This is a genomic window from Vibrio sp. S457-15 (genome assembly GCF_000960545.1).
Taxonomy (GTDB): domain Bacteria; phylum Pseudomonadota; class Gammaproteobacteria; order Enterobacterales; family Vibrionaceae; genus Vibrio; species Vibrio parahaemolyticus.
This window is the reverse complement of the sequence record NZ_JYOQ01000180.1, coordinates 173,015-230,685: the sequence shown is the minus strand read 5'-3', so window position 1 is coordinate 230,685 and position 57,671 is coordinate 173,015. Positions and strand designations below refer to the sequence as shown.

Annotated in this window: 50 protein-coding genes and 1 pseudogene (2 of these 51 running past the window's edge); 35 read left to right on the top strand and 16 right to left on the bottom strand. The window is 43.0% G+C overall.

The window, feature by feature from the left end; all coding sequences use genetic code 11:
- Nucleotides 1-669 carry the 5' portion of a hypothetical protein gene (locus UF05_RS23060; protein ID WP_005457111.1) on the bottom strand. Its footprint begins 684 nt before the window's first position, so the window shows 669 of its 1,353 coding nt (coding positions 1-669); it begins with the start codon at nt 667-669; the stop codon falls past the left edge of the window.
- A gap of 191 nt (nt 670-860) precedes the next feature.
- Between UF05_RS23060 and UF05_RS23055 the strand changes: the two genes are divergently transcribed.
- Nucleotides 861-1,694, top strand: a complete 834-nt coding sequence (locus UF05_RS23055) for a CvfB family protein (RefSeq protein WP_005457108.1) — start codon at nt 861-863, stop codon at nt 1,692-1,694.
- Between the two features lie 282 nt (nt 1,695-1,976).
- Here the strand turns inward: UF05_RS23055 and rsmF are convergent, their stop codons facing one another.
- The 4 genes from rsmF to UF05_RS23035 all read right to left on the bottom strand — a co-directional run bounded on the left by rsmF (nt 1,977) and on the right by UF05_RS23035 (nt 9,253).
- On the bottom strand, nt 1,977-3,413 hold the full coding sequence (gene rsmF / locus UF05_RS23050) for a 16S rRNA (cytosine(1407)-C(5))-methyltransferase RsmF (RefSeq protein WP_045545174.1): 1,437 nt from the start codon (nt 3,411-3,413) through the stop codon (nt 1,977-1,979).
- A 130-nt stretch (nt 3,414-3,543) separates the two neighbouring features.
- Nucleotides 3,544-6,192: an MCE family putative adhesion factor MAM7 gene (gene mam7 / locus UF05_RS23045; RefSeq protein WP_015296763.1), complete on the bottom strand. Its 2,649-nt coding sequence runs from the start codon at nt 6,190-6,192 to the stop codon at nt 3,544-3,546.
- A complete protein-coding gene (locus UF05_RS23040; protein ID WP_005486416.1) occupies nt 6,185-7,432 on the bottom strand; it encodes a paraquat-inducible protein A in 1,248 nt (415 codons plus the stop codon). The genes mam7 and UF05_RS23040 overlap by 8 nt, the downstream gene beginning before the upstream one ends.
- Before the next feature lie 24 nt (nt 7,433-7,456).
- Complete coding sequence (locus UF05_RS23035; RefSeq protein WP_005480797.1) at nt 7,457-9,253, bottom strand: ABC transporter ATP-binding protein; 1,797 nt, start codon at nt 9,251-9,253, stop codon at nt 7,457-7,459.
- Between the two features lie 92 nt (nt 9,254-9,345).
- Here UF05_RS23035 and UF05_RS23030 point away from each other — a divergent pair, with 92 nt between their 5' ends.
- From UF05_RS23030 to rmf, 14 genes are all read left to right on the top strand, one after another.
- Nucleotides 9,346-9,819 (top strand): GAF domain-containing protein, encoded by a 474-nt coding sequence (locus UF05_RS23030; RefSeq protein ID WP_021453850.1) that lies wholly within the window; start codon nt 9,346-9,348, stop codon nt 9,817-9,819.
- Between the two features lie 97 nt (nt 9,820-9,916).
- Nucleotides 9,917-10,546, top strand: a complete 630-nt coding sequence (proQ, locus tag UF05_RS23025; protein WP_005458274.1) for an RNA chaperone ProQ — start codon at nt 9,917-9,919, stop codon at nt 10,544-10,546.
- Nucleotides 10,547-10,563: 17 nt separating this feature from the next.
- On the top strand, nt 10,564-12,570 hold the full coding sequence (gene prc / locus UF05_RS23020; RefSeq protein WP_031813762.1) for a carboxy terminal-processing peptidase: 2,007 nt from the start codon (nt 10,564-10,566) through the stop codon (nt 12,568-12,570).
- Nucleotides 12,571-12,764: 194 nt separating this feature from the next.
- Complete coding sequence (locus UF05_RS23015) at nt 12,765-13,430, top strand: hypothetical protein (protein ID WP_021448557.1); 666 nt, start codon at nt 12,765-12,767, stop codon at nt 13,428-13,430.
- Nucleotides 13,431-13,660: 230 nt separating this feature from the next.
- Nucleotides 13,661-16,267: an aminopeptidase N gene (gene pepN, locus UF05_RS23010; RefSeq protein WP_045545173.1), complete on the top strand. Its 2,607-nt coding sequence runs from the start codon at nt 13,661-13,663 to the stop codon at nt 16,265-16,267.
- A gap of 65 nt (nt 16,268-16,332) precedes the next feature.
- The gene (locus UF05_RS25325) at nt 16,333-16,551 is read left to right on the top strand and encodes a DUF2835 domain-containing protein (RefSeq protein WP_074546339.1); all 219 of its coding nucleotides are present in this window, start codon (nt 16,333-16,335) and stop codon (nt 16,549-16,551) included.
- Nucleotides 16,552-16,752: 201 nt separating this feature from the next.
- Nucleotides 16,753-21,594, top strand: coding sequence for an NAD-glutamate dehydrogenase (locus tag UF05_RS23005; protein ID WP_029842721.1), 4,842 nt, complete (start codon nt 16,753-16,755; stop codon nt 21,592-21,594).
- Between the two features lie 297 nt (nt 21,595-21,891).
- Nucleotides 21,892-22,902, top strand: coding sequence for a quinone-dependent dihydroorotate dehydrogenase (gene pyrD / locus UF05_RS23000; RefSeq protein WP_005458264.1), 1,011 nt, complete (start codon nt 21,892-21,894; stop codon nt 22,900-22,902).
- Between the two features lie 168 nt (nt 22,903-23,070).
- Nucleotides 23,071-23,613, top strand: a complete 543-nt coding sequence (locus UF05_RS22995; protein WP_005494967.1) for a cell division protein ZapC — start codon at nt 23,071-23,073, stop codon at nt 23,611-23,613.
- Nucleotides 23,614-24,109: 496 nt separating this feature from the next.
- Nucleotides 24,110-26,233 (top strand): bifunctional 23S rRNA (guanine(2069)-N(7))-methyltransferase RlmK/23S rRNA (guanine(2445)-N(2))-methyltransferase RlmL, encoded by a 2,124-nt coding sequence (gene rlmKL, locus UF05_RS22990; protein ID WP_045545172.1) that lies wholly within the window; start codon nt 24,110-24,112, stop codon nt 26,231-26,233.
- A gap of 28 nt (nt 26,234-26,261) precedes the next feature.
- Nucleotides 26,262-26,504, top strand: a complete 243-nt coding sequence (locus tag UF05_RS22985; protein WP_031810402.1) for a glutaredoxin family protein — start codon at nt 26,262-26,264, stop codon at nt 26,502-26,504.
- Nucleotides 26,482-28,401, top strand: a complete 1,920-nt coding sequence (locus tag UF05_RS22980) for an ABC transporter ATP-binding protein (RefSeq protein ID WP_025631095.1) — start codon at nt 26,482-26,484, stop codon at nt 28,399-28,401. Before UF05_RS22985 ends, UF05_RS22980 begins: the two co-directional genes overlap by 23 nt.
- 7 nt (nt 28,402-28,408) lie before the next feature.
- Complete coding sequence (locus UF05_RS22975; protein WP_045545171.1) at nt 28,409-30,160, top strand: DUF3466 family protein; 1,752 nt, start codon at nt 28,409-28,411, stop codon at nt 30,158-30,160.
- Nucleotides 30,161-30,331: 171 nt separating this feature from the next.
- Nucleotides 30,332-30,505 (top strand): ribosome modulation factor, encoded by a 174-nt coding sequence (rmf, locus tag UF05_RS22970; protein ID WP_005494976.1) that lies wholly within the window; start codon nt 30,332-30,334, stop codon nt 30,503-30,505.
- 112 nt (nt 30,506-30,617) lie between these two features.
- On the opposite strand, the gene fabA is transcribed toward rmf, so the two are convergent.
- Both fabA and UF05_RS22960 read right to left on the bottom strand, forming a co-directional pair.
- A complete protein-coding gene (gene fabA / locus UF05_RS22965) occupies nt 30,618-31,136 on the bottom strand; it encodes a bifunctional 3-hydroxydecanoyl-ACP dehydratase/trans-2-decenoyl-ACP isomerase (protein WP_005390081.1) in 519 nt (172 codons plus the stop codon).
- Between the two features lie 70 nt (nt 31,137-31,206).
- Nucleotides 31,207-32,844 carry an AAA family ATPase gene (locus UF05_RS22960; protein ID WP_045545170.1) on the bottom strand — a complete coding sequence of 546 codons (1,638 nt, stop codon included), beginning with the start codon at nt 32,842-32,844 and terminating at the stop codon, nt 31,207-31,209.
- 210 nt (nt 32,845-33,054) lie between these two features.
- On the opposite strand from UF05_RS22960, the gene matP reads away from it, so the two are divergent.
- The 4 genes and pseudogenes from matP to UF05_RS25320 form a co-directional block, all read left to right on the top strand.
- Nucleotides 33,055-33,504 (top strand): macrodomain Ter protein MatP, encoded by a 450-nt coding sequence (gene matP / locus UF05_RS22955; RefSeq protein WP_005494981.1) that lies wholly within the window; start codon nt 33,055-33,057, stop codon nt 33,502-33,504.
- Nucleotides 33,505-33,514: 10 nt separating this feature from the next.
- On the top strand, nt 33,515-33,826 hold the full coding sequence (locus UF05_RS22950; protein WP_005494983.1) for a DUF3634 family protein: 312 nt from the start codon (nt 33,515-33,517) through the stop codon (nt 33,824-33,826).
- Nucleotides 33,827-33,938: 112 nt separating this feature from the next.
- Nucleotides 33,939-34,262, top strand: a complete 324-nt coding sequence (locus UF05_RS22945) for a hypothetical protein (RefSeq protein WP_015296753.1) — start codon at nt 33,939-33,941, stop codon at nt 34,260-34,262.
- A gap of 73 nt (nt 34,263-34,335) precedes the next feature.
- Nucleotides 34,336-34,476 (top strand): annotated as a pseudogene (locus UF05_RS25320) (DUF3693 domain-containing protein); the annotation flags it as partial.
- Nucleotides 34,477-34,643: 167 nt separating this feature from the next.
- Here UF05_RS25320 and UF05_RS22940 read toward each other — a convergent pair.
- From UF05_RS22940 to UF05_RS22930, 3 genes are all read right to left on the bottom strand, one after another.
- The gene (locus UF05_RS22940) at nt 34,644-36,374 is read right to left on the bottom strand and encodes an ATP-binding protein (protein WP_045545169.1); all 1,731 of its coding nucleotides are present in this window, start codon (nt 36,372-36,374) and stop codon (nt 34,644-34,646) included.
- Nucleotides 36,364-37,545 (bottom strand): FIST signal transduction protein, encoded by a 1,182-nt coding sequence (locus UF05_RS22935; protein ID WP_020840622.1) that lies wholly within the window; start codon nt 37,543-37,545, stop codon nt 36,364-36,366. Before UF05_RS22935 ends, UF05_RS22940 begins: the two co-directional genes overlap by 11 nt.
- Nucleotides 37,546-37,658: 113 nt before the next feature.
- Complete coding sequence (locus tag UF05_RS22930) at nt 37,659-38,015, bottom strand: hypothetical protein (RefSeq protein ID WP_045545168.1); 357 nt, start codon at nt 38,013-38,015, stop codon at nt 37,659-37,661.
- A 256-nt stretch (nt 38,016-38,271) separates the two neighbouring features.
- On the opposite strand from UF05_RS22930, the gene ccoN reads away from it, so the two are divergent.
- From ccoN to uspE, 10 genes are all read left to right on the top strand, one after another.
- On the top strand, nt 38,272-39,699 hold the full coding sequence (gene ccoN, locus UF05_RS22925) for a cytochrome-c oxidase, cbb3-type subunit I (protein WP_005477654.1): 1,428 nt from the start codon (nt 38,272-38,274) through the stop codon (nt 39,697-39,699).
- Nucleotides 39,700-39,711: 12 nt separating this feature from the next.
- The gene (gene ccoO, locus UF05_RS22920) at nt 39,712-40,332 is read left to right on the top strand and encodes a cytochrome-c oxidase, cbb3-type subunit II (RefSeq protein WP_005457377.1); all 621 of its coding nucleotides are present in this window, start codon (nt 39,712-39,714) and stop codon (nt 40,330-40,332) included.
- Between the two features lie 9 nt (nt 40,333-40,341).
- Entirely contained in the window at nt 40,342-40,515 is a 174-nt protein-coding gene (locus UF05_RS22915; protein WP_005396487.1) for a cbb3-type cytochrome oxidase subunit 3, read from the top strand.
- Nucleotides 40,515-41,489, top strand: coding sequence for a cytochrome-c oxidase, cbb3-type subunit III (gene ccoP, locus UF05_RS22910; RefSeq protein ID WP_005477628.1), 975 nt, complete (start codon nt 40,515-40,517; stop codon nt 41,487-41,489). The genes UF05_RS22915 and ccoP overlap by 1 nt, the downstream gene beginning before the upstream one ends.
- Nucleotides 41,490-41,578: 89 nt before the next feature.
- A complete protein-coding gene (locus UF05_RS22905) occupies nt 41,579-42,055 on the top strand; it encodes a FixH family protein (protein WP_005457371.1) in 477 nt (158 codons plus the stop codon).
- 4 nt (nt 42,056-42,059) lie between these two features.
- Nucleotides 42,060-44,423, top strand: a complete 2,364-nt coding sequence (locus UF05_RS22900; RefSeq protein ID WP_045545167.1) for a heavy metal translocating P-type ATPase — start codon at nt 42,060-42,062, stop codon at nt 44,421-44,423.
- Between the two features lie 14 nt (nt 44,424-44,437).
- The gene (ccoS, locus tag UF05_RS22895; RefSeq protein WP_005457379.1) at nt 44,438-44,602 is read left to right on the top strand and encodes a cbb3-type cytochrome oxidase assembly protein CcoS; all 165 of its coding nucleotides are present in this window, start codon (nt 44,438-44,440) and stop codon (nt 44,600-44,602) included.
- 8 nt (nt 44,603-44,610) lie between these two features.
- A complete protein-coding gene (locus UF05_RS22890; RefSeq protein ID WP_045545166.1) occupies nt 44,611-45,288 on the top strand; it encodes a sulfite exporter TauE/SafE family protein in 678 nt (225 codons plus the stop codon).
- Nucleotides 45,289-45,378: 90 nt separating this feature from the next.
- The gene (locus UF05_RS22885; protein ID WP_005477663.1) at nt 45,379-46,125 is read left to right on the top strand and encodes an FNR family transcription factor; all 747 of its coding nucleotides are present in this window, start codon (nt 45,379-45,381) and stop codon (nt 46,123-46,125) included.
- Nucleotides 46,126-46,304: 179 nt separating this feature from the next.
- The gene (gene uspE / locus UF05_RS22880; RefSeq protein ID WP_005495023.1) at nt 46,305-47,252 is read left to right on the top strand and encodes a universal stress protein UspE; all 948 of its coding nucleotides are present in this window, start codon (nt 46,305-46,307) and stop codon (nt 47,250-47,252) included.
- 95 nt (nt 47,253-47,347) lie between these two features.
- Here uspE and ttcA read toward each other — a convergent pair whose 3' ends face one another.
- The 4 genes from ttcA to UF05_RS22860 form a co-directional block, all read right to left on the bottom strand.
- On the bottom strand, nt 47,348-48,241 hold the full coding sequence (ttcA, locus tag UF05_RS22875; RefSeq protein WP_005477636.1) for a tRNA 2-thiocytidine(32) synthetase TtcA: 894 nt from the start codon (nt 48,239-48,241) through the stop codon (nt 47,348-47,350).
- 190 nt (nt 48,242-48,431) lie between these two features.
- Nucleotides 48,432-49,091, bottom strand: a complete 660-nt coding sequence (locus UF05_RS22870; RefSeq protein ID WP_017448551.1) for a DUF2987 domain-containing protein — start codon at nt 49,089-49,091, stop codon at nt 48,432-48,434.
- Between the two features lie 12 nt (nt 49,092-49,103).
- Entirely contained in the window at nt 49,104-49,940 is an 837-nt protein-coding gene (locus UF05_RS22865; RefSeq protein WP_045545165.1) for a glucosaminidase domain-containing protein, read from the bottom strand.
- Nucleotides 49,933-50,730 (bottom strand): hypothetical protein, encoded by a 798-nt coding sequence (locus tag UF05_RS22860; protein WP_045545164.1) that lies wholly within the window; start codon nt 50,728-50,730, stop codon nt 49,933-49,935. Before UF05_RS22860 ends, UF05_RS22865 begins: the two co-directional genes overlap by 8 nt.
- Nucleotides 50,731-51,053: 323 nt before the next feature.
- Here UF05_RS22860 and potA point away from each other — a divergent pair, with 323 nt between their 5' ends.
- From potA to UF05_RS22835, 5 genes are all read left to right on the top strand, one after another.
- Nucleotides 51,054-52,247 (top strand): spermidine/putrescine ABC transporter ATP-binding protein PotA, encoded by a 1,194-nt coding sequence (potA, locus tag UF05_RS22855; protein ID WP_020840627.1) that lies wholly within the window; start codon nt 51,054-51,056, stop codon nt 52,245-52,247.
- Nucleotides 52,228-53,088, top strand: coding sequence for a spermidine/putrescine ABC transporter permease PotB (gene potB / locus UF05_RS22850; RefSeq protein ID WP_005457403.1), 861 nt, complete (start codon nt 52,228-52,230; stop codon nt 53,086-53,088). Before potA ends, potB begins: the two co-directional genes overlap by 20 nt.
- Nucleotides 53,088-53,858 carry a spermidine/putrescine ABC transporter permease PotC gene (gene potC, locus UF05_RS22845; protein ID WP_005389180.1) on the top strand — a complete coding sequence of 257 codons (771 nt, stop codon included), beginning with the start codon at nt 53,088-53,090 and terminating at the stop codon, nt 53,856-53,858. Before potB ends, potC begins: the two co-directional genes overlap by 1 nt.
- 106 nt (nt 53,859-53,964) lie before the next feature.
- Nucleotides 53,965-54,996, top strand: coding sequence for an extracellular solute-binding protein (locus UF05_RS22840; protein WP_021823120.1), 1,032 nt, complete (start codon nt 53,965-53,967; stop codon nt 54,994-54,996).
- A gap of 251 nt (nt 54,997-55,247) precedes the next feature.
- Nucleotides 55,248-56,285 (top strand): extracellular solute-binding protein, encoded by a 1,038-nt coding sequence (locus tag UF05_RS22835; RefSeq protein ID WP_045545163.1) that lies wholly within the window; start codon nt 55,248-55,250, stop codon nt 56,283-56,285.
- A gap of 74 nt (nt 56,286-56,359) precedes the next feature.
- On the opposite strand, the gene cobB is transcribed toward UF05_RS22835, so the two are convergent.
- Nucleotides 56,360-57,085: a Sir2 family NAD+-dependent deacetylase gene (cobB, locus tag UF05_RS22830; protein WP_031818673.1), complete on the bottom strand. Its 726-nt coding sequence runs from the start codon at nt 57,083-57,085 to the stop codon at nt 56,360-56,362.
- A 120-nt stretch (nt 57,086-57,205) separates the two neighbouring features.
- Here cobB and UF05_RS22825 point away from each other — a divergent pair, with 120 nt between their 5' ends.
- The gene (locus tag UF05_RS22825; RefSeq protein ID WP_031818672.1) at nt 57,206-57,385 is read left to right on the top strand and encodes a hypothetical protein; all 180 of its coding nucleotides are present in this window, start codon (nt 57,206-57,208) and stop codon (nt 57,383-57,385) included.
- Between the two features lie 73 nt (nt 57,386-57,458).
- Here UF05_RS22825 and UF05_RS22820 read toward each other — a convergent pair whose 3' ends face one another.
- Nucleotides 57,459-57,671: the 3' portion of an ammonium transporter gene (locus UF05_RS22820; RefSeq protein ID WP_045545162.1), read on the bottom strand. The gene runs 1,008 nt beyond the window's last position; 213 of the gene's 1,221 nt are visible here — the last part of the coding sequence; its start codon lies off the right edge, out of view; it ends in the stop codon at nt 57,459-57,461.

Sequence of the window (57,671 nt, the reverse complement as noted above, 5' to 3'; positions counted from 1 at the left end):
GTGTTCAATCAGACGTCTTAACAAACGCATTTTGTTTGAAAGACGCGTCACGTCTTCAACCACGCGTGGAGAGTTGTATTTGTTTAGCTTGCGATGCGCTTGTTCTTTCTCACACAGAGTAATCAAACGCTGTTTAATGGTGCTGTAATCGCCTTCTCGAGGAAGATGAGCAACGAGAGACAAAAACTTTTGCTCGGTATACCACGACAAATAGTTATCAATATTAACGTAGTAACGCTTTAAGTTTTCTTCATAAGGGATAGAGCGTCTCAAGCGTTTTAAGATCTCAAGCGTCAACTCAATGACTTCGTCCACTTCATCTTCTGTAACGGAGTTGCTCTCGTGCTTATTCAAACTCGCCACTGCTTTATCTAATGCGATAACGTACTGGTAGGCGAATAAACTCAAACTTACGCGGTATTGCTGATTAGAAAGACGTCCGCGCTTCGCTAATCGGCTGTGAACAAGCGGCAATAGAATTTCTGTACTGTAATAAGCACGTTGCTGAGTGATAGAAGTGTAATAAAATTCGGATTCACTGATGATGTCGGCGTTTAAACCAAGCTCACCAGGCACAAAGAAGTAAATATCTAGGTCGACACTTTTGCTTTCTGCGAGCGCGTGGCTAATTTTTAATGTTACTGAGTCTTGTTTATCGACGGTGACCAAAGAAAGCTCCTGACTTTGCTAAAGCACTCTTGCCTTACGTAATGTAGTTGAGCGTGTAAGGTCGAGATTGCTAAGAGAGTGACTGGGGCAAATAGCCGAGCAGACAGCATAACAGAGAGGTTTGCTTTTCTCTCTGATTTTCTTGTTAGTTTAGGTATAATTCCGTGTAAATTTTAAGAGAGACAATATCAATGATTAAAATTGGTCAAATTAACAGCTTAGAAGTCATTAAAAAGGCTGATTTTGGCGTATTTCTGGATGGTGACGATTACGGCTCTGTTCTGCTGCCTAACAAACATGTACCTGAAGGCACTGAACTTGGCGATCACATCGAAGTATTTTTGTACTTTGACTCAGAAAGCCAACTTGCTGCGACCATTGACAAGCCAATCGCTCAAGTAGGCGAGTGGGGCTTGATGAAAATCGAAGGCATCAATCAAACGGGTGCATTCGTAAACTGGGGCATTAAAGAGAAAGACCTTCTTATCCCATTTAGTGAGCAACGAGCTCGCTTTACTGCGGGTCAAAACATTCTGGTTTATGTTTACACCGATAAAGCGTCGGGACGTATTGTTGGTACGACGAAGTTCAACAAGTGGCTTGATAAAACGCCAGCAAACTACGAAGTAAACGAAGAAGTTGATCTGATTATCGCAGAACGCAGCCAACTTGGTTACAAAGCGATTGTAAACGGCAAACACTGGGGCATGATTTTCCCTTCTGATGTATTTGGTAAGCTGTTTATCGGTAAAAAACTGAAAGGTTACATCAAGCAAGTCCGTGAAGATGGCAAAATTGACTTATCTCTACAAAAAGTCGGTGTGGCGAAGATGGATGATCTTTCAAGCAAGATTATTGATCTCTTGGAGAAGAAGGGCGGTTTCCTTCCTCTGAACGATAAGTCTTCGCCAGAAGCGATTTTTGATGCTTTCCGTACAAGTAAAGGCACGTACAAAAAGACCATCGGCGGTTTGTACAAGCAAGGTAAGATAGTGATTGAGAAAGACGGTATCCGTCTCGCTTGACTTATCTGCTTAAACGCTAGAAAGCAGCCAAAAAAACGGCCCAAACTCTTCCATTTTTTGGGCCTAGGGGAAACGGCTCTACAGAGCCTGCGCTAAACTTTCGTCAACCAATTATTGGGTGGTTAACGTAGAGAGAAATGCCGTATCAAAGCGTTACTTTGATATCTTCAGTTTAGTACAGCGAGCTTGAATCGCTAGCAGCCCTACGAGCTTTCATACTTACGAACTAAAAAGCCATCGCAAATACGATGGCTTTTCATTTATTTATGGTTCGTCATTTCTTTAAAATAAGTTCTTATCTCGTACTAACTCACGAGGAAGACCATTTTTAATGCGGTTACTGACCCACTTACCTAAACCGATAATCGCACCTTGGTACTTAACTAGCACTTCACCTTTACCCGTTTTCAGTCCTTCTGGAATGATTTGAGGACGAACATCACGGCCCATGTACCATTCACGTGCTTCTTCAATAGTTAGCTCAATAGCGTTGTTTTCAGCACCCGTCGCCAGCGCGGTAGCGACTTGGTGTTGCCAACGGTAGCCATTTTTATGTGCTTCAGCGATTTTAATGCCCATGCGAGAAAAACGTAATTCGCCAATCATAGGCTCAAGTGCATCTGGGAATAGCCAAACGTCTTTATCTCGGAGCCAAACCGTACTTTCGGAAGGCAACTCAATATCCAATGCGTTGTGTAGTTGCTTTGAAATCTCTTCTGATTCTTTCTTCGACGCTTTTACGAACGGGAATTTGCCCATGCGCTTTTTCACTTGTGGCGCCTCTACAGAATGGTATTTGCGAATACGCGCAACAAAGAAGCCTTCACAGTCATAAACCTGAGGGAAGATGTGTAAGAAACCTTCTTCTGTTAATGCGGCGTTGGCATTTTCAAATAATCCATCCAGGCTCTCAAACTCAACCGCGTCACCAAAGGTTTCTTTTAAGTGATGGCAAACTTGCTGGTTTTCCTCGGTACTTAACGTACACGTTGAGTAAACTAGCACGCCACCTGGCTTAAGTGCGTGGAATGCGCTTTCAATGAGATCTTTTTGCGTATCTGCGATTTCTAGAACGGACGCTTGTGTCCAGTTCTTCATGGCATCTTCATCTTTACGAACTGTGCCTTCGCCAGAACAAGGGGCATCAAGCAATACCGCATCAAATTGTTCAGGTAACCAACCACCAAAAACGCGGCCATCAAAGTTGCTCAAAGCGGCATTGCGCACACCACAGCGTTCGATGTTGGCATGCAGAACTTTTACGCGGCTTGCCGCGTACTCGTTCGCGACAAGTACACCTTCATTTTTCATTAATGCGGCGATCTGCGTGGTTTTTGAACCTGGTGCAGCAGCGGTGTCTAGTACCGCATCGTAAGATTCGTCATTCATGAATAGGGCAGATACTGGCATCATCGAGCTGGCTTCTTGAATGTAGAATAAGCCAGACATGTGTTCTGCTGTGTTGCCTAATGGTACAACCGACTCGTCGGCTTCAATCCAAAAACCTGTCTCACACCAAGGGACGGGTGACAATGTCCATCCTTTGTCTTCCGCGCGCTTAACAAAGTCTTCCACACTCATTTTGAGCGTGTTTACGCGGATACTTTTGCGAAGAGGCCTTTGACATGCAGAGATGAAATCTTCCATGTTGAGGTTCGCAGGAAGGATAGTTTGGATTTTTTCCAGAAACGCGTCTGGGATGTAAACATTAGGATGCAATGTGGAATCTCGTTTGCAGAATTTGCCGCAAATAATATACGAAAGCGATGCAGAAACGAATAGTGACAAGGTTAACGACCATAAAAAAGAGCAGCGATTGCTGCTCTTTACATCGAATCAATATCCCGCCTTAGGGCTTAGGAATTGGCGTTCTCCATTGAACCCAACTTTCATCGGCACGTGGGTAAAGATAGAAAGAGTGACCACGTTTTGCAGCTGGTGGAATTTGTGATTGCTCTGGCGTTGAAAATGCAATGCCACCACGCACGAGGCTATCAATCGTACCTGCTTTGATGTTCGCACCAGTAATACCGATAGAAACATCCACACCAGACACATTCCAGAACACGCTGTTTTGACGCACTAAATACGCGTATTCAGGTTTGATCTTGATGGTGGAAACCACGCGATCAGCGAACTCGCCCAAGCGAACATCGGTAACTTGACCAACTTCCATTTGACGGTAGAGAACAGGAGTACCGACTTGAACCGAACCGCGTTGTTCACTTTGCAGGGTAAACATGACGCCTTCTACACGGTCAAACCCTTTTTCTAATGGGAAATCGAACTTCGCCTTACCATTACCCGGTTCAACGCTGATAGATTTTGAAACTAGCGCACCTAAGTTTTTCACGCCGCCAAGGCCAATTTCAGGTTCAGTTAGCCAAAAATGCGTGCCTTCTACCGCGATATTTGCCACGTATTCCGGTAAAATTCGGGCGGTGACTTCAACCAGATTGCGACGGAAATTCGGTACGACAAGCGTCACTTCACCCACCTTCACGCCTTGGTATTCAATCGGCATACCTTTAAGCACTTCTTGCGTGCCGTCGGTTTCTAGCGAAATGACTCGACCAAATTTGCGCGCTTTTTGCTGATCAGCGTAAAGTTTCCAACGTTCTCCAACTTTGTTTTCCACGCCAGGCACGGAATCAAAGGCAATTCCACCTTCAATTAGAGATTTTAGTGGATGTGCTTTAACGCTAACGCCAGAAAGTGAGGCATCAATTTCGATACCTGAACGATTCCAAAAAACGGTTTGTGGGGTGACCAGATAAGCAAAGCGATTTTCAATGGTCGCTTTAATCAATACGCCACCATCGACGAGATGAAAGTCCGAGACGTTACCGACAGGCAGATTTCGATAGAGTAGAGGGCTGCCTTTCGAAATTGGTGGTAGCTCTGAAGCAAACAGCATTAATGTTTTCGAGCCAGTTTTGTTGTACTGCGCGAGTTCTGCTAACGATTCGTTTTGGAACAGTTGGTATTCTTTCTGAATCGACTCAGAACCTTCACTGACGAAACTGATAGAACCGGTCAGTAGTTGTTTTGCTGGCGGAACAGTGACGCTCAACCCAGACTCAGTAAGCTCTGCAGAAGCGCTGCCAGTCACGTAAAAACGGTTATTTGACTTAATAAGATGCTTGTACTCGTGATCAATCAGCACATCCATAAAGACTTCGTGCTTCGCTTGTTTTTTCTCATCAACCAAACCTACGTTGATGATAGAACCGACCACAATGCCTTTATAGAGCACGTTCGCGCCGCTATCTAATCCAAATGAGTTGTCAGAAATTAGGCGAATCGCGATAGATTTTTCTTGCTGTTGATTAAATACGTTTTTACGAATTGCAGTGAAGCGGCGAGAGCGTTCGCCGTCGCCAGGAACGATAGTGAGGAAGTTTCCTCGAACTAGGTTTGCAATGTTTTCGACACCAGACAACGACACTTTCGCTTCTTCCAAAACAAAGCGAGTGCCAGTGGTAAGCATGTCACTGAAAGCAGGCTGAATTGCTGCTGATGCCAAAATGACTTCTCGTCCTTCAGAAAGGCTTAAGTCAGTGACCTGACCAATTTCAATGCCACGGTACATGATTGGTGCGCCTTCGCTGCTGACTTTATTGTCGTCAGGTAGAGCAATTTTGATCGCAATGCCTCGACCTGCTGTTTTCAAATCTTTATATAAGCGGAACTCGGTATTTTCTTCCACTGGTTCGCCATCGTCCGGGGAATCAACCGCGATAGCGCCACCAAGTAGGGCACTCATGCTTTCTAAGCGTACGTCAACGCCTTCAAAACCAATACTTGCGCCAATGCCACTGACATTCCAAAAGCGGCTGCGGTCATTGATGATGTGTCGATATTGCTCTTGGATATTGGCTTGAATAGTAATGGATTTTGCATCTTCATCCAGTTGGTAGCTGTAAACCGCACCGATAGGAATTTTCTTGTAGACAATCTGAGATCCAATCGACACGCCGCCTAAGTCTCGGCTTTTAAGTTTGATGTTCAAACCTTGTGAAACACGTAGGTCCGTTGGCGCCGAATCGAGAGCGTGGAATGTGGTCTCAAATTCTTGACCGTCCCCCGGTTGGATAGAGATGTAGTTACCAGAAACAAGCGCATCCAAGCCCGACACACCAGTTAAACTCGCGGTTGGTTTAACGAGCCAAAAACGCGTTTTATCGTTTAGTAACTTCGTTGCTTCAGGGTAGATGTCTGCATCCACGTAAATGCTGCCGAGATCTTCGGACAAATTAATGTCACGGACCATACCGACTTCCAAACCTTGGTAACGGATAGTTGTACGTCCTGCCACCAAACCAGCAGCGTCGGAGAAGTAAATCTGTACTCGTTGCCCCGCATCATGGATGGACTTCACCACAAGCCAGCCGGCGAGCACCATCGTCAAAATTGGCAGTAGCCAAAGTGGAGATATGCCTTTGCTCCTCTTAACATCAGGCACATACGATGTTTGAGAATTGTTCTGATCACTCATTAATTGACTCTTTTTCTGATTGTTTTGGGGCTTCATCCCAGATTAGCCTTGGGTCAATACTCTCTGCGGCTAACATTGTCAGCACGACGACTAAACCAAACGCGACCGCGCCGTAACCTGGCGTAAAGTCGAGTATTTGACCGCGATCGACCAAGGTCATCATGATAGAAATAACAAACAAGTCCATGACAGACCATTTACCGATCCACTTTACTGCAAAGTAAACCATCATTCGTTGTCTTCGAAACACCGAACGCTTGAATTTGATGCACAGCATAATATAGGCAAGGCCGAGGATTTTAACGACTGGCACAACGATACTGGCAACAAAAATAATAATGGCGATACCATACATTCCGCTTCTGACCAAAGACGCAACACCAGAGAAAATCGTATCTTCAAGGCGTTGACCGTTGGTTATCAAAATCGAAATAGGAATAAGGTTAGCAGGAAAAATCGCGATAGTAGCCGCGACTAGGTAAGCCCACGTTTTTTGAATCGAGTTTGGCTTACGATGATAGAGCTCATGATGACAACGTCGGCAACGCTCACCTTCAGGTTGAGAGAGATGACACTCGTGACAATGCACATCTTTGTGTTCGAAAGAGTACGTGTTTTCTGGTTTCCAAGCTTCCCAATAACGACGAACGCTGATGCGTGATACCAGAAGAACAGTAAATATTTGCAGCAAGACCAAGCCAATCAAGCCCGGGCCAACAAAAATATCTGAATAGTCTTGAAGCTTAAAACAAGAGATCGCAATGCTGACCAAAAATACATCCAACATTACCCAGTGTTTCAAATGTTGAATCAGCCACAGTGAGACGCGCAGCCCCTTAAACCATCGTTGATGCAATGAGATATGTGCCGTCACGACCGAAACACATACGGTCAATGGGGCAAGTGAGCTACAAAATAGAATTAACAATGAAAGAAGAACAAAGCCTTCTTCCATCAAGGTGATCATCCCTGAGGGTAAGGTCGCGGGAATCATCACACCAAAAAGCCTGATGCTAATGAAGTTAAAGAAGTGCGACGGAATAAATAGCAGGATACAGGTTATCGCAACCGCTAAATTACCAGAAAGGCTAGGGCTGCCTCCGCGATATAATTGCGTGCCACAGCGTGGGCAATGTGCATTTTTACCGTTAGGTAAATCGACAATATCGACAGGGAGTTCGCAACCTTGGCATAAACGCACACTATTAGGTTGCATGGCATGCTTAGACAGAGAGGTCATAAAGACCTCTCTAATAAGAAGGGTTTAAGCTTGGGACTGAATGCCCCCGTACAAGGTTTGATATAAGCCTTCTTGCTCAACGAGCTCACCATGGGTTCCTGTTTGTGTCACTTTCCCATCTTCAAGCACATAGATCAAATCTGCTTGTTTTACTGCCGATAGACGGTGCGCGACGATTAAGGTTGTTCGACCACGTAGGAATTCTGTTAGCGCTTTATGTAGTGCAGCTTCTGTTGCAGTATCGAGCGCAGACGTGGCTTCATCTAAAATAACAAATTGAGGATTGCTTAACACCATACGTGCAATCGCTAGGCGTTGGCGTTGTCCGCCGGACAAACGAATCCCGTTGCGGCCAATTTGCGTATCCAAACCGTGGTTAAGTTGAGAAATCACATCTTGTAATTGAGCAACTTCGAGCGCTCTCCACAAGGACATTTCATCAAAGTGACCACCGAGCGTCAGATTATGCCTCAAGGTGTCGTTAAATAGTATAGGTTGCTGTAATACCACGGCAATTTTGTCGCGGATCACTTCAAAACCAATATCTTCTGTTAACTCATCATTAAAACGAATGCTACCTGCGTTCTGTCGGTAAACACCAATTAGCAGTTGAATCAGTGTTGATTTACCACCGCCGCTCGCGCCCACTAACGCAACTTTTTTGCCCGCTGGAATATGTAACGACAGGTCATCCAACACTTTGTTCTCATTATTATATGAGAAATCCACATGCTCGATTTTTACATCGACTTCGCGTGTTTCGTTGAAAGGATTCACCTTCGAGACAGGTCTATCTTCTTCTTCCAACTCTAGAAGGTCGTTAATACGTTTCAATGCAGCTTTTGCGCTATACCAAGAGAATTGTATTCCAAGAAGCTCTTGAACAGGGGACAACATAAACCATAGATAACCAAATACAGCGAAAATTTGGCCAATTGTTAGGTCACTAAACATCACCATTAACATGGCAACCGCACGGAATAATTCAAAACCGATTAAGAAGAGCAAGAAAGAAACTCGACCAGCCGCTTCTGATTGCCAGGCGTATTTGTCAGCATCGACGCGGACTTGATTGGCGCTCTCTTTTAGCTGCTGAAGAAATTCGCGCTCTTTATTGGCAGCGCGCAGCTGGTAAATACCATCCAACGTTTCTACCAGTCGGTTTTGGAAAATTTCGAACGAGTGGTTTTCTTTACGCTTGAGATGCTTGACCATACTGCCAAGTTTGCGAGAGAAATAAATGACAATAGGGTTTACGAGTAGAATAAATAAGCCCAGACGCCAATCTAGCCAAAGCAGAACGATAGCGGTGCCTATTACGGTCAAAAAGCTGATAACAAACTTTGCGAGTGTCGAACCAACAAATTGATCGATGGTTTCTATATCAGTAATAAGGTGGGCGTTAATTCCTCCACTGCCTTTGGTTTCGTACTGACGAATACTGATTCGACCCAATTTGTCGATCATTTTACTGCGCATCTCAAACGTAATGGTTTTCGATACCAGTGTGAATTGACGACTTTGAACAATGTTCAACGCTTGGCTGGCTGCGCGCATGAGCACAACTAAAAAAAGCGTGAAAAAGATATATCCAGTTGGGGTATGCCACGCTTCAGGAAGCACAGCGTTCATGGCAGAAAGACCAGAGGCAGGTTTGTCCAATAGCACTTCATCAACCATTAATGGCATAAGAAGAGGGATTGGAACACTAATCAAGGTCGCCACAATAGCAATCAAGTTCGCTAAAATCAGCTTGGACTTGTGCTTTTTAACTTGTGTTATCAACCAAGAACGGCTAATAGTGTCATTTTTCGGAATCATTGTAATTGAGAATAAGTCCTATTTTAAAGTAGGTCAGCATTTTAGCGCCATACGAAGAGAATGGAAGCTTTAATAATAAGTAGGAAGTTAATATGAACATAGAACAATACCAACGACTCACCAAACAAGCAGTAGCCCTAATTGAATCTGAGCCAGACTTTATCGCTAACTTGGCGAACCTAAGCTCTTTACTATTTATGGAGCTTGAAGACCTCAACTGGGCAGGCTTCTACCTAATAAAAGGGGATGAGCTTGTATTAGGCCCATTCCAAGGTAAACCAGCTTGCGTTCGTATCCCAATGGGACGAGGCGTTTGTGGTACAGCCGCAAAAACAAATACTACTCAAAGAGTATACGATGTTCACGAATTTGAAGGTCATATTGCATGTGATGCTGCGAGTAATTCTGAAATTGTGATTCCGTTTTCAATCAATGGAAAAGTTGCTGGCGTATTGGATATCGATAGCCCAAGTATCGGTCGATTCAATGAAACAGACGAGGAAGGTCTCACTCATTTTATGTCAGAAGTAGAAAAGCTGCTTAATTCACACGCGAACGACGCATAAATTAGCCCACGAGTGTGGTTTTTCCTTGGCATGTCACTATAATACGAGAATATTTTTCTTAATGCTTCGCGGAAATCCGCTCAAATCAGGAACCCTCATGACTGAAAAGTTAAAAAACAGCAAAGAAGTTATCGCATATATTGCTGAATGTTTCCCTAAGTGCTTTACTTTAGAAGGTGAAGCAAAACCTCTGAAAATTGGTATTTTTCAAGATCTTGCGGAACGTCTAAATGAAGACGAAAAAGTAAGCAAAACTCAGCTTCGTGCAGCGTTAAGACAGTACACTTCATCATGGCGTTACCTACACGGTGTAAAACCAGGTGCGGTACGTGTTGACCTAGATGGCAACCCTTGTGGTGAACTAGAAGAAGAACACGTAGAACACGCTAAAGCGACACTTGCAGAAAGCAAAGCGAAAGTTCAAGCTCGTCGTAAAGAACAAGCACAGAAAGCTCGTGAAGAGGGTAAGGCGAAAGCAAAACCAGCGGCTAATAAAAAGCCTCAACAGCCTCGCCGTACTAACAAACCAAAAGTACAAAAACCAACTAAGCCTGTAGAAACGCGCGCTCTAAATGCTGATGAAATCACAGTAGGCAATGCAGTAAACGTGAACATGGGCAAAGGAAACATGGCAGCGACCATTGTTGAGATCAATAAGGATGATGTACGTGTTCAACTTGCTAACGGCCTACAAATGGTTGTAAAAGCGGAGCACTTGCGCGCATAAGGGAGATACTCCTACGCATGAATTGCCGTTCAAAAGTGACCCTGATTGCTGCTAGCTTATGGCTAGCAGCATCAGCTCAGGCTCTCGAAGCCAAACTACATAAAGATGACTTGCCGGTTCTCGCTCCTGAAGTTCAGCACGAAACAGCCAGCAAACGAGTCACCTCTCGATTTACCCGCTCTCATTATAAGCATTTCAATCTAAACGATGATTTCTCTAAAGCGATCTTTGAACGCTATGTAGAAATGCTTGATTACAATAGAAATATTTTCACTCAAGCGGATATCGATTCCTTCAAAGATTGGTCAATTGAACTTGATGATCAGCTTAAAGCTGGTAACAACAAGATTGCTTTTGATGTTTACAATCTTTCTATGCAAAAACGTTTTGAACGTTTCGCCTACGCGATGACTTTGCTCGACAAAGAAATCAAGTTTGATAACGCAGACGAGATTGAACTAGATCGTTCAGAAGCCGCATGGCCAAAGGATGAAGCTGAGCTTAATGAGTTGTGGCGCAAACGCGTGAAATATGACGCTTTGAATCTAAAACTGACGGGCAAAGAATGGCCTGAAATTAAAGAAGTTTTAGAGAAGCGTTATAACAACGCGATGAAGCGTATCACACAGACCAACAATGAAGACGCGTTTCAGCTTTATATGAACGCCTTCGCAAGACAGGTCGATCCTCATACTAGTTACCTTTCTCCTCGTAACGCCGAGCAATTCCAATCAGAAATGAACCTGTCTCTTGAAGGGATTGGTGCCGTTTTGCAAATGACAGATGACTACACTGTTATTCGTTCATTGGTAGTTGGTGGCCCTGCGTCTAAGAGTAAGCAACTTGGTGAAGGGGACCGTATCATTGGTGTTGGTCAAGACGGTGAAGAAATTGTCGATGTGATTGGCTGGCGTCTGGATGATGTAGTTCAATTAATCAAAGGTCCTAAAGGAACACAGGTTAATCTACAAATCTTGCCAGAAGGTAATGACGCAAAGAGTTACATTGTCACAATTGTGCGCGACAAAGTTCGTTTAGAAGACCGAGCGGTTAAGTCTGAGATCATTGAGAAAGACGGCAAAAAGATTGGTGTTCTTGAAGTACCAAGCTTTTACGTCGGTCTTTCACAAGACACAGACAAGCTACTTACTGACCTAAAAGCGAAGAATGTTGACGGTATCATCGTTGATTTACGTAACAACGGTGGTGGTGCTCTTACTGAAGCAACAGCACTTACTGGTCTCTTCATTAAAGAAGGCCCAGTCGTACAAGTGCGCGACAGCTATGGCCGCATCAAAGTTAATGCTGATACCGACGGACTGGTAAGTTACGATGGTCCTTTGACGGTATTAATCAACCGCTACAGTGCATCGGCATCTGAAATTTTCGCAGCTGCAATGCAAGACTACAACCGCGCCGTCATTCTTGGCGAAAACTCGTTTGGTAAAGGTACGGTTCAGCAGCACCGTTCATTGAATCATATCTACGATCTTTTCGATAAAGAGCTTGGCTATGTTCAATATACGATTCAAAAGTTCTACCGCATCGATGGCGGCAGTACTCAGAACCGTGGTGTAGCGCCAGACATTGCGTACCCAACACCAATTGATCCGAGTGAAACCGGTGAAAGTGTTGAAGACAATGCTCTGCCTTGGGATAGCATCGATAAGGCGACTTATCAGACATTTCCAGATAACGACAAGTTGATTGCAAACTTGACAGAACTTCACAATAAGCGAATCGCTGATGAGATGGAATTCCGCTTCATTAACGAAGACATTGAGAAGTATCGTAAAGAAAAAGACGACAACATGTTGTCTCTAAACGAGAAAGTCCGCAAAGACGAGTCGGATAAAGCAGAAGCATTACGTTTGAAACGTATTAATGAACGTCAAACGGCTTTGGGTAAGAAAACATTCAAATCTTTGGATGATGTGCCTAAAGACTACGAAGCACCTGATGTTTATTTAGATGAATCTGTTGCGATTATGGTTGATATGCTTAAAGCACCAAAACAGTCATAAGCACTGGCAATTCAGTACAAAAAGGGCGAGTCCTAAGGGTTCGCTCTTTTTTTATGCCTTTTAACCTGCAAAGTTGACGGCACAAAGTCGGTTGTGCGCTTATTTTACTGCAATAATTTACGTGATATAGATCAAATATTTCGCGAAATAGAGCACCAATGCCTAAGCTAAAAGAAAACGATAAGGATGCCGATATGAAATGGTTCTTTATTTTGCTTAGCTTTTGCTGCTTAAGCGTATTCGCTGGAGAAAACACAAAGGAAGACGATCTTAGTCACTTTGATACGCCGTTTCTGATTGGGGATTGGTATTTAATGAATCCGAGGCCTGACGAATCGGCTGAAAACTTCCGAGCGATCAAACTTTCTTTAGGCTCTGATTACACATTCTCCATAGATATTCAGAAAAAAGATTATTCTGTCGATCACTGGGAAGGTATGTATAACGCCAATGAAGACACAATTGTTCTTGGATTGAATACCGATGAGCCCCAAATTTACGCTTACCGAAACAATCACAATACCTTGGATTTAAACGGTGTCACTTTTACTAAAGGGTTATCGAACGCTCTAGCCGGTATTTGGTCAAGCTCTCATGTCTCTGGCGATGGATTGATGGCAAATAACATTAACCACATGGATCTGATTTTGCAGCCTGACTTCGTGTTCTTGTTCCGTGTCTCAAACGAAGCAGGTGAAGAGTCCGTTAAACAAGGCGTGTTTTACACAGAAGACGAGTATTTAGTTCTTTTGTATGAAAACGGCGAGCAGGGCACAACGTACAAACTTAAAGAAAATGAACTCACCATCCAAGATAGTAGTGGTGATATGTATGCTGTACTCAACCGAGTCACACAATGAGTAATTCATATTGTTGATTCTATAAATGAGTATTCATACGGTAAACTTCTAATGTTGAGTAAATGTTAATCAGAAAGCGGAGCTAACCATCAAAAAGCTCCGTTTTTTTATAGAAAGACTTGTATTCTGATACCACAACCCATACAAATAGCTTATATCGTGATACCAGTTAAAGGGTTTGAGACCTGTAAACTGGTATTTTTTAGTTCGACATACAAGGATTTATGGACATGTCTCAAGCTCCCCAGGCAAAATATCGTAAAGATTATCAAGCGCCATCCCACACAATTACTGAGATTGATCTTACGTTTGATCTTTACGACAACGACACCATCGTTACTGCACTATCAAAAGTAGTTCAAAAGGGTGAATCAACGACTCTAGAACTGGATGGTGAAGGGTTAGAGCTTCGTTCAGTTAAGGTGAACGGCGAAGATTGGGCGCATCATGAAGTAAAAGAGGCGTCCCTAGTACTGTCTGACTTACCTGCTGAGTTCGAACTTGAAATCATCACTAAAATTGATCCTGAAGCCAACACCGCACTTGAAGGTCTGTACAAATCTGGTGGTGCATTCTGTACACAGTGTGAAGCAGAAGGCTTCCGCCGCATCACGTATTACTTAGATCGCCCAGACGTACTGGCAAAATACACAACCAAAGTCATTGCAGATAAAGCAACATATCCATACTTGCTCAGCAATGGTAACCGTATTGCACAAGGCGAAGCAGAGAACGGTCGTCATTGGGTGCAATGGCAAGATCCACATCCAAAACCAGCTTATCTATTTGCGCTTGTCGCTGGTGACTTTGATGTTCTTCGCGATAAATACACCACAATGTCTGGTCGCAACGTTGACCTAGAAATCTTTGTCGATAAAGGCAACTTAGACCGAGCGGGTCACGCGATGACATCGCTAATCAACTCAATGAAGTGGGACGAAGAACGCTTTGGTCTAGAATACGACCTCGATATTTACATGATCGTGGCGGTTGATTTCTTCAACATGGGCGCTATGGAGAACAAAGGCCTAAATATCTTTAACTCTAAGTTTGTTCTGGCGAATGACGAAACGGCGACAGACCGAGATTACTTGGGTATTGAAGCTGTGATTGGCCATGAATACTTCCATAACTGGACAGGCAACCGCGTGACTTGCCGTGATTGGTTCCAGCTGAGCCTAAAAGAAGGTTTGACGGTGTTCCGTGATCAAGAGTTTTCTTCTGACTTAGGTTCACGTGCGGTAAATCGAATCGACAACGTGCGCATTATTCGTGGCCCTCAGTTTGCTGAAGATGCAAGCCCAATGTCACACCCAATTCGTCCTGACAAAGTTATTGAAATGAATAACTTTTATACACTGACCGTTTATGAGAAGGGCAGTGAAGTGATTCGTATGTACCACACTTTGCTTGGCGAGGAAGGCTTCCAAAAAGGTATGAAGCTTTACTTTGAGCGTCACGACGGTACAGCGGCAACATGTGAAGACTTCGTTTCTGCAATGGAAGATGCAACGGGCGTTGACCTTAAGCAATTCCGTCTATGGTATAGCCAATCTGGTACACCAACACTTCGTGTAAACAGCGAATACAACGCTGAAGCCAAAACTTACGCGCTAACAGTTGAGCAATTTACTGAAGCAACGCAAGACCAAGCAGAAAAACAAGCACTGCACATTCCATTCGATATCGAGCTTTATGATTCGAAAGGTCAGGTTATCCCACTGATCATTAACGGCGAATCAGTTCACAATGTTTTGGACATCAAGCAAGATAAACAAACATTTGTGTTCGAGAATGTCGTAGAGCAACCAGTGCCTTCATTGTTACGCGAGTTCTCTGCGCCAGTTAAATTGGAATACGATTACAGCGACGCAGAACTGATCTTCCTAATGAAGCACGCAACCAACGATTTTGCTCGTTGGGATGCAAGTCAAATGCTATTAGCGAAGTACATTCGACAAAATGTCACCAATGTCCAAACGGGCAGTGAGGTTCAACTTTCAGAAGATCTTATCGATGCATTCCGCGGCGTATTATTGGATGAAAACTTAGAGCCTGCATTTATCGCTCAAGTCTTCTCATTGCCATCTATCAATGAAATCACAGGCTGGTACAAACAGATTGATGTAGATGCAGTTGATACGGTTTTAAATAGCATTACAGTGTCACTTTCTGCCGCATTGGAAGACGAACTAAGTGCCACTTACCACACGCTAAAACAAGCCGAATACACCATCGACCATGCAGCAATCGGCAAACGTGCGTTGCGTAATCAATGTCTTCAGTTCTTAGCTCATACAGACAAAGGTAACACGTTAGTTAAAGCGCAGTATGAAGCTGCCAATAACATGACCGATACCATTGCAGCTATGAGTGCAGCGAATAATGCTCAACTGGAATGTCGTGAAGAGCTGATGGCTGATTACAGCGATAAGTGGAAACATGACGGTTTAGTTATGGATAAATGGTTTGCACTGCAGGGGACTAACCCAGCAGAAGATGCACTTGAAAAAGTGAAAGCAACCATGAATCACGAAGCGTTCAGCTTGAAGAACCCGAACCGTACGCGCAGCTTAATTGGCTCGTTCTTGGCAGCAAACCCAGTTCGTTTCCACGACAAATCGGGTTCTGGTTACCAATTTGCCGGTGAAATTCTTCGTCAGTTGAACGACTCCAACCCTCAAGTTGCATCTCGCATGATTGATCCTCTGCTGAAGTTCCGTAAATACGATGAAGCTCGCCAAGCAATGATTCGTGCAGAACTTGAAAAACTAAAAGCAATGGATAACCTTGCCAAAGACCTGTTTGAAAAAGTGACTAAAGCACTAGACGAATAGTCGTCAAAATAATAGGGTGGTCGCAATGACCACCCTAATTGTATCTACTACAACGTTTCTAGTTCATGAAGCACTATTACTTTACGCTGAATATTCCTTATCAAACATTTCTGTCCCATTACTCGGGCGCCGCAAGTTCCGTTCAAGTCATAACAAACAACGGCTTAAGGCTACAACTTCCTGCAGCCAAATTTAGACCATTTCTTAGCCAATTAGGGGTGAGAGGGCAATTTAGGCTAACAACTGACCAAAATAACAAGTTTCTAAAGTTAGAAACTCTGTGATGCTTTGTATTTGCAGAGAGTTAAATAGGAATCTTAGTCACAGAATCAGACATTTCACCTCCTACCACAGCGAATAGTTGTTAAACATTTGTAATTATGCTTTTACAATGAGTGCATGCATTACCTATGCTTAGTTTCTAGGGTAACAACCCTGTTACTAAGTCCCCCTACAAAACAACAATTCTAATGTGGAGTGTGAATATGACCGCGCGTGAAAATGTAGTGCCGGTTCTGCTTGAAAAGGTTTACCAACTGATTCAAGACAAACTCGAGCTTTCTCACCAAACGCTTGTAACTAAACTTGCTCAACACTTATTTAGTAACATTGCTGATGATGACTTGATTCAGCGAAACGAATCCGACCTCTATGGTGCTGTTGTCAGCCTCTGGCACCACATAAACGAAAAAAAACCAGAAGATATCTCGGTCCGCGTGTTTAACCCGACCGTAAGTCGTCAAGGCTGGCAATCCACACACACAATCGTAGAAGTTGTTGTTCCAGATAGTCCATTCTTAGTGGATTCAATCAAGATGGCGCTAGCGCGCTTAGATCTTGTTTGCCATTTAATGCTCAATAATCCAACTCAGCTAGAGCGTGATAAAAAAGGCCAAGTAACAGAAGTGAACGGTGAGGGTGGTGTTCTTCAATCACTATTCCACATCGAAGTTGACCGCCTAACAAGTAAAGAAGAGATGCAAGCTCTTAAAGAGGAGTTACTGAACATCCTGTCTGATACACGTCTAGTCGTAAATGACTGGCAGCCAATGGTCGACAAACTCAAGATCGTTACAGATGATCTTGAAAAAAACAAAGATCGTGTTTCGATGAAAACCGATCGTTTGGATGAAACCATCGCATTTTTACGTTGGCTTGGTGATCATAATTTTACCTTTATGGGTTACAAAGATTATGACTTAGCGGAAATAAACGGTGATACGGAACTACGACCAGCAAAAGAAAAAGGCCTAGGTCTGTTTGCTGATGAAAAGCGCATTCGCAGCGTTAAGTTGTCTGAGTTGTCTGATTCTGCAAGACTAGAAGCGAAAAAACCTTACGCTTTGATCATTACGAAAGGCAATCAAGCGTCTCGTATCCACCGTCCTGCTTACACTGACTACATCGGCATCAAAAAGTTCGATGAAAATGGCAAAGTAATTGGCGAGCACCGCTTCACTGGTTTGTACACATCCGCGGTATACAACCAAGCTGTTCACAGCATTCCTTTAATTCGAGAAAAAGTAGATCGTATCTTGGAAGCAAGTGGTTACCGCCGCGGCTCATACTCCTACAAAGCTCTGCATAATATTCTTGAAAACTACCCACGTGATGAACTACTACAAGCGAACGAAGAAGATTTGCTTGAAGTCGGCATGGGCGTAGTACAAATGCAAGACCGTGACTTACTACGTTTGTTCGTACGTAAAGACCCGTTCGGTCGTTTCTTCAGCTGCATGGTGTACGTGACGAAAGACCGTTACAACACAGAACTCCGCCGCCAAACTCAACGCATTCTTAAGCAGTATTTTGGTTGTGAACAAGAAGTTGAATTCACGACGTTCTTCTCTGAAAGCCCATTGGCAAGAACGCATTACATTGTTCGTGTAGACAATAACAACATTGATGTAGACGTGAAAAAAATCGAGCAGAATTTAATGGAAGTTTCTACCTCTTGGGACGACAGATTAAAAGAGTCGATCATTGCTAACTTTGGTGAAAGCAAAGGTCTACCACTATCGAAAGAGTACATGAGCGCGTTCCCTCGTTCATACAAAGAAGACATGATGCCTGGTTCTGCTGTTGCAGACATTGAGCGCCTTGAAGCACTGAGTGACGACAACAAACTTGGCATGCTTTTCTACCGTCCGCAGGAAGTTGCAACGGATTCGAAAGCGGTTCGCTTAAAACTTTACCATCGTGACGAGCCAATCCATCTATCAGACGTAATGCCAATGTTGGAAAACTTGGGTCTACGCGTGATTGGTGAATCTCCTTACGAGATCGAGAAAAACAATGGCCAGACATTCTGGATCCTAGATTTCTCAATGCTGCATAAGAGCGAAAAAACCGTTGATCTTCGCGAAGCTCGTGATCGTTTCCAACAAGCATTTGCAGCGATTTGGGCAGGGGATCTAGAAAGTGATGGTTTTAACCGTTTGGTACTGGGTGCTTCGTTATCTGGTCGTGAAATCTCGATTCTACGTGCTTACGCGCGCTACATGCGTCAAGTTGGTTTCCCATTCAGCCAACAATACATTGAAGATACACTAAGCCATTACCCTGATTTAGCTACTGGCTTGGTTAACCTATTTGCTAAACGTTTCGATCCAAAACATAAAGGCAGCGAAAAAGGCCAAAGTGATCTGATTAAGAAGCTGACTGAACAACTGGATCGTGTAGAAAGCCTAGATGATGATCGTATTATTCGTCGTTACATGGATATGATCATGGCAACGCTGCGTACTAACTACTACCAGTTGGACGAAAACAAGCAGTCGAAGCCTTGGCTATCTTTGAAGATGAAACCAAGCGAAATCCCAGAGATTCCTCAGCCAGTTCCTGCTTTTGAGATTTTCGTCTACGCGCCAGACATTGAGGGTGTTCACCTTCGTGGCGGTAAAGTTGCACGTGGTGGCTTACGTTGGTCAGATCGTCAAGAAGATTTCCGTACAGAAATTCTTGGTCTTGTAAAAGCTCAGCAAGTTAAGAACACCGTTATTGTTCCAGTTGGGGCGAAAGGTGGTTTCGTTTGTAAGCGTCAGCCGTCTCTGACCACTCGTGATGAAATCTTTGCAGAAGGTCAACGCTGCTATAAACAGTTCATTCGCGCGTTGCTTGATGTTTCTGACAACATCATTGAAGGCGAGGTGATTCCACCACAAAACGTAATTCGTCACGATGAAGATGACCCATACCTAGTGGTTGCTGCCGACAAAGGCACGGCGACATTCTCTGACTTGGCGAACTCAGTCTCAGCAGAATACAACTTCTGGCTTGGCGATGCGTTTGCTTCAGGTGGTTCAAACGGTTACGACCACAAAGCAATGGGTATCACTGCAAAAGGTGGTTGGGAATCAGTTAAACGTCATTTCCGTGAAATGGGCATCAACTGTCAAACGACTGACTTTACCGCAATCGGTGTAGGCGATATGGCTGGTGATGTGTTTGGTAACGGTATGCTGCTATCTAAGCACATTCGTTTACAAGCTGCGTTTAACCACATGCACATCTTTATTGATCCAAACCCAGATTCAGCCACCAGCTGGGAAGAGCGTAACCGCTTGTTTAATCTTCCAAGATCAAGTTGGGAAGATTACAACGCCGAGTTGATCTCGCAAGGTGGTGGCGTGTTCTCACGTCGTGCAAAATCGATCCAACTAACGCCTGAAATCCAAAAAATGTTGGGCACCAAGAAGGCATCCGTAGCACCAAACGATCTGATTAAGATGATCCTAAAAATGAAAGTGGATCTACTTTGGAACGGTGGTATCGGTACTTACGTTAAAGCTTCGACTGAAACGCATACAGACGTTGGCGACCGAGCAAATGACCAGCTTCGTGTTGATGGTCGTGAGCTGCGTGCAAAAGTGGTTGGTGAAGGTGGTAACTTAGGTATGACTCAGCTTGGTCGTATCGAGTACGCACTAAACGGTGGTCGAGTTAACACCGACTTTGTTGACAATGTTGGCGGTGTAGACTGCTCGGATAACGAAGTAAACATTAAGATCTTCTTGAACGGACTGGTTTCAAATGGCGATCTTACCGTTAAACAACGCAACCAAATTCTTGAATCTATGGAAGAAGAGGTCGGTGAAATCGTTCTGGATGATGCATACCGTCAATCTGAGTCCATTTCAGTGACAGAGCAACAAGGCGTTGGCATCGTTAAAGAACAGATTCGTTTCATCCACACAATGGAAAAAGCAGGGTACTTGGACCGTGCACTTGAGTACATTCCTGATGATGAAACGTTGCTGGAACGCGAAAAACAGGGCCTAGGTCTTACTCGTCCTGAGCTATCGGTACTTGTCGCTTACGGCAAAATGGTTCTGAAACAGCAGCTCGTGACGGATGACATTGCAAATGATGAATTCCATGCGAAACAACTGGTTGAGTACTTCCCAAGTGAGTTACGCCGTAACTATAAAGATCAAATGGTTAACCATCCGCTACGTGCAGAAATTATCGCGACTGCGCTAGCAAACCAAATGGTTAACGAAATGGGCTGTAATTTCGTCACTCGTCTTCAAGAAGAGACGGGCGCAAGTGTTGTTGATATTGCCAATGCTTACAGTGCAGCTCGTGAAATATTTGATCTTGCTGAAATTCTTAAGCAAACTCGCGCGTTAGACAACGTTGCAACGGCAGATGCACAGTACGAGATCATGTTCTACGTACGCCGCGCACTACGTCGTATTGCTCGTTGGTTACTGCGTAATCGCAGCGGTAAATCTACCGTTGGTGAGTTGATTGCAATCTACAAACAAGATGTGAATGTTATTGCTGAAACTCTTGATAGCATGCTGGTTGAATCTGAAGTGGAAGAGCACAATGAGTTGGCTCAAACATGGATGGAGCGTGGGGTAGAAGAAAAACTCGCCCATCAAGTAGCACGTCTATCGAGCCTTCAATCGGCACTGGATATTTCATCGGTTGCAAGTGAAACTGGCAAAACAGTTGAACAAGCATCGAAGCTATACTTCAACCTTGGCGATCGCTTGTCGTTGCACTGGTTCTTGAAACAAATCAATAGCCAAGCTGTCGACAACAACTGGCAAGCTCTAGCTCGCGCGGCATTCCGAGAAGACCTAGATTGGCAACAACGTCAGTTGACAGCGCAAGTTCTCAACTGTGCGTGTGCAAGCGAAGATCTTGATGTAATGCAAGCGCTCGAAGAGTGGATGGAAGCAAACGAACAATCACTTCATCGTTGGGAAAGCATCCTTAATGAGTTCAAAGTCGGTTCTGTACATGAATTTGCCAAATTCTCGGTAGCTCTTCGTGAACTGGTACTGCTTAATTTAAATTGCTCTTCAAACGAGTAGGTGAGTTAACTTATTAGAAAAAGCCTCGTAAATGCGAGGCTTTTTTGTATCCGCAATCACCAATTCCGTGACATTGTAACTGGATTTTAAAACTTAACTTCTGTTGAAATCGATTGCTTTTCCATTAGATACTGGATATTTCAATGCGGCAAAAAATCTCTAATTCTTTGTTTTTATGAAAAAACTTCTAACTCAATATGCAATTTTACTTAATTCGTTCATTTTCATTGAATTACAATAAAAAACAGTAAATAATATTGACCCGTTTACACGGGGCTTTTTTCTTTCGGAGGCACAATGCTTTACCGTCTAGCCAGAACTGGCTTTTTCCAACTTGATGCCGAAAAGGCACATGATCTTGCAATCAAGAACTTCCAACGCTTTAACGGCACACCACTCGATCTTTTCTATCGTCAGCAATTACCTAACCGTCCAGTAGAATGCATGGGGTTAACATTCCGTAACCCAGTGGGTCTTGCTGCTGGTTTGGATAAAAACGGGGAATGTATTGAAGCATTCGATGCGATGGGATTTGGCTTTGTTGAAGTTGGCACAGTGACTCCTCGTCCTCAGCCAGGTAATGACAAACCGCGTTTGTTCCGCTTGGTTGAAGCCGAAGGCATCATCAACCGAATGGGCTTTAACAACTTAGGTGTGGATCATCTGGTTGAGAATGTGAAAAAAGCAAAGTTCAACTGTGTTCTTGGTATCAACATTGGTAAAAACAAAGATACACCAATCGAGAACGGGGCAGAGGACTACTTGATTTGTATGGAGAAAGTGTACGAATACGCTGGTTACATCGCTGTAAACATTTCTTCTCCAAACACTCCGGGACTTCGCTCTCTACAATACGGTGAAGCACTCGACGAGTTACTATCAGAGCTTAAAGCGAAACAATCAGAGCTTGCAGAAAAACACGGCAAGTACGTTCCACTAGCACTTAAGATTGCCCCTGATTTGAGCGATGATGAAATCACTCAGATTTGTGAATCACTACTGAAAAACAATATCGATGGTGTTATTGCAACAAACACTACACTGGATCGAACAGTAGTTGAAGGTATGAAACACGCAAATGAAGCGGGTGGTTTAAGCGGTCGTCCGGTGCAATCTCGTTCAACAGAAGTTGTTCGCAAATTGCACGAAGCATTGGGTGACAAACTTCCTATCATCGGTGTTGGCGGCATTGACTCTTATGTTGCTGCAAAAGAGAAAATGATGGCAGGCGCTCAACTCGTACAAGTTTATACTGGCTTTATCTACCATGGTCCTGGCCTAGTACGCGATATTGTTAAAAATCTGTAGCACTCATCAAATAAATCGCTGAGAATTCAACGCTTATTTCAGAAAAAAGAGGAACTCGTTTCCTCTTTTTTTTTGTCCGTTCGTTTGTAAAATTTAGAAAATCATGAGTAGGTAATTAAGCGTCTTACCTCTTTACCATTGATTCACTAGTCAAGAGAGAACGGAATAATGCTTAAACCCAGCGACAAATGGAATTGGTATTTTGACGAGCACAAAGCTTGCTTAATGCTGGATCTGGGGGAGGAAATGATTTTCCAAACCAATCTATCCCGTAAGCTGTTGGTCAACTGTGCCTTCTCAAAAAACGAATTTACAGTCGACGATGCTAGTGCGTTTCAAACGTTTAATGAACGCATTCGCTGTCTCGATATCAATGAGTACCGTCAGGCCGAGCTAACACTTTACTGTGTAGCTGCGAAACGCTTCCATAAACCAGTCCAGCCTAAGAGTTGGTTCTTCGATGCTCAATCAACAGGGCACGAACCAGAAGAAGGGGACATGGTATTTCTATCTAACCGCTATTCTGAAGGGGTTTTCATCGTTTTAGAACCTGGCGAAGCTTCAAGCTTATGCGCGTATGTCGGTCAAGAAGAGTTCATTCTGGATGGCCATAAAACGCTGCAGTTTGGACAACCAATAAAAGTTATGCACGACAGAATGGTTTGTGCGAATCATTTATTTGTCATGGCTCCAATGGCTATGGTGGGTTAAACCTCTTTAAGTTTTCTTTATTTCGTTCCTTTGTTTGCCTTAATCGACCGCCTCAGGTCGATTTTTTTTATCCTTCTCCTTTCAAATACCTTTATTAATCGGCTGAAATCACTGCGTTGTTAAGCACATAACTATGAAGCTGGTCACTTTTATTCCACTTTTTTAATCTTAGCGATCACTAATATTAGGCAACTTATCGCCTAACATTCCCCCATTTCTTCCCCAATACATGCAATTGGTAAGTAAATTACAACATAATTTTACTATTGGTATATACCAATTTTAAGGTAAATAAGTATTCACTTCTTCTTTAAGGCAAGGTTTTTGGTTAGCTAAAAGAATGGGAAAAGAAATGCTCAGCTCGAAATGTAGGAAGTTTCAGATCAAGTGATTGGTGATTGTTTGCTCTGGTGAAACTAAAAACGCCTTTAAAAACGAGGCATTGATCGTAAAGTCAGGTATAATTAAGGCCATTTTTTATTAACGAAAGAACACTATGAATCAATATCTCGCGGTAACTTCAAACGGCATGGAAAACCTGCTTGTTGAAGAACTGACTAAACTAGGCATTGAAAACGCGAAACCAGTACAGGCGGGCGTAAAATTTAAAGCCACGAATGAGCAAATCTATCGTTGTTGTTTGTGGAGCCGCTTGGCATCACGATTTGTACGTGTTTTATCTGAATTCACTTGTAACGACGACATGGATCTATACCTATCTACTTCGTCAATTAACTGGGTGAATCAATTCCACAGTTCTAAGCGTTTCGTTGTGGACTTTAACGGTACCAACCGCGAGATCCGCAACAGTCAGTACGGCGCGATGAAAGTAAAAGATGGCATCGTTGATTGCTTTGAGAAGAAAGGCTTACCTCGACCAAACATCAGCAAAGAACGTCCTGATATTCGCGTTCATGTTCGCCTTCACAAAGATAAAGCTATCTTAGGTGTTGATATGGTAGGCAGTGGCCTTCATCAACGTGGCTACCGTCCGGAATCTGGCCGTGCACCACTTCGTGAAACATTAGCAGCGGCGATCATTATGCGTTGTGGTTGGGACGGTTATCAGCCACTTCTCGATCCAATGTGTGGTTCTGGTACGTTACTGATTGAAGCGGCAATGATGGCTGCAAATATGGCTCCTGGTGTAAAACGAAAGCAATGGTGCTTTGAATCACTTGAAGACTTTGAGCCAGATACATGGGCTGAAATCAAATCAGAAGCAAACGTTCAGGCTAGACGCGGCGTCAAGAAAGTTGACGCTAAGTTTTTTGGCTTCGATAACGACCCGAAAGTTCTGAAAGTTGCACAAGAGAACGCTCGCAGAGCAGGGGTTGAAGAACTGATTGAGTTTGCTCAAGGCGATGCGGCAACTATTACGCGACCTTCAGGTTTTGAAAATGGTGTGATTGTATCTAACCCACCTTACGGCGAACGTTTGGGTACAGAGCCAGGTCTGATTGCGCTTTACACCGCGTTTGGTGGCCAATTGAAAGCAGAATTTGGTGGCTGCAAAGCGTCTATCTTCTCTAGTTCAGATGAGTTGCTGAGCTGTCTTCGCATGCGCGCAGATAAGCAATTCAAATTAAATAATGGTGCGTTACCGTGTCACCAAAAAAACTACAGCATCGCAGAGCGTAGTGCCGATGAAGTAAAAGGTGCAGATACCAATACTCAAATTGCTCCTGATTTTTCAAACCGTTTGAAGAAAAACATTGGCAAAATTGGCAAATGGGCTCGTAAAGAGAAATTAGATTGCTACCGCATCTATGACGCAGACCTTCCTGAATATAACGTAGCGATTGACGTATATGGCGATCAAATCGTGATTCAAGAATACGCAGCACCTAAAAATATCCCTGAAGAGAAAGCGAAACGCCGTTTGACGGATATCATTCGTGCAACGATTCAAGTGACAGGCGTAGAAGCGAACAAAGTTGTCCTTAAAGTTCGTGAAAAGCAGAAAGGTCGCAGCCAATATCAAAAGTTGGGTCAGGTATCTGAAACGTTAGAGGTGAACGAGTACGGCGTGAAGCTGATCGTGAATTTGCACGACTATCTTGATACGGGACTATTCCTAGATCATAAGATCACACGTCGTCGCTTAGGCGAAATGGCTCAAGGCAAAGATTTCTTGAACCTATTTGCTTACACAGGTAGTGCAACAGTACACGCGGCAGTTGGCGGAGCTCGTTCAACAACGACAGTAGACATGTCAAACACTTACCTGAACTGGGCAAAAGACAATATGCAGTTGAATGGTTGTATTGGACGCCAACATCGCTTTGAGCAAGCTGATTGTCTGCAGTGGCTTGAAAATGCAAAAGGCGAATACGACCTTATCTTTATTGATCCACCGACGTTTTCAAACTCAAAACGTATGGAAACGTCATTCGACGTGCAACGTGACCATATCAAGCTAATGACTAACTTGAAACGTTTGTTACGAGCAGGCGGTACGATTGTGTTCTCGAACAATAAACGTCACTTTAAGATGGATGAAGAAGGGTTGGCTGAGCTAGGACTAAAAGCTCAGAATATTTCATCGCAAACTTTGCCTTTGGATTTTTCTCGAAACAAACACATCCATAACTGCTGGTTAGTGACACACGCAGAGTAAAGAAACGATGGAGTATAAGGACGTATAAGTGCTGACATTGTATAGCACAGAGGGGTGCCATCTTTGTGAGATGGCATTTGCTCTAGTAAGCCAGGTCGGCCTGGCGGAACAAACAGATATTATCGATATCGCATTCGATGATGAACTGTTTTCTCGTTACGGTGTAACGGTTCCCGTATTAAAATATCAAGATTCTGAGTTGAACTGGCCGTTCGATTTAGATGAACTCAAAAATTGGTTGGAAAATAATGGCATTACTTACCATTCATAACGCGCAACTTGCTTTCGGTGATCATCCGCTATTAGACCGCGCAGAGTTTGCTTTGCAGGAAAATGAGCGTGTTTGTTTAGTAGGGCGAAACGGTGCCGGTAAGTCAACGTTGATGAAAGTACTTGCTGGCGACATCTTACTGGACGACGGCAAAATTCAAATAACACAAGACGTTATTGTTTCTCGTTTGGAGCAAGATCCACCGCGCAACCAAGAAGGTACTGTTTATGAGTATGTCTCTGGTGGCTTAGCGGAAATTGGCGAACAGCTTAAGATCTACCATGATCTTCTTGATCTTGTTGCGCAAGACCCAAGCGAAAAGAACATCAACCGCTTAGCAAAAATTCAAGAGCAATTGGATCATTCAAATGCGTGGCGTTTTGATGACCGAGTTAAAAACGTACTTAGTGCCCTAAAGTTAAGTCCAGACACCTTACTTCGTGACTTATCTGGCGGCTGGCAACGCAAGGCGGCATTAGCTCGCGCTCTAGTTTGTGACCCTGATGTATTACTACTTGACGAACCAACCAACCATTTGGACGTCACAACCATTGAATGGCTAGAGAACTTCCTGAAAGATTTCAAAGGTTCGATTATCTTCATTTCCCACGACCGCGCATTCATTAAATCTATGGCGACACGTATTGTCGACTTAGACCGCGGGCAACTTTCCTCTTTCCCTGGTGATTACGACAATTACTTGCTTGAGAAAGAAGAGATGCTTCGTGTTGAAGAGATGCAAAACGCTGAGTTCGACAAGAAACTGGCTCAAGAAGAAGTGTGGATTCGCCAAGGTATTAAAGCGCGCCGTACTCGTAATGAAGGACGAGTGCGTGCACTTAAGAAACTTCGTGAAGAGCGTCGCGACCGCAGAGAAGTGCAGGGTAAAGTTAATCTCAATATCGATGATGCTTCACGCTCAGGCAAAATCGTCTTTGAAGCAGAGAATGTGTCTTTTGCTTACGACGGTAAGCAAATTGTTGATAACTTCAGCTTCAACATCATGCGCGGCGATCGTATTGCCCTTATTGGTCCAAATGGCTGTGGTAAAAGTACCGTACTGAAGTTATTACTAGGGCAACTCGAAGCTCAATCGGGTCGCTTACATTGCGGTACCAAGCTTGAAGTCGCTTACTTCGATCAATACCGTGAGATCCTCGATCCTGAGAAAACTGTTATCGACAACTTAGCGGACGGTAAGCAGGAAGTAATGGTAGGTGGTCGTCAGCGTCACGCTTTAAGCTATCTTCAAGATTTTCTGTTTGCACCAAAGCGTGCCCGCACTCCAGTTAAAGCCTTATCTGGTGGTGAAAAAAACCGATTGTTGCTCGCTCGTATCTTACTGAAACCTAATAACTTACTTATTCTTGATGAGCCAACCAACGATTTGGATATAGAAACGTTGGAACTTTTAGAAGAAATGCTTGCCAATTATCAGGGTACGTTGCTGTTAGTAAGTCACGACCGTGAATTTGTTGATAATACAGTAACGACTAGCTGGATTTTTGAAGGTGACGGTGTAATCGAAGAGTTCGTGGGTGGTTATCATGATGCGAAGCAGCAACGTGATCAAGCACTTGCAGTTCGTTTTTCGACGGAAAAACCAGCGAAAAAAGAGAAAGTGGTTGAGGAAACTCCCAAAACAACTCAACCTAAGAACAACTCTAAGAAGTTATCGTATAAGCTGCAAAGAGAATTAGAAGCTCTTCCAGCTAAGCTAGAACAGTTAGAATCGGATATTGAAACTCTGCAAGAACAAGTGAATGACCCTGAGTTTTTCGCTAAGCCAGTAGAGCAGACTCAACCGGTATTGGAACAACTTGCTGCTTTAGAGCAGGAGTTAGAAATCGCATTCGAGAGATGGGAAGAACTCGAAGCAATGCAACAGGATAGTTAAGAATTCAATGAATTGTAGTAACAAATTCAAGTTAACCGCTGTCGCTTTGATGGTGGGTACCGCAATGAACGCAAACGCAGCATTGTATCAAGTCATCGAAGTATCGCCAGAAGTGAACGGCGATGTTGTTGATTATCAAACCGCTTATGGTGTTGCCATTCAACAGGGTGATGTAATCGATGCGTCAACAGACTCTCCATTTGCCCTAGGTTGCTTTGATGCGACGGCAAACTGCACTCCAGAGCAATTTAAGCTTGCTGTTGAAACACGTACGACACCAATATCTGCAAGCCAAGAAGTTGATGGTAATAGCTACCGCGAAGAAATCCCTTTTGCGATGGATGCTGGGTTTTACTACATCCAAGAGTATAAGGACTTTGAGCGCTACTGTTTTAACCAACTTCGCTATTCTACCTGTGAATCATGGGCTTCAGTAAACTGGACTCCATGGAGTAAAGAGCTAAGTAGAGATTTCACCCCAAATGCTAAAGCATTTGTCGAAAATGACAGTAGCGCGTACGTAAACGAATACAACAATATCATCAATAGCCTAACTGCTGACGGTAAGGCGGTCGGTAACCAGAGTATCAAAGAAGACTCATCTTCTCTAAAAACTCGCAATACCATCGTAGCTCCCGTTCTTCCAAATATTGTTACTGCAGATGGCGAAGCGAGTGTAGTAGAAAGCCACGCATGGAATACGGATGGTGTGTTTACGGTTGGAAGCGTATCCAGAACTGCAAGTAATACTAATGGCACTCACCATACCTCTAAAGCCGCTATTTGGGATCAAACTAAAGTTATCAGTGAAGTTCCTTGGCAAAGTGGGACGTCAAAAGACGGCGAAAGACTTGCTCAAGGGAGCATGCGTGATCTCGTAGTAGATGGTACGACAGTGTATGGCGTTGGTTACAACACATATGCCAATGACAATTATCTAAACGCGACCGTATTTGTTGGCAAGTTAGAATCGGAAACCTCCATTGCCAACGTCACCTGGGAAAGCAAAGTGGTTGCAGGAGCGAGACAAAAAGAGGGCGATGAAACAGTTCACCTCAACTCTAGACTTACTGATGTAAACTCAAACTTCGTAGCTATCGGTGAAGCAAAACGTTCCGGTGGATACTTGATGCCAACGGGTTCTGCGCCAAATCGTTTGTTTATTGTTGATGATGTTCGCTCTGCATCTCTCAGTGCTATTTACCCAACGACGGGCATCTTCTTCAACGGTGCGGGCGGTAAAATGGGTGGTATAAACGCTTACAACGAAATTGTGGGTCAGTTAGATGTGGAATCTACCCGTGAAGATGATGGCAAACCTCGTCGTAAGCGTGGATTTATCTATCCATATGCTCAAGGTGGAACAGTTAGTGAGCGTGCTAAAGAAATCTTCGATGGCAAAGCGTGGTTCCTCGACGATCTTACCAACGGTGCAAACGATCAGAGCGCAAGCGCTAGAGATATTTCTGACAGCAACAACGAGTTCCGTATCATTAATGCTTCAGATATCAACGATGCCGGCGTTATCTCAGCGACAGCAATGAAGTGCGCAGGCGGTTACGACACAACGGCTCACAACTCTTTCTGTAGTAGCGGTGAAGAGAAAATCGTTGCAGTCAAGCTTAAGCCGATTCCAGGTGCAACTAAAGCTAATATTCAACCACGAAGTGTTGAAGAAGCAGCAGCGGAACGTCAAGGCGCAGGCCTTGGTTGGTTAGCTTTGACCATGCTTGGTTTGTTTGGGTTCCGTAGAAAATAGTCAGTAATTTTTAATTCAAGCAGAGGCTCACAGAATTGAGCCTCTGCTTTTTTTATGCCTTGAGAAATCGCGCAATTTGATCGATTCTTATAAGTGGAGTCATAAAAACTCCATTAAAGTTTCACAATAACAGCTGTACGTTAGTAAATGGACCTGTATGAGGAATTAACTATGAAGAGACAAAAGCGTGATCGCCTAGAACGAGCTCAATCTCAAGGCTATAAAGCTGGGTTGAATGGAAGGTCTCAAGAGGCTTGCCCGTATCAACAAGTAGACGCTCGGTCGTATTGGTTAGGTGGTTGGCGTGATGCCAGAGATGAAAAACAATCTGGTCTCTATAAATAACTCTCCACATACAACAGAAGGATTCGAAAGGGCTCTTAGAGAGCCTTTTCTCGTAATTACCAAGCATAAAAAGCCCCAGATAGGGGCTTTAAAAATTTATAGAGAAGGGGAACTAGAAGCTCGAAGTATCTTGGAACAAGCCAACTTTAAGATCCTTCGCAACATAAATTTCTTTGCCGTCAACGCATACGCGGCCATCTGCTAACCCCATCACTAGTTTACGGTTCACAACGCGCTTCATATGAATTTCGTACGTTACTTTCTTAGCAGTTGGCAGAATTTGGCCAGTAAACTTCACTTCACCAACGCCAAGAGCTCGACCTTTGCCTTTGCCGCCGACCCAACCTAAGAAGAAGCCTACTAACTGCCACATGGCATCTAGACCGAGACAGCCTGGCATTACTGGGTCACCAGGGAAGTGACAATCGAAGAACCAAAGATCTGGAGTAATATCCAACTCTGCAAGAATTAAACCTTTACCAAAATCACCTTCTGTTTCAGACATTTTAGTAACTCGGTCCATCATTAGCATGTTTGGTGCAGGAAGCTGTGGGTAACCCGGACCAAAAAGCTCGCCTTGGCTAGAAGCAAGAAGATCATCACGGTTGTAAGAATCACGTTTGTTTTGCATTATCAATTACTCCAATTTTTGACAGATGCATGTTAGTGAACACGTGTACGCTAAACAACTCCGATCAGTACTAGACAAACCAGTTTTTGATGCGCTGCACAATTCCTTCTGGATGCTCATGTCTTTCAAAATTTTCAATACGTTCGGCGATCTTGCCGATGACGCTATCATCTTCGCCTCTGAATGGTTTGCCCATTAGAATTGGTATTGCTTCATCAACGGTAGAAACAGACCAAATATGGAACTCACCATTCTTAATGCTTTCTATGACATCTTTATGTAAAGCAAGGTGCTTCAAGTTCGATTTAGGCATAATAACGCCTTGATGACCAGTGAAGCCTTGGTGTTTACAAACTTGATAGAAACCTTCGATCTTCTCATTTAAACCGCCTACCGCTTGTACTCGACCAAATTGGTCCACCGCGCCAGTCACCGCGATTTGTTGATTAACCGGTGATTCAGAGAGTGCACTTACCAAACAGCATAACTCTGCCAATGAAGCACTATCACCATCAACTTCACTATAGGATTGCTCGAAAACAATAGACGCAGAGTAAGGCAGTGGCTCATCCAAATTCAAAGCAGAGCTTAGAAATGCTTGCATGATCATCATGCCTTTCGCATGAAGATTGCCTCCAAGTTCAGCTTTGCGCTCAACATCGGAAATGTCACCATCTCCAAAGTGAATAACACATGAAATTCGCGCTGGCTCGCCATAAGAGACAGGATGCCCGGCCATATCAATAACCGTGAGTCCGTTAATTTGGCCGACTTGTTCGCCAGTAGTCTCAATGATGACCTGACCATCAAGAATGTCATAAACTGCACGTTGAGGAAGGTAAGACTCTCGATAATATTTATCGTCGATGGCTTTATCTATCGCCACATAATCAATGATATTTTGATCGCTAAACTGAGCAGCTAAGCTAAGTAGTTGGCAATGCCACATCACACCTAAAGGCAAATAATGTTGGTCCTCAGTTAAACGCATGCCTGCTAATAGTAACCGTTGAAAAGCACCTTCATCCAACGATGGGAAACCGTACTCCGAACAAATCCAATTCACCAAACCTACATACAACTCTAAGTTACTTGCAGATAAGTGGATATCTTCTTCAACTTCGGTATACATCGTTAGGCCGGTTGAAAAATCTTCGTCAACATACTCAAGGTCGGCCAATTGATTACGATCGCCAGTAACAATAATCTTAACGTCAAATTCTTTTTCATCGGCCGTTAAAATAGGTAGTCGAGTAGGGCTTACATTCAAGGGTTTTACTGGCTTTCCTTGAATGGCAGACTTAATGCTCGGCCAATATCCGTGATTCGCCAAAATGAGGTTCGCTGGTAAAATCAAATACCCGCCGTTAGCCTTGGAAAGTAATCCAGCTTCAACTACAGCATCGCCTTTTAAATCAACACTGTAGCGATCAAACAAGAGCTTTGCGTCCAAAGACTCTGTCACTATTGCGGGCTCTGAACCATCAGTGACCACGTCACAAATAAACTTACGATAAACCGTATTATCTGCACAGTTTATTACCAATACTCGAGTCAAGCCCTTGATTTTCTTAAATCGTTCAACAGTAGCGAGGAGTCTTGGTTGAAGTTCTACGAACTTCTTCTTAGGTAGAGAGGAGGCAGATTTTAAAATGTCGTCGTACTGTTCGAACGAAGGAGTCACGTCTTTCCAATTAAGTTGATTCATTTAATTTCATCATTATTCAATATTGCGGTCATTATAACGAAAGGGCTCTGAACTCCCTAGCGCCAATTGGTGTAGTTGTAAATGCAAATAACTCATTGAGTATCATTTGGACAAATGAGTGATCAACATCGATACTTCAAAGAGTTTTCATTGATGAATAACTATAACTGGGTTACGCTGTCACCAGGTTAGCTTTATGAGTCAGAAAGAATGAAATATCAGCAACTTGAAAATTTAGAATGTGGATGGAAGTGGAAGTATCTAATCAAAAAATGGAAAGATGGTGAAGCGATTACCAGACATATTGATACAAGTGAAGCTGATGCAGCTGTCGCCGAGTTACGACGCATAGAGCACGAGCCTACATTAGTGCTAGCTTGGATTGAAAAACACATGTCTGAAGAGCTAGAGAACAAACTCAAGCAGGCTATTCGCGCAAAACGAAAGCGTCACTTCAACGCAGAACAAGTTCATACCAAAAAGAAATCGATCGATCTTGATTACCGTGTTTGGGAAAAATTATCTAATCGAGCCAATGAACTGGGGTGTACGCTGTCTGATGCCATTGAATATTTACTTTCAGAAGCCTCAAGAAGTGAAAAAGCAAGCCAGAAAGTTACGTCCATCAAAGAAGACTTGAGTAAGCTACTATCCAGCTAAGGAGTGTTAGATGCTATATGTGATATTAATTGCTGCAATCGTCATATTCTGGTTGATCGCCGTGGATAGACCCGTGTTAAAAGTGAGTTTTGATGACGGCCACTTGAGCAAGGTAAAAGGGCATATACCTCCATCTTTTAAACATAACTTACAAGATATTGGCGAACATGACCCATTTACTGGTGAACTCAAAGTGTACAACCAACGCTCCGGAATGAGGCTGGTCTTTTCTAAAGACGTACCAAAGAAAGTTCAACAACGAATTCGAAATGTTTTCCCTCATCAAGGTTTCAAAGCCAATAAAGGTAAGAAACAAGCTTAGCCGACATATCAATTACTTATCTACGTTAAACGGGACGCAAAATTGCGTCCCGTTTTAGCATTTGACGCATAAAAAATTACAATCAGTCCATTTATCAAAAATGGATTTACGAATGCGATACGTTGTCACTTTATTTTTATTATTGTTACCCACAGCATCAACATTGGCCGATGATTCAGAAACAAATCCAGTGGCTAAGAAAATCAAATCGACGCTACAAAAGAAAGTCGATAAGCAGTTCGACCAATATGATGGTTATTGCGATTTAATGATTGAAATGGAACATAAAGGAAAAGTAGCAATAGTAAAACGAGTTACTGGAAGCGGAGATACAAAAGTTTGCCGTTTTGCTCGTTCAAACTTAAAAACCGGTAAGCGATATCGTTACAAACATCCTGAAAAATATATCCGCATACATATAACAACTGGTTCGTGAACCTTCAGCTTACAGTAAGCAAGACCGAGTTATCGCAAATCAATTGGTTTTCTATAATCCGTAGATAGCAGATAAAGCAGTATGGAGAGGAATTGCAAAAAAGTTTGATGGGCTTGGAATCTCTGGATTTTCAATGGTTTGTGCGGGATTTGCTGTAGTGTTTACAAGCCCATTAGAACCACTACATCAGTGCGCATTATGTATATTATGTTAAATATAGTATAACCATACGCCAGATTCTTTCTACTTTGCTCTCCTATCTCTTTCAGGTTTTAAATTTGAGCTAACTTTAGGAAGCTGATTAAACATAATCGGTATTTACCATAAAATACTTAATATAGATCTTAATAATCTATCGATTGTTAAGATCTATATTAATGGTTACACCGTTTCTATTAATGATTGTATAGCTTCATAGATATCTTGCCTGCGAACTGGCTTTGATACAAAACTATCCATGCCAGCATCTAAGCACTTATCTTTATCACTTTCTAGCGCGTGTGCTGTTAAAGCGACGATTGGAATTGTGATTCCTTTCTTTCTAATCAGCCTAGTTGCTGTTATTCCATCCATTACTGGCATCGAGACATCCATCAAGATCATATCAATTCGGTTATCGTTTTCTTCAAGAAATGTAAGCGCCTCTGCGCCATGGCTTGCAATATGCACATTATGGCCAAGCTTGTTAAGAATCAATTTAATGACAAGTTGATTTGATTGAGTGTCTTCGACGATAAGCAAGTTTAGAGCTTTGCTTGGTCTATTATGCTCAATTTTTACAGGACTGCTTTGGTTGTAACGTGTTAGAACTGGAATTCGAATGGTGAAGTCAGAACCCTCGTTCTCGCGGCTTTTTACATAGATTTCACCTCTCATCATTTCAACTAAGTGCTTGGTAATAGCAAGCCCTAAGCCTGTACCACCAAACCTTCGAGTAATTGAGCGATCACCTTGATGGAATGCCGTAAACAAATGGGCTTGTTTTGCTCTCGAGATTCCAATTCCGGTGTCAGATATAGAAACTACAATTTCGTCATTTTCTTCAGCGACAGAAACAGACACACTTCCTGAGTCCGTAAACTTAATGGCATTCCCAATCAAATTAAAGAGAATTTGTGACAGCCTCGTCGAATCAATCCAATACTGTTTGTCTGATGAGATCTGACAATCAAAGTTAAAAGAAAGATTCTTAGTTATAGCTATTTGTTTTTGCTGAGAAATCACAAAAGTTACAGTGTCATTTAAATGTATCCACTGTTCGTTTAATTGGAAGCTACCAGATTCAATTTTTGAAAGATCGAGAATGTCGCTAATGATGGCTAAAAGAAGCTCAGCGGAGCATTCCATTTGATTGAGGGCATCAAATTGTTCATCTGATAAGGTAGATTGTCTCAGGATGTCTAGCATTCCTAAAACTGAGTTAAGAGGCGTTCTGATCTCGTGGCTCATCATTGCCAAAAACTCAGATTTTGACTGGTTGGCTAGTTCTGCTTCTTCACGAGCTCTTGCAAGTTGAGTCGTTCTTACCTCAACAATACGTTGTAACTTTTCCTTTGTTTCTATGTCGATAACAGCACGTTCTATAAGAGGTCTAAAGCGCCTTAGAGTCTCTTTGTTTTCAATACTAAAATGCCCTTTTTGAGATCCAATTAATAGTATGATGCTTTGTGTTACTTCCGAACGAATGCCCGTTAAAATCACGGAGTTAACATGTGTTTTAACAAAGCTATTTAAGTTCTCAAACTCTAACAATTTCGTTGGCTCGAATAATAGAATACACTCGCCGTTTAATGCGCGCTCCATCGTGTTACCGTGTAACCACTCTACCTTATCAAACACGCTGTTGGTTGAGATTAACGTTTTGAACGGATAACGGCTGTCATCGCGCGTGATAACAATAAAGTCTTCAAAACTGATGTACTTTTTTAGAACGCTGTTTAGCCCCGAAAAAATTTCATTACGATTTTTTGCCTCGCTCATTGCAGAGATTGCTGAAAGAATCGCTTTGTTTTCATCGGCAAGCAATTTTTCCCGTTGTTTGGTCTGCTTTAGCTCAACTAACGCTTCTTGTAATGCTTCTTGTTGGTATGTGTCTAAATATTTATCTTTCATAAGGTTTATGGAAAATCGCTGATGAGATCATCAAGTTTCCATGTCCATTTTCGCCGCCGATAAATCTTCCCTGCTCACCAAAGGTAAATGGGCATATAAATGGCAAGTGTTCCAGTTCCTGATTAATTTGTTCGCAAACGCTATTCATGTCTTGCATTAAGTGCAACATCGGTCCTGCACAAAATATATTTATGACCCCAATTTTTCGAGATTCTTCTAATTTTTGGTTAAATGCAGCATTCACGACTTTTGCCGCTCGAGCGATTAAATGCTCCCTACTCCCTTTCATCAAAGTAAGCTCTTCCCCTACCGAAATCTGGGTAAATAGCTCAATCCCCCCATCTTCGGTCTCACGTATTGGATGGGAAAGCTTGTAATAAGGTCTATCGTACAAATGCCCTGCAACTCTTCCCAAGGGATAAGCGCTGGAGTTGGTAAAAAGTAGGTTTTCTTTGCTAGTTAGGTTTTCTTGATGACGAGTCCACTTTCGATAAGTATCTAGTGCTGATTCACCATCTATTTCCAGTAAACACCGTCCTTTTGCTTTGGAAACAAGGCCTTTGATGTTGGTTGGTGTGTGACCTGCACTAAAAGCAATATCAACGGGATTAGAGGAGTAAAATAGTGTGAGGCTAATCCCTTGCTTTTCATGACCTTGCGCTGTAATCACTGACCATTTCCCCTCGATGTGGTTATCTGCTGCAGAACCGCCAATGATAGGAACAAGTGTGCCGAAGCGTTCGTCGATCGATTCGATAATCTTTTCTTCTTTCCCAGGAGTTGCATGAAGAAGAATTAAGTTCGGTACTTCCCCAATTCGATTAGCATTTTGAAGAGCCATATCTAGAGCGACGGAGACACACTCATTTTCTTCACAATTAGAAATACCAGTTCCATAAGCATGTGGGCCTGAGTCATAGATAGCCATAGCCGCTATGACAGGCCCAACGTGAAAACCCTGATCGGTCATAATGGCTTGGCATGAACTTGAACCGTGGAATGGAACACCAGGGAAATATCTAAGAAAGGCAGAGCGAATGGCTCTGAAGTCGTATTCTTCTGTGTAATAACAGATGATATAAGACAAGTGTTCTTGCCTCAGCTCTGAACGAAGCCTCTCTACTGCTAAATATTCGTCGGTAATATGGGTAAATACTGATTGGCACTGCATACGCTTTTATTATTGTTTGTCACGTTACTGTTATACCATTACGACAAATTATCGTTAGGCTAGAAGGTTCGAATTTCACAAAGAAGATGCCATTATCTCGTGTCAGATCTAATTTATAAATGCACTAAGACAATATTTTGGTTTATTTTGAGCTTAATCGTTTTGGTTGCAGATATAGCATTCCATTCAGCTCTATAATGATAGTCGCTTATATTATCAAACACACCAGATTGATTCAGATCAATTTTTAGACCTGTACTTTCAGTTGTTTCAATCAAAATCCCACTCGAATCACGATTAATCGTGATTTTATCTTCACCAATTGTTACATCGCATCGCTCTTTTTGTGAACAGTCAACGCTTGTGCTGGTCTCGTGCGTAAAGGTTCTCCAGAAAAACGCACCAACTAAAAGACTGAGCATGATTAAGATTTGTGCAAGTCTCGCCTTTGTTAACTTTTGTGCAGGCATAATTACTAATATCCTTGTTACAAACTTCAAACTTTTTAAATAAAAAATGATTTCCAGAGCTCCAGTAAGGTTACTACTCTGTCATTGAATTGTTAATTCAAGTATAGTGTCACGCTGAAAATGCCACTTTTTATTAAAGTCAGCAATAGAAATAAGGTGATGATAACACTTGAGTTCTAGAGTTTACTTGGGTGGTGTTACGACGCAAGTCGTGTTGGAAGTAAAGTGTAGTTAATTAGAAATTGGAAGCATGCAAATGAGCCAAGTAAAGCAGCTTGAACAAAACTACAACTATACAGTCGTTCGCCAATTTACCCTTGTGACCATTTTATGGGGCATAGTTGGTATGGCTGTTGGTGTTTTGATTGCCGCTCAATTAGTTTGGCCACAGCTAAACTTTGATACGCCGTGGTTGACGTACAGTCGTTTACGTCCACTGCATACTAATGCGGTAATTTTTGCGTTTGGTACTAGTGCCCTGTTTGCAACATCTTATTATGTTGTTCAGCGTACATGTCAAACACGTCTTTTTGGTGGCCCACTCGTTGCCTTCACCTTCTGGGGTTGGCAAGCAATTATCCTAGCCGCAGCGATTTCTCTACCTCTAGGTTTTACCTCAGGTAAAGAATATGCTGAACTAGAATGGCCTATTGATATCGCTATCGCGATTGTATGGGTTTCATATGCAGTGGTGTTCTTTGGAACGTTAGTGAAACGAAACACTTCCCACATTTATGTGGCGAACTGGTTTTTCGGTGCATTTATCATCACAGTAGCAGTACTTCACATCGTGAACAGCATGGCTATCCCTGTATCACTGGGTAAATCTTACTCGATTTATTCCGGTGCGGTGGATGCAATGGTGCAATGGTGGTACGGACACAACGCGGTAGGTTTCCTACTCACCGCTGGTTTCCTAGGTATGATGTACTACTTTGTACCTAAACAAGCTGAACGTCCTGTTTATTCTTACCGTCTGTCTATCGTTCACTTCTGGGCATTGATCTCTCTATATATTTGGGCAGGTCCTCACCACCTTCACTATACTGCGCTACCAGACTGGACACAGTCTCTGGGTATGGTGATGTCTCTTGTTCTATTTGCTCCTTCATGGGGTGGTATGATCAACGGTATTATGACGTTGTCTGGTGCTTGGCATAAGCTTCGTTACGACCCTATTCTACGATTCCTAATCGTTTCATTGTCTTTCTATGGTATGTCTACTTTCGAAGGTCCGATGATGTCGATTAAGACAGTAAACGCACTATCTCACTACACAGACTGGACCATTGGTCACGTTCACTCTGGTGCGCTAGGTTGGGTTGCAATGGTTTCAATCGGCTCAGTTTACCACTTAGTCCCTCGCCTGTTTGGCCAAGAGCGCATGTACTCTGTGGGTCTGGTCAACGTCCACTTCTGGTTAGCAACAATTGGTACGGTTCTTTATATCGTAGCAATGTGGATCTCTGGCGTGATGCAAGGCTTGATGTGGCGTGCAGTTAACTCTGACGGCACCCTGACTTACAGCTTCGTAGAGTCAGTTGAAGCATCTTACCCATTCTACTTTGTACGTTTCCTAGGAGGTTTCATCTTCCTATCAGGTATGTTCTTAATGGCATACAACACGTACAAAACGGTAAGTGCGCCAAAAGAAAGCCTCAAGGCTATCCCTCATCCGGCATAAGGAGATTTAAGAATGAGTAATAATTCTAATAATCGCCATGAAATTCTAGAACGTAATGTCGGTTTGTTGGCTATTTTTATTGTTTTTGCAATCAGTTGGGGGGCTCTTGTTGAAATCACTCCTTTGATTTTCCAAAAGCAAACCACAGAAAGTGTAGAAAACTTACGAGTCTACACTCCTCTGGAAATGGAAGGTCGTGACATCTATATCCGTGAAGGTTGTAACGTTTGTCACAGTCAAATGGTTCGTCCTTTCCGCTCTGAAACGGAACGCTACGGCCACTACTCTGTAGCAGGTGAAAGTGTGTGGGAACATCCATTCCTATGGGGTTCTAAGCGTACAGGTCCTGATTTGGCTCGTGTCGGTGGTCGTTATTCTGATGAGTGGCACCGCGTACACCTACTTGACCCTCGCGAGCTAGTACCTGAATCAAACATGCCAGGTTTCCCTTGGCTTGCTGAGAACGTATTAGATGGCAAGCTGACTCAGAAGAAACTTGAAGTGTTCCGCGATCAGTTTGGTGTTCCATACGAAGATGAAACAATCGCGAATGCGGCTAAAGAAGTAGAAGGTAAAACAGAGATGGATGCAATCATCGCTTACCTTCAGTCTCTTGGTCATGCAATGAAGTAAGGGGATCATATGGATTTCGGTACAATTCATAGTATTTATACCGTAGTGCTCTTCGCGAGTTTTATCGGCATCGTATGGTGGGCATTTAGCAAGAAGCGTAAAGCACGCTTCGAAGAAGATGCCAACTTGGTGTTTGCTGACGAAGAACAAACGACCCCAAATAACCAAGGAGTGAAGAAGTAATGACTACATTCTGGAGTCTCTGGATTATCGTGATTACTATCGGTACGCTAGTAGGCTGTGCGATCCTCCTGACTTGGTGCGCCAAAGATAAAATGGGCGTCGAGGAAGGGGAAGACATGGGCCACGAGTACGATGGTATTCGCGAGCTAAACAACCCTCTACCGAAATGGTGGACTTACCTTTTCGTAAGCACGTTTGTGTTTGCAGCAGTTTATCTAGCCCTGTTCCCAGGTCTAGGTAGCTTTAAAGGCTTTTTAAACTGGCAAAGTTCGGCTCAAACCGTTCGTTCGCTTGAAGAGTCAAAAGAAGCTATTGCACAGGCACAAGAAAATAAACAACTCAACCAATACGCAAAAGAACTGGATGATGCGGATGCCTACTTCGGCGAAGCATTCCGTAAACTTGCTCATAATGCGAATGGTCTACGCCCTGTTCCTGAGATCGCACAAGACCCAGAAGCATTAAAAGTTGGTCAACGTTTATTCTTGCAAAACTGTTCACAATGTCACGGCTCAGATGCTCGCGGTCAAAAAGGTTTCCCTAACCTAACTGATGACGCATGGCTATATGGCGGTGAGCCAGCAGCAATCGTGACAACCATCATGCATGGCCGTATTGGTCAAATGCCAGCATGGAAAGATGCGCTTGGTGAGCAAGGTGTCCAAGAAGTAGTAAGTTACACATTAAGCCTATCGGGTCGTAAAGTTAACGCTCGTGAAGCTGCAGCAGGTAAAGCTCGCTTTGTTGTGTGTGCAGCGTGTCATGGTACAGATGGTAAAGGTAACCCAGCAGTTGGTGCCCCTGACCTAACTGACCAAGACTGGCTATTTGGTGACTCGCGTGCTGCCGTAACTGAAACCGTAATGAATGGCCGCTCTGGTGTTATGCCAGCATGGAAGGACATTCTAGGTGAGGATAAGGTTCAACTTGTTGCCTCTTATGTCTGGAGTTTAAGCAACTCAGACAATAAGTAACATTTCAATAACAGCCCCTTTCACAGGGGCTGTCTTTCCTTTAAATTTAATGCCTTACATTTTTTCATTTAGCTGTTGAGAACTTTTTTATGGTAAAGCCTTGGTATAAACAATTCTGGCCGTGGTTCCTAATCATCCTTCCTCTTACGGTAGTCGTTTGGACAATCGCCACGGTAGTCGTCTTTTCAAACAACTCTGTTTCTCTTGTTGCTGAGGATTACTATAAAAAAGGCAAAGGCATAAATATCGACATCAGTAAAATGAACGTCGCTCGTGACCTTGGTCTTAATGCGAACATCTCTTCTCTAGATAACAATATCGTAATTGGCTTTACGAAAGGAGCGCTAACGCACTACCCAGCGCTTACAGCAACGTTTACTCACCGTACATTACCCGATCGTGATTTTACGAAGCTAGTTACCGCAGATGCATCTGGCAATTATCGTTTTACCACTGAAGACGCTATACAAGGCCCGTGGTTTGTTGAACTTCAACCACACGATAAGCAATGGATGATTCAAGGCAAAGTCGAATTTCCAGCAGTTTCAGTCTCATTAATGAAGTAATTTTATGTGCAAATCCTGTTACCACTGTGGTGAAGATGTACCAGCAAACACGGATTTTAAAGTAGAAATACTTGGCGAAGTTCGTGAGATGTGCTGCCCGGGGTGTGAAACTGTCGCACAAACTATCGTAGATAGCGGTCTTGTTTCTTACTACCAGTACCGAACCGCACCCGCTGAAAAAGCAGACCTCGTTCCAGAACAACTTCAAGCTCTGATCCACTATGACAATGAAGACGTTCAATCAGAATTTGTACGTAACCATGACAATGTATCTGAAGTAACATTATCTCTCGAAGGTGTATCCTGCGCCGCTTGTGCATGGCTTATTGAAAAGCAAGTATCCAGCGCTAAAGGTTTAGTCTCCATACGGGTAAATACGACAACAAACCGAGCTTTGCTTGCGTGGGACAAAACTCAAGTTAAGTTAAGTGAACTGCTTTCAGTTATTCATAAGCTTGGTTATAAAGCCGCGCCATTTGAAGCAGACAAACAAGAAGCATCTTATCACCGAATGATGAAGCAGTACCTTTACCGATTGGGTATTGCTGGCTTAGCGACGATGCAAGTGATGATGCTTGCTGTGGCGTTGTATTTAGAAGTGTTTGGCGATTTGGAACCCGAATTTAAAAACTACTTCCGATGGGTAAGTTTGATTTTCGCTACACCAGTTCTTCTTTACTCTGCCCTACCATTTTACCTTAATGCTTGGCGAAGCATTAAAGGGCGAACTCTAGGCATGGACGTCCCAGTTTCGATCGCTTTGATTTTCGCTTATGTTGCGAGTTTAGTTGCGACAGTAACTGAGCAAGGCGAAGTATTCTTTGAATCTATCTCGATGTTTACCTTCTTTTTGTTAGTGGGTCGATTCTTAGAAATGCGCGCTCGCCGCAAAGCGGCTGCTGCAAGCGGTAACTTGCTCAAGCTTATCCCTGCCATTGCAACAACATTAGACGGCGAACAAATTCCAGTTAAAACGCTGAAGATTGGTGATCGCATTCGCGTTCTCCCCGGCGAACATATCCCTGCCGATGGAAAAGTTATTTCTGGCCGTATTCATATTGATGAATCAATGCTGACTGGTGAGTCTGTTCATGTCGTAAAAAAAGAAGGCGATGCTGTTTATGCAGGTACATTAAACGGAGATGAATCGTTTGAGTTGGAAGTCACCAATTCAAAAGCAGACTCGATGATTTCAAATATTGTGCGCCTTCAAGATGAAGCACAGCATTCGAAGCCAAAAATTGCAGAAGTTGCTGACGTCGTAGCACGCTACTTTGTTGGTGTGATTCTTATTATCTCAGCTGGAACCTGGTTTTATTGGCACCAAACCAAACCAGATGATGCTTTTTGGATTATGCTTTCGGTTCTCGTCGCTACATGCCCTTGTGCATTATCCCTTGCTACACCGACCTCACTAACTTGTGCGACTTCACGAATGGGCAATTTTGGCATTCTGTTGCGAAAAGGCCATGTATTCGAAACGCTTTGCAAAGTTAATCATCTCGTCGTCGACAAGACGGGAACATTAACGAAAGGTGACATCGAGATTAGCCGTACGAGTACATTCAAAGAGCTTTCCGAAACGGAAAGTCTTGCCCTTGCATCTGCTCTTGAAGCTCACGCAAACCACCCTATCGCGCGTTCATTTGCCTGTTTCAGTAATGACGAGATTATTGTAACAGATGTTAAAAACGTGATTGGCTCAGGAATCGAAGGGGTTTGGAATGGTAAGACGGTAAAAATTGGCAGCTCCTCGTTTGTGCTAGATTCGAGCACTAAAGAAAGCAATGCCATTTACTTATCAATAAACAACGAACACGCTGCAACTTTTTATTATCACGACCCTATTCGCAAAGAAAGTCAGGCGTTTATTCAACGTTTTGCTGAAGCTGGCATCAAAACAACCTTACTTACTGGTGACTCTATTCAAAACGCACAGCCTGTTGCTGACGAAATTGGTATCGAGCATGTGATCGCATCTGCAAAACCAGAAGACAAACTCGCGTATCTTAAGAGCCTTGATAGCAGTGATATCACCATGATGGTTGGTGATGGCATAAACGACGCGCCTACTCTAGCCGGAGCCCATTTATCCGTGGCTATGGGCGGTGGTACTGACGTTGCAAAGGCATCAGCAGATATGACGCTTCTTGGAGATAACTTAGAAAAGCTATTGGAAGCTCGCCTATTGGCTCTTCGTACAAGAAAGATTATCCGTGAAAACTTAGCTTGGTCATTAGGCTACAACTTGTTAATTTTGCCGTTAGCGGTTGCAGGATTAGTTGCGCCTTATATCGCAGTTGTTGGGATGTCAGCAAGTTCAATCATTGTTGTATCTAACTCACTGCGACTTCTAAAAGAGAAGTAAACAAGAGAACACTTATGGAAAGCCTTTATATTTTAATTCCAATCGCGATTGTTCTTGTTTGCGTTGCTGTCGCTATTTTTCTTTGGGCGGTTCGAAGCGACCAGTTTGAAGATCTTGAGCGACAAGGACACAACATTTTATTAGATGAAGAAGAACAATCAGACAATAAGAAACCGTAGTATGTTTTATGAATCCTGATTTTTTAGGTGCTTTGCTTATCGGCCTTGTCGGGGCCGGCCATTGTATGGGGATGTGTGGTGGTATCGCATCCCTACTTTCCTTAGGTAGTTCAAGCTCAAAATCCTCCCCAACCATACCTTTATTCTACAACCTTGGACGACTCAGCAGTTACGCCTTAATAGGCGCACTTGTCGGAGGTGCAATATCAGGGTTATCGGAACTCAGCGGCTTAGCTCAATCTCTTGCATGGCTGCGTTTTGTTGCCGCAATCTTCATGATTTTGGTTGCGTTATATATTGCGAAATGGTGGCAGGGTTTACTCATCGTAGAAAAGATGGGCCAGCACCTTTGGAAGTATATCTCTCCAGCTGGAAAAAGCCTTTTACCACTTAAAAAGCCAATACACGCACTGCCCTTTGGTTTTGTTTGGGGGTGGTTACCATGCGGGTTAGTTTATTCGGCATTAACATGGTCGGCGGTGTCCGGTAGCGCAGTAAATGGTGGCCTAATCATGCTCGCTTTTGGTTTGGGAACGCTGCCATCCATGCTCGCTGTTGGTTACGGAGCAAGCCATTTTCAGAAACTGCAAAAATCATTAATATTTAGAAACATCTCAGCATTAATCTTAATTGTCTATGGCGCGTATACTGCCGCGGGTGCCATGCAGATGCTTGGTTTCATATAACGCAAAACTCTATACCACCGATATTTTTGCTATCCTTTAGGATTAAGCGGTGCTAAAATATTGATGTATATCAAATAGTGAAAGGTTGTTATGATTTCTGAAAAACCTGCAACAAAGCGTATCCAATCAGGCGGTTGCGCGATTCATTGCCAAGATTGTAGCATTAGCCAACTGTGTATCCCATTCACTCTGAATGAATCTGAACTTGACCAGTTGGACCAAATCATCGAGCGTAAAAAGCCTATCCAAAAAGGACAAGAGCTATTTAAAGCAGGTGATGAGCTTAAATCTTTGTACGCTATCCGTTCTGGCACGATTAAGAGCTACACAATCACAGAACAAGGTGATGAGCAAATCACAGCATTTCACTTAGCTGGTGACTTAGTTGGTTTTGACGCTATTACTGGTGACTGCCACCCTAGTTTCGCTCAAGCTCTTGAAACATCAATGGTTTGTGAAATCCCTTACGAGATCCTTGACGACCTATCAGGCAAAATGCCTAAACTTCGTCAGCAAATCATGCGTCTAATGAGTAACGAAATTAAAGGCGACCAGGAAATGATTCTTCTGCTTTCTAAGAAGAATGCTGAGGAGCGTCTTGCTGCTTTCTTGTACAACCTGTCAACTCGCTTCTCTCAACGTGGCTTCAGCCCAAGAGAATTTCGTTTGACCATGACTCGTGGCGATATTGGTAACTACTTAGGCCTAACGGTTGAAACCATCAGCCGCCTATTAGGTCGTTTCCAAAAATCTGAAATTCTGAGTGTTAAAGGTAAGTACATCACCATCTTAGATCATGATGCGCTAATGGAACTTGCCGGTGTAACAAAAGAGTAATCTCGCTTACTTATTGATGTAGCTCGAAAATGAGCTACATCATGTTTCTCATAAAATCCCTTCGAAAGTCCTCAAAAAGTTCCCCAAACTAAGCTACAGTAAAAATATACGAAGAGTCTCCAATTTACTGATTTAACTTGTTTTCAGTATTTGGTTTCGCAACATAAGTGGGCTTAGTTATGAGTATATACAGTAAGATTCTTGTTGTTGCTGACATCAATAATGATGAACAGCCTGCACTCGCTAGAGCGGTTCAATTAGCTCAAAAGAGTGTATCCAGAAGCCGAATCACCTTCTTCTTATCCATCTACGATTTTTCCTATGACATGACCTCAATGCTGTCAGTCGATGAAAGAGATGCCATGCGTCGCGGTGTTATCCATCAACGTGAGCAGTGGATGCGTAAGATTGCTCAACCGTACTTAAACGATAGCTTCGATTTTGATGTTTGCGTTGTGTGGCACAACCGTCCTTACGAAGCAATCATTGCTGAAGTGTATGCTGGTGGGCACGATCTTCTAATCAAAGGGACACGTAAACACGATGTTTTAGAGTCTGTGATTTTCACGCCGACAGACTGGCATTTATTACGTAAATGCCCTATTCCTGTACTTTTGATCAAGAACTCGGATTGGCCGGAGCAAGCTAATATTCTCGCTTCTGTACACGTGGGGTCAGAAAACCCAACTCACATTGATTTGAACGACGCAATGGTTGAACGCCTCAAAGAGATGTCAAACCGTCTTGATGCTGAACCGTATCTCGTCAACGCTTATCCTGTTACACCGGCTAACATTACGATTGAATTGCCTGAATTTGACCCAACGACCTACACGGATGCGGTTCGTGGCCACCATCTCACCGCAATGAAAGCATTGAGACAAAAACATGGCATCGACGAAGAACAAACCATCGTTGAACAAGGTTTACCAGAAGACGTCATTCCTGCCGCAGCGGAGCGATTAAATGCAGCAATGGTGATTTTGGGTACGACTGGTCGTACGGGGCTTTCAGCGGTCTTTATCGGCAACACGGCAGAGCATGTGATCGATAAGATTAACTGTGATGTACTGGCATTAAAACCAAAAGGTTATATCAGCCCTCTCGATCCAAATACCGCAACGTAGAGCAAATAATCAAATATAAAAACGCCCCTCTTTTGGGGCGTTTTATTTTCGGCTTCAGCAAGTACAAAATAGGAGGCATCGTTGCCTCCTATTTACTAGATGTTCGTTACATCGATGAATAGAGATTCATCGATGTTAGTTGAAGAAACGACTGCTTCACTAAACTCATACTCTTCGCGGCTACCGTCACGATCTAGCGGCAAGTTTACAAAATCAAACAACTCTCGGTCTGCCAATTGGCTTGGGCTTACGTTTTGGATTGATTTGAAAATCGCTTCTACGCGTCCTGGCGTCTTCTTATCCCAATCAATCAGCATTGCCTTGATTGCTTGGCGCTGCAAGTTCTCTTGAGAACCACATAGGTTACAAGGAATAATTGGGAAATCTTTGTGCTCTGCGTATTTGATCAGGTCTTTTTCGCGGCAGTAAGTCAGCGGACGAATAACCACGTTACGACCATCATCAGAGCGTAGTTTTGGTGGCATTGCCTTCAAACGAGAACCATGGAACATGTTCAAGAACATCGTTTCTACGATGTCATCCATATGATGACCAAGTGCAAGTTTTGTTGCGCCGATTTTCTCAGCAAATGAGTAAAGCGTACCACGACGTAGACGAGAACATAGACCACACGTTGTCTTACCTTCTGGCACTTTTTCTTTAACTACTGAGTATGTGTCTTTATCTACGATGTAGTAAGGAATATTCAGCGTCTCAAAATACTCAGGCAAAATATGCTCTGGGAAACCAGGTTGTTTTTGGTCTAGGTTAACAGCAACCACTTCAAATTTGATTGGTGCCGCTTTTTGTAGATTCAACAGGATATCGAGCATCGCAAATGAGTCTTTACCACCGCTTATGCATGCCATGACAACATCGCCTTCTTCGATCATGTTGTAATCAGTAATGGCATTTCCAACATTTCTTCTCAAACGTTTTTGAAGCTTGTTGAATTCAAGGGTTTCTTTTCTTGTATCTTTCTGGTTCATTGCGGGCTCTCACATCGCCGATAAAATCGACAGTAGGACTTCCTAACATGGGTTTCTTTGGGGCGTGGATTATACGGGCTTTTGCAGCAGGATTAAATGTTTGTATTGAAGGATAAGAAAATAAGTGCGCTGAATTATCATCATAGAATAGAAAAAGAACCGCGAATGCGGTTCTTTAGTGGAGATAGTGCTATTTCTTTGCTTGGGGCAAATAAGGAAGCACTCTCATCGTTGGTTCCGGTAACGTTATTGTTCCACCTTCGCCAATTTCACTCAAAGCAACCTGCACTTTACCGTTAACAATCGCCTTCTCTTGTCCATTTGAAAAAACGATCTTACCGTTAAGTTCGTTGGCAAACTCCATTGTGACGCCTTGTACTTCAGGTGTGAACCATCCAGCAAACATCCCCCCTAAATCCTCTAACATGCTCTGCATTTGAGGCATTAATGGCTTCAGTTGCTCGTAAGAAACGCTACCCTGTAACGGTTCTTTCGTCATAACAACTAAAGAATAATCACATCGGCTATCTTTAGGGGTATGTACGAATACCAAAGGATTTGCGGATTTTAGATTTTTGTCGATCGGTAATGGTAGTTCTTTCGACGCTGGAATCACAAACTCTTCGTAGTGTTCTTCCTTTTCCATCCACGCTTTTTCGATCGCACACAGCTGCTTAGTTCTGGCATCGACGAAGAACACACCGACTTTAACGTCATCATGCCCTTCTTTAGTGTTATTTTTTAACTGAGTATACAGTTTGGAATACGTAAACATATACTCTTGAGCATGCGTTATCGGTGACGAGAGCAAGAGTGCTGCACTTCCTAAAATTAAGCTTAACTTTTTCATTCGATTATTATTTTATTGAGTCCAGTAGGCGTTATTGTGACGAATCATCGAGCGTAAGTCATTAACGTATGCAATGCCCCTCTCTGAGTAAGACAACAGTCCATGAGTGAGTTCTGATGCTGTCGCCACGGATAACAAGTTTTTGTGCTTATCTGCCAACATAGCTCGAATATCACGTAAGTCAGCGTAAGCTGGATTGCGATTCACATTCATAAAGTAGCCATGAATTGACTGCTGAACTGAATCGAATTTTTGAACTTCGTGAGTTTTTCCTACAGCACGCTGAGCAGGCACAATTCCGCAACCCTGTTTATAACACCATTGACCGAACAAGTTGTTTGCTTGAGTAGCAAAACGAGAGGTACCCCACGCGGATTCATTGGCAGCTTGAGTTAGCACTAATGCTTCTGGTAAAACATTGACTCGCTTTAACATTTCAGTCAGCCAAGCTTCATCAACGTGACCATCATGAAGAGGAAACCCATATAACTGCGCTAATCTTTCTGCGTAAGCTTCTTCGTCCGGCGACACTTCTCCAATCTCAAGAGAGCTTAGAAAAGCACGTTCTTTTTCAATCCTGTGATTTTCTAGTGCGATTTTAGGCCGTAAGAAATCGAAAAATGCCGCCTTTTTTTCTTTGGCGTCTTTGATAGAGTTAAAGTCTGGAATGTCCCCAATGTAGGGCAAGTGCGACAAATCAGGATGTTTCACCGGACCTTGAACAACATTAGGATCATTCGCGCTTTTGAACTGGCGGTCGTAATGCAAATATGGACCTACCGAAATAAAAGTGGCGGCTATACAGGCAGCCGCCACTCGTAAAGTCATTAATTTTAAAGATTTAGGCATTAAACACCTGAGATTTACCATCGTGATCGTTATCATTTTTTTGTGTTGCTACGATCTTAAGTTTGATGCCAAACATTTCTCGATAAAGGATGCCCTTCAAATGGAAGAAGAATGGCAAGAAAAAAATAAAGCCAATACCGTAGAACATAGCCGCAACAATAAACATCAACATAACGCCCATGTAAAGCCCTGCCACAACAAAAATCTTCTTATTGATCGCACGTAGTGATAATAATAACGATTGCATAGGTGGCACTCTTTTCTCGCAAATCAGTAAGATAGAGTGACTAAACGCCATTGCTAAATATAATGAAAGCGGTGGAAGGATCATTCCCGCGACACCTTGCAACGTTAAACTGAACAGCGTTGCAATAATAACAGGAACGGTAAATTGCAGACCTTTACCGACATGACGAACTTTGGTTTTTAGCCCTGCTACGTGACTCATTGCCATCAAACTGATCCCAGCATAAATGGGGGCGCTGATCACTTCATAACTAAAGTTAGCGATATAAATAGCAGAAACGATATTAGCGGTGAATGCTTCCGGATTTTCTATCGCATCGAGAATGACACTTGGGTCGCCCAATTGAAGTTGAAGTGCAATGTAGAAAATCCCCAACTGGACAAAAAGCAAAAGAATAATCGCTGGTGAGAACGATAAAAAGTGTTGAATGGTTGCGCGCCAAGCTTCACTAAATACAGCACTCGCTTTTAGTTCGTAGTCGCCAGACAAAGCTCGCTCTACACTCCCCCCAAGATTGAAATCTTTTTCAAAATCGTTATTCATATATTATCCAAGATTAACTTGTGAATTTTTTACTGGTATACCAGTCAATTAAAGTGGCCAACATTATAAAGAAATCTTTCCACGTCTAAAATCAGAACTGACGTTCTATCCTTGCAATATCTACTATTTGGTTGATAATTGACCACTCACAAAACTATGAAATTGAAAGCAATTGTTGCTAATGACAAAGCCCTACCAAACTGTGTTTAAAAGGCAAATAACCTCTTAAAAACAGTATGGTAAGGAATGATTACTTTTGCCTGCAAAATTTTTTCTGTTTCAAGATAAGAAAATGCTTTAATTTCACAATTTTGGTGATTATGATGCGCGCCTCAAAAGTGAATGACTTATGTCACACTAATTGGCGTAAACCCAATTTTAACGTGGGAGAAATACAGACGTTGAACGCTAAACAGCAAGCAGGAAAGCCAGTTATTCGTTTATCTGGTATCAGCAAAAGTTTCGATGGAAAGGAAATCATCGGTAATTTAAATCTTGATGTTAATCATGGTGAGTTTCTGACGATTCTTGGTCCATCTGGTTGTGGTAAAACGACGGTTTTACGCATGATCGCTGGTTTTGAAACGGCAGATAACGGTCAAATCGTATTAGATGACCAAGATGTAACGCAAGTTCCTGCAGAGCATAGGCACGTCAACACGGTATTTCAGAGTTACGCATTATTCCCTCACATGACCGTATTCGAAAATGTGGCATTTGGCCTACGCATGCAAAAAACGCCTGCGGCAGAAATCGAACCACGCGTAATGGAAGCGCTACGTATGGTCCGTCTAGAAAAAATGGCGCAGCGTAAGCCACACCAACTTTCTGGTGGTCAGCAACAACGTATCGCGATCGCGCGTGCGGTTGTAAATAAGCCAAAAGTACTGCTACTTGATGAATCGCTTTCTGCTCTTGATTACAAACTTCGTAAACAAATGCAGATTGAGTTGAAACAACTTCAGCGTCAACTTGGTATTACCTTTATCTTTGTTACTCACGATCAGGAAGAAGCTCTATCGATGTCTGACCGCATTATCGTTATGCGCGATGGTGTTATCGAACAAGATGGCTCACCACGTGAAATTTACGAAGAACCTAAAAACTTGTTTGTTGCTCGCTTTATCGGCGAGATTAATGTCTTCAACGCAACAATGCTTGAACGCATTGATGAAAAACGCATCCGTGCGGAAATCGAAGGTGTTGAGTCCGTCGTTTACTACGACAAAGAAGCACAAGCAGGTGACAAACTACAAGTGCTGCTTCGCCCTGAAGACTTACGTATCGAAGAGATCAAAGAGTCTGAAGAAAAAGGCATTGTTGGTCACGTCACTGAACGTACCTATAAAGGTATGACGCTAGACTCTGTTGTCCAACTGGACTCAGGCATGCGCGTGATGGTTAGCGAGTTCTTTAACGAAGATGATCCAGATGTGGACCACTCTCTCGGCCAAAAAGTCGCTATCACTTGGGTTGAGAGCTGGGAGGTAGTACTCAATGATAAGCAAGAAGATTAATCTTCAGAACGCAATCATTACCCTAATTGTTGGTTGGCTAACACTTTTCGTGTTGGTTCCAAACCTAATGATTATCGGTACAAGTTTTTTAACGCGTGATGAAGCGAACTTAATTGAACTGACTTTTACTTTCGACAACTACCTTCGCTTACTTGATCCATTGTACGCAAAAGTGCTGATGCACTCTTTCTACATGGCAATCATTGCGACGTTGTTGTGTTTAATCATCGGCTACCCATTTGCTTATATCGTGGCGAAAATGCCTGAGAAATGGCGCCCGTTTATGCTGTTTCTTGTGATTGTACCATTTTGGACAAACTCACTTATCCGTACTTACGGTTTGAAGATTGTTCTTGGCACACAGGGCATCTTGAACAAGTCATTAATGGCAATGGATATTATCGATAAGCCATTGCGTCTTATGTATACCGAAACAGCGGTAATGATTGGTCTTGTCTACATTTTGCTTCCGTTTATGATTCTGCCTCTGTATTCGGCAATCGAGAAGCTAGACAACACCTACATTGAGGCTGCAAAAGACTTAGGCGCAAGCAAACTGCAAACCATCACAAAAGTGATCTTGCCGTTAACGATGCCTGGCATTATTGGTGGCTGTTTGTTGGTACTTCTTCCTGCGTTAGGTATGTTCTACATCTCCGACCTTCTAGGCGGAGCGAAGAACCTATTAATTGGTAACGTAATTAAGAGCCAAGTATTAAACGCTCGTGATTGGCCATTCGGTGCGGCAACCAGTATCGCACTTACTATTGCAATGGCAATCATGCTGTACGCCTACTACAGAGCAGGCAAACTATTGAATAAGAAGGTGGAGCTAGACTAATGGGACGTACAGTTAGATTTAGCTTTATGGCGCTGGTATATGCATTTTTGTATCTACCAATCATCGTATTGATCGTGAACTCATTTAATGCCAACAAATTTGGTATGAAATGGGGCGGGTTTACAACCAAGTGGTACGAAACCCTAGTGAACAATGACAGCCTTATGCAAGCAGCGTGGCATTCACTTAATGTCGCGGTGTTTTCTGCAACAGCTGCTACTATTATTGGTAGTTTGACGGCCGTTGCCCTATTCCGTTACTCCTTTAAAGGTAAAGGTGCGGTAAACGGCATGCTGTTTGTTGTAATGATGTCACCAGACATCGTGATGGCAATTTCATTGTTGGCGCTGTTTTTAGTTTTAGGCGCGCAGCTTGGTTTCTTTACTCTATTGATTGCACACATCACATTCTGTTTACCGTTTGTTGTGGTAACCGTTTACAGCCGCTTGAACGGCTTTGATGTGAAAATGTTGGAAGCAGCAAAAGACCTTGGTGCAAGTGAATGGGTTATCTTAAAACAGATCATCCTTCCTCTTGCGAAGCCAGCGGTTGCTGCAGGTTGGTTACTAAGCTTTACTCTGTCTTTAGACGACGTAATTATCAGCTCGTTTGTAACAGGCCCAACATACGAAATCCTACCATTGAAAATTTACTCGATGGTTAAGGTGGGTATTTCACCGGAAGTGAATGCCCTAGCAACGGTCATGTTGATTGTATCTTTGGTTCTTGTAGTAATTTCTCAGTTGCTAGCAAGAGAAAAAGTAAAGTAAAATCCGCATCCGTTAACATCACGAAACAGAATGGTTACATGCCATTCTGTTTTTCTATCTACCGTCCAAAATGATTTGGACAACGTTTGGTTTGGAGCTAACGTCAATGAAAAAATGGGCTACTCTATTAGCTGGTAGTGCATGTGCGCTTTCTCTGTTCTCAGGTTCAGCGGCAGCGGACGATAAAGAATTGGTATTTATGAACTGGGGTCCTTACATCAACAGTAATATCCTAGAGCAATTTACTAAAGAAACAGGTATCAAAGTGATCTACTCGACTTACGAGTCGAACGAAACTTTGTACGCAAAGCTAAAAACTCATAACCAAGGTTATGACCTAGTCGTACCTTCAACTTACTTCGTAGCAAAAATGCGCGATGAAGGTATGCTACAAAAGATCGATAAGACTAAGCTGAAAAACTTCGGCAACCTAGATAAAAACTACCTAGATAAGCCTTACGATCCAAATAACGACTACTCTATTCCACACGTTGTTGCGATTACAGGTCTAGCAGTTAACGCTGATATGTACGATCCAAACGACTTCCAAAGCTGGGCAGACCTATGGAAGCCTGAGCTTGAAGGTCAAGTAATGCTAATGGACGATACTCGTGAAGTATTCCACATTGCCCTACGTAAATTGGGTTACTCAGGTAACGCTACAGATCCAAAGCAAATCGACGAAGCATACGCTGAATTGCAAAAGCTGATGCCAAACGTTCTAGTATTTAACTCTGATAACCCGGGTGCACCATACATGTCTGGCGAAGTTGGCGTTGGTATGCTTTGGAACGGCAGTGCGGCTGCGGCGCAAAACGAAGGTCTAAACCTTAAGCTAGTCTTCCCTAAAGAAGGCGGTATTGGCTGGGTTGATAACTTCGCAATCTCTTCTGGCGCGAAAAACGTAGAAGCAGCGCACAAAATGATCGACTTCCTACTACGCCCTGAAATCGCAGAGCAAATTTCTCGTGACACTGGCTACCTAACCGCCGTTACAGAATCAAACTCGAAGTTTAAAGACGTAGCACCGCTGTTCCCTTCTCAAGAAGATCTTGACCGTGTTGAATGGCAAGACTCGGTTGGTGATATGACAGTGAAATATGAAGACTACTTCTTGAAACTGAAAGCGGGTCAATAGTCTGATCTTGCCTACTAAGGCATCGACTAACTGAAAATAGGCAGCGATACGCTGCCTATTTTTGTAATTGACTGATATAATTATGCGTTGCTAGGTTTATTTAGCTCAGTTTCACAGAATTATCGCTTCTCTAAAATAGGCTCGGTATAAATTGATTTAAATAAACGGGATTGTGCTTATTGCGATTTGGCTCAACTTAATAACTGCGACTAGTATTGACTTGTCCAATCGCTAAACAAAACGGAAAACAAATGAAAAGTAAATTCTACGCAAGCGCTCTATGTGCAGCGACGCTAATCGCTACCCCTGCAATGGCGGCTGATCAAGAACTGTATTTCTACAACTGGTCGGAATACATTCCAAACGAAGTTCTTGAAGACTTTACAAAAGAAACTGGCATCAAAGTTATCTACTCTACATACGAATCTAACGAAAGTATGTACGCGAAGCTAAAAACGCAAGGTTCTGGTTACGATTTGGTAGTACCGTCTACCTACTTCGTTTCTAAAATGCGTAAAGAAGGTATGCTGCAAGAGATCGACAAAAAGAAACTTTCTCACTTTAGCGATCTTGACACCAACTTCCTAGATAAACCATTTGATCCAAACAACAACTACTCTATCCCTTACATTTGGGGTGCGACGGGCATTGGTATCAACGCAGATATGCTAGATAAATCGTCTGTTTCTAAATGGGACGATTTCTGGGATAGCAAGTGGGAAGGCCAACTAATGCTGATGGATGACTCTCGTGAAGTCTTCCACATTGCATTAACAAAGCTTGGTTACTCGCCAAATACAACGAACCCAGATGAAATCAAAGCAGCTTATGAAGAGCTGAAAAAGCTAATGCCAAACGTATTGGTATTCAACTCTGATTTCCCAGCAAACCCTTACCTTGCAGGTGAAGTATCTCTTGGTATGCTTTGGAACGGCTCTGCTTACATGGCTCGTCAAGAAGGTGCGAATATCGACATCATCTGGCCTGAAAAAGGCACCATTTTCTGGATGGATAGCCTAGCAATTCCAGCTGGCGCGAAAAACGTAGACGCTGCTCATAAGATGGTCGACTTCCTACTACGCCCTGAAAACGCCGCTAAGATCGCACTAGAGATTGGTTACCCTACTCCAGTTAAGACGGCACATGAGCTGCTACCAAAAGAGTTTGCTAACGACCCAAGCATCTTCCCTCCGCAAGAAGTAATGGACAGCGGTACATGGCAAGATGAAGTTGGCGAAGCGAGCGTAATGTACGATGAGTACTTCCAAAAGCTAAAAGTAAACAACTAATTCGTTAGTTTTAAAGATGTGAAAAAGCGGCTCATGAGCCGCTTTTTTTTGTATCTAATAGTTAGGTTAAAGTTTTATGCTTTCGCGTCCAAAGCAAGAATTTCATCAACAAGCTTCGGTACTTCAACGCTTGCTTTACCATAGCGTTTTTCTTCAAATTCACTTTCAACCGCACTTGGCTCAAGGTTAATTTCTATAGTATGAGCGCCATGCATTTTAGCATCATGCACAAAGCCAGCGGCCGGATAGACGACGCCCGAAGTGCCGATAGAGACAAACAAATCAGCTTCTTCCAGTGCTGCGTATATCTCTCCCATTCTCAGTGGCATTTCACCAAACCACACAATATGTGGGCGCATTTGTGATGGGATCTGACAACAATGGCAAAGCTCACCAGTTTGTATATCTTCGGTATGTTCAATAACTTGGTTAGATTCACTACATCGCGCCTTAAGTAACTCACCGTGCATGTGAATCACATTTTGGCTACCACCTCTTTCATGCAAGTTATCAATATTCTGCGTAATAACCGTCACCTTTCCCTTTAATTCCGCTTCAAGACGGCCAAGAGCAAGATGCGCAGCATTCGGTATGATCGCTTCATCTTGAAGCTTTTGACGGCGCTGATTATAAAAACTCTGAACAAGGTCTGGATCTCGAGCAAAACCTTCAGGTGTTGCTACATCTTCAATTCGGTGATTCTCCCACAGGCCATCTTGGGCTCGAAATGTTTGAATACCAGATTCAGCCGAGATACCTGCTCCAGTAAGTACTACAATATTTCTATAAGGGAAATTCATAACTTATCCTTGTTGTTCTTTTTCATTAGCTTAACACTGAAAGAATAGCAACTGTAGTAGTATGGATTAGACCATGGTCGTAATGGTCACTATTAGAATTACATTTTGAGAGGAATCGCAATGAGACAAGTATCTCTGGCGCTTATATTACTTACGACTTTAGCAAGCTGTCAGCTGACAAATGTGGAAGGTGAAATTGACGACGTAAAAGTAAAAGTCAGCACAAATGATGACAATCATGGGCCGCACGGCAATGGTGGCTTTTGCCCTCCTGGTCAAGCTAAAAAAGGCAACTGCTAAAACGGCTTGTATATCGGTTTGAAGCAAATAGTTCGAAAAAGAGCGGTTTGATGCCGCTCTTTTTTCGATTAAATTAGTCTTCGTTAGTAGATGATATTTTATGAATCGCTAAATCCGCACCATTAAACTCGTCTTCTTCTGAAAGCCTTAAACCTGTTAGAGCGTTGATTGCGCCATAGACCACAAGAGCACCTAAAACCGCAATGGAAATGCCAAGAAATGTCCCTAAAACTTGAACCGCGAAGCTAACACCGCCCATTCCACCAAATCCACTTTGACCAAAAAC

Coding starts and splice junctions, on each gene's coding strand:
- UF05_RS23055 (WP_005457108.1), top strand. CDS start 861: ATGATTAAAATTGGTCAAATTAACAGCTTAGAAGTCATTAAAAAGGCT.
- mam7 (WP_015296763.1), bottom strand. CDS start 6,192: ATGAGTGATCAGAACAATTCTCAAACATCGTATGTGCCTGATGTTAAG.
- UF05_RS23040 (WP_005486416.1), bottom strand. CDS start 7,432: ATGACCTCTCTGTCTAAGCATGCCATGCAACCTAATAGTGTGCGTTTA.
- UF05_RS23035 (WP_005480797.1), bottom strand. CDS start 9,253: ATGATTCCGAAAAATGACACTATTAGCCGTTCTTGGTTGATAACACAA.
- UF05_RS23030 (WP_021453850.1), top strand. CDS start 9,346: ATGAACATAGAACAATACCAACGACTCACCAAACAAGCAGTAGCCCTA.
- proQ (WP_005458274.1), top strand. CDS start 9,917: ATGACTGAAAAGTTAAAAAACAGCAAAGAAGTTATCGCATATATTGCT.
- prc (WP_031813762.1), top strand. CDS start 10,564: ATGAATTGCCGTTCAAAAGTGACCCTGATTGCTGCTAGCTTATGGCTA.
- UF05_RS23015 (WP_021448557.1), top strand. CDS start 12,765: ATGAAATGGTTCTTTATTTTGCTTAGCTTTTGCTGCTTAAGCGTATTC.
- pepN (WP_045545173.1), top strand. CDS start 13,661: ATGTCTCAAGCTCCCCAGGCAAAATATCGTAAAGATTATCAAGCGCCA.
- UF05_RS25325 (WP_074546339.1), top strand. CDS start 16,333: ATGAAGCACTATTACTTTACGCTGAATATTCCTTATCAAACATTTCTG.
- UF05_RS23005 (WP_029842721.1), top strand. CDS start 16,753: ATGACCGCGCGTGAAAATGTAGTGCCGGTTCTGCTTGAAAAGGTTTAC.
- pyrD (WP_005458264.1), top strand. CDS start 21,892: ATGCTTTACCGTCTAGCCAGAACTGGCTTTTTCCAACTTGATGCCGAA.
- UF05_RS22995 (WP_005494967.1), top strand. CDS start 23,071: ATGCTTAAACCCAGCGACAAATGGAATTGGTATTTTGACGAGCACAAA.
- rlmKL (WP_045545172.1), top strand. CDS start 24,110: ATGAATCAATATCTCGCGGTAACTTCAAACGGCATGGAAAACCTGCTT.
- UF05_RS22980 (WP_025631095.1), top strand. CDS start 26,482: ATGGCATTACTTACCATTCATAACGCGCAACTTGCTTTCGGTGATCAT.
- UF05_RS22975 (WP_045545171.1), top strand. CDS start 28,409: ATGAATTGTAGTAACAAATTCAAGTTAACCGCTGTCGCTTTGATGGTG.
- rmf (WP_005494976.1), top strand. CDS start 30,332: ATGAAGAGACAAAAGCGTGATCGCCTAGAACGAGCTCAATCTCAAGGC.
- fabA (WP_005390081.1), bottom strand. CDS start 31,136: ATGCAAAACAAACGTGATTCTTACAACCGTGATGATCTTCTTGCTTCT.
- UF05_RS22960 (WP_045545170.1), bottom strand. CDS start 32,844: ATGAATCAACTTAATTGGAAAGACGTGACTCCTTCGTTCGAACAGTAC.
- matP (WP_005494981.1), top strand. CDS start 33,055: ATGAAATATCAGCAACTTGAAAATTTAGAATGTGGATGGAAGTGGAAG.
- UF05_RS22950 (WP_005494983.1), top strand. CDS start 33,515: ATGCTATATGTGATATTAATTGCTGCAATCGTCATATTCTGGTTGATC.
- UF05_RS22945 (WP_015296753.1), top strand. CDS start 33,939: ATGCGATACGTTGTCACTTTATTTTTATTATTGTTACCCACAGCATCA.
- UF05_RS22940 (WP_045545169.1), bottom strand. CDS start 36,374: ATGAAAGATAAATATTTAGACACATACCAACAAGAAGCATTACAAGAA.
- UF05_RS22935 (WP_020840622.1), bottom strand. CDS start 37,545: ATGCAGTGCCAATCAGTATTTACCCATATTACCGACGAATATTTAGCA.
- UF05_RS22930 (WP_045545168.1), bottom strand. CDS start 38,015: ATGCCTGCACAAAAGTTAACAAAGGCGAGACTTGCACAAATCTTAATC.
- ccoN (WP_005477654.1), top strand. CDS start 38,272: ATGAGCCAAGTAAAGCAGCTTGAACAAAACTACAACTATACAGTCGTT.
- ccoO (WP_005457377.1), top strand. CDS start 39,712: ATGAGTAATAATTCTAATAATCGCCATGAAATTCTAGAACGTAATGTC.
- UF05_RS22915 (WP_005396487.1), top strand. CDS start 40,342: ATGGATTTCGGTACAATTCATAGTATTTATACCGTAGTGCTCTTCGCG.
- ccoP (WP_005477628.1), top strand. CDS start 40,515: ATGACTACATTCTGGAGTCTCTGGATTATCGTGATTACTATCGGTACG.
- UF05_RS22905 (WP_005457371.1), top strand. CDS start 41,579: ATGGTAAAGCCTTGGTATAAACAATTCTGGCCGTGGTTCCTAATCATC.
- UF05_RS22900 (WP_045545167.1), top strand. CDS start 42,060: ATGTGCAAATCCTGTTACCACTGTGGTGAAGATGTACCAGCAAACACG.
- ccoS (WP_005457379.1), top strand. CDS start 44,438: ATGGAAAGCCTTTATATTTTAATTCCAATCGCGATTGTTCTTGTTTGC.
- UF05_RS22890 (WP_045545166.1), top strand. CDS start 44,611: ATGAATCCTGATTTTTTAGGTGCTTTGCTTATCGGCCTTGTCGGGGCC.
- UF05_RS22885 (WP_005477663.1), top strand. CDS start 45,379: ATGATTTCTGAAAAACCTGCAACAAAGCGTATCCAATCAGGCGGTTGC.
- uspE (WP_005495023.1), top strand. CDS start 46,305: ATGAGTATATACAGTAAGATTCTTGTTGTTGCTGACATCAATAATGAT.
- ttcA (WP_005477636.1), bottom strand. CDS start 48,241: ATGAACCAGAAAGATACAAGAAAAGAAACCCTTGAATTCAACAAGCTT.
- UF05_RS22870 (WP_017448551.1), bottom strand. CDS start 49,091: ATGAAAAAGTTAAGCTTAATTTTAGGAAGTGCAGCACTCTTGCTCTCG.
- UF05_RS22865 (WP_045545165.1), bottom strand. CDS start 49,940: ATGCCTAAATCTTTAAAATTAATGACTTTACGAGTGGCGGCTGCCTGT.
- UF05_RS22860 (WP_045545164.1), bottom strand. CDS start 50,730: ATGAATAACGATTTTGAAAAAGATTTCAATCTTGGGGGGAGTGTAGAG.
- potA (WP_020840627.1), top strand. CDS start 51,054: ATGCGCGCCTCAAAAGTGAATGACTTATGTCACACTAATTGGCGTAAA.
- potB (WP_005457403.1), top strand. CDS start 52,228: ATGATAAGCAAGAAGATTAATCTTCAGAACGCAATCATTACCCTAATT.
- potC (WP_005389180.1), top strand. CDS start 53,088: ATGGGACGTACAGTTAGATTTAGCTTTATGGCGCTGGTATATGCATTT.
- UF05_RS22840 (WP_021823120.1), top strand. CDS start 53,965: ATGAAAAAATGGGCTACTCTATTAGCTGGTAGTGCATGTGCGCTTTCT.
- UF05_RS22835 (WP_045545163.1), top strand. CDS start 55,248: ATGAAAAGTAAATTCTACGCAAGCGCTCTATGTGCAGCGACGCTAATC.
- cobB (WP_031818673.1), bottom strand. CDS start 57,085: ATGAATTTCCCTTATAGAAATATTGTAGTACTTACTGGAGCAGGTATC.
- UF05_RS22825 (WP_031818672.1), top strand. CDS start 57,206: ATGAGACAAGTATCTCTGGCGCTTATATTACTTACGACTTTAGCAAGC.